Here is a 48455-nt window from a genome sequence, read left to right on the forward strand (position 1 = left end):
TGCAGGCGCGCGGCGCTGATGGCCTGCTGGTGCGCCATGAAGCGATCCCAGCGCTCCTGCTTGACGTCGTCAGGTACGATCGGCGCGTCCAGCAGGTTGGCCGGTGCACCTTCGACCGGCGAGTACTGGAAGCAACCGACGCGGTCCAGCTGCGCTTCGGTCAGCCAGTCCAGCAGGTACTGGAAGTCTTCTTCGGTCTCGCCCGGGAAGCCCACGATGAAGGTCGAACGGATGATCAGGTCCGGGCACTGCTCGCGCCATTTCTTGATGCGCGCCAGGGTCTTGTCTTCGAAGGCCGGGCGTTTCATCAGCTTGAGGATCTTGGGGCTGGCGTGCTGGAACGGGATGTCCAGGTACGGCAGGATCTTGCCTTCGGCCATCAGCGGGATGATCTCGTCCACGTGCGGGTACGGGTAGACATAGTGCATGCGCACCCACACACCCAGCGAGCTCAAGGCCACGCACAGTTCGGTCATGCGGGTCTTGACCGGCTGGCCGTTCCAGAAACCGGTGCGGTACTTGACGTCGACGCCGTAGGCGCTGGTGTCCTGGGAGATGACCAGCAGCTCCTTGACGCCGGCCTTGACCAGGCGCTGGGCTTCGTCGAGCACATCGCCCACCGGACGGCTGACCAGCTTGCCGCGCATGGACGGGATGATGCAGAAGCTGCAGCTATGGTTGCAGCCTTCGGAAATCTTCAGGTACGCGTAGTGGCGCGGAGTCAGCTTGATGCCTTGCGGCGGCACCAGGTCGATCAGCGGGTTGTGATCGAGCTTTGGCGGCGCTGCGTCATGCACGGCGTTGACCACCTGCTCGTACTGCTGCGGACCGGTCACGGCCAGCACGCTCGGGTGCACGTTGCGGATGACGCTCTCGTCCACGCCCATGCAACCGGTGACGATCACCTTGCCGTTTTCGGCGATGGCTTCACCGATGGTGTCCAGGGATTCGGCCTTGGCGCTGTCGATGAAACCGCAGGTGTTGACCACGACGACGTCGGCGTCTTCATAGGTCGGCACGACCTGATAGCCTTCCATGCGCAACTGGGTGAGGATGCGCTCGGAATCGACCAGGGCCTTCGGGCAACCCAGGGAAACGAAGCCGACCTTGGGGGCGGCAGACGTGGTGACGGTGGACATGACTAACCTCGGCGTAGGTATGCCCCGGCGTCTGGCCCGGGCACTGACTGGGCGCTTGGTGCGCCTCTGATCAAAAAGTGCGCAATTCTAGCGATGAGAGACGCGATTGACCAGCGTTATACCGAGAATTACGACGAGTGCTGCGCTATGCTTCGCGGCGTTGAACCCGGCAACCCTTGTTGGCCGGGACCATCTGAATTTACCGGTGCGCGGCGGGTCAATCCCGATACTGCACATCGCAGCACTCGAGTCAGGGTTTCAGGAGTAGTTAATGGGTCATGCAACCAGTCAGGCCGATACCGGTCATTCGTCAGCCAAGCCCTTGAGTTTGCTGGTGGGGGCGGTCGGGGTGGCATATGGCGATATCGGCACCAGCCCGCTGTATACCATCAAGGAGGTTTTCGTCGGCGGTTATGGGGTGCAGGCCGGGCATGATGCGGTACTGGGCATCCTGTCGCTGATTTTCTGGGCGCTGGTCTGGGTCGTCTCATTCAAGTACATGGCCCTGGTGCTGCGCGCCGACAACGACGGCGAAGGCGGGATCATGGCCCTCACGGCGCTGGCCCGCCGGGCTTCGGCCAAGTATCCGAGGCTGCAGGCGACCATGATCGTCTTCGGGTTGTTCGGTGCGGCGCTGTTCTACGGCGACAGCATGATCACCCCGGCGATTTCGGTGCTCTCGGCGGTCGAAGGCATGGAGCTGGCGTTCGACGGCCTGGATCACTGGGTGGTGCCGATCGCGCTGATCGTGCTGGTGGGGCTGTTTCTGATCCAGCGCCATGGCACGGCGCGCATCGGCGTGATGTTCGGTCCGATCATGGTGCTGTGGTTCGTCACCCTGGGCGTTCTGGGTATCCACGGGATCATCCAGCAGCCCGAGGTGCTGAACGCGGTCAACCCGCTGTGGGCGCTGCGCTTCTTCCTCGACCATCCGGGCATCGGTGTTGCCGTGCTGGGCGCGGTGGTGCTGGCGCTGACCGGCGCCGAAGCGCTCTACGCCGACATGGGCCACTTCGGTCGCAAGCCGATTTCCCGTGCCTGGTTCGCCCTGGTGCTGCCTGCGCTGGTGCTCAACTACTTCGGCCAGGGCGCCGTGGTGATCGAGAACCCGGAAGCGGTGCGTAACCCGTTCTACCTGCTGGCGCCGAGTTGGGCGCTGCTGCCGTTGATCGGCCTCTCTACGCTGGCGACCATTATCGCGTCCCAGGCGGTGATCTCCGGCGCGTTCTCCATGACCCTGCAGGCGATCCAGCTGGGTTACATCCCGCGCATGTACATTCAGCACACCTCCAGTGACGCCCAGGGCCAGATCTACATCGGCGCGGTGAACTGGACGCTGATGGTTGGCGTGATCCTGCTGGTGCTGGGTTTCGAGTCTTCCGGCGCACTGGCCTCGGCCTACGGCGTGGCGGTGACGGGCACCATGCTCTGCACGACGATCCTGGTGGCCTCGGTGATGCTGTTGGCCTGGAAATGGTCGCCATTCATCGCGATTCCGATCCTGGCGGGCTGCCTGTTCGTCGACGGCATGTTCTTCGCGGCCAACGTTCCTAAAGTGGTGCAGGGCGGCGCATTCCCGTTCCTGGCCGGTATTGCGCTGTTCATCCTGATGACCACCTGGAAGCGCGGCAAGCAGCTGCTGGTCGAGCGTATCGACGAAGGCGGCCTGCCGTTGCCGATCTTCATCAGCAGTATCAGCGTGCAACCGCCCCATCGTGTTCAGGGGACGGCGGTGTTTTTGACGGCTCGTCCGGATGCCGTCCCACATGCGTTGCTGCACAACCTGCTGCATAACCAGGTGCTGCATGAACAGGTGGTGTTATTGACCGTGGTCTACGAAGACACGCCACGTGTCCCTGCGGCGCAGCGTTTCGAGGTTGAAGCCTATGGCGAGGGGTTCTTCCGGGTCATCCTGCACTTCGGTTTCATCGACGAACCGGACGTCCCGGCGGCGCTGAAGCTCTGTCATTTGCCGGATCTGGATTTCAGCCCGATGCGCACGACGTACTTCCTGAGTCGTGAAACCGTGGTTTCAACCAAATTGGCCGGCATGGCCCGCTGGCGCGAAGGCCTGTTCGCGTTCATGTTGAAGAATGCGAACGGCAACCTGCGCTTCTTCAAGCTGCCGTACAACCGCGTGATCGAGTTGGGTACGCAGGTAGAGATGTAAGCACCCGCCGCGGCAAGTCGCAGTCTTGTGAACGCCCCCCATCCCGTAGCAGCCGGGCTTGCCCGCGGGGGCGTCCTCAAGATCGCTCCCGCCGGCAAGCCGTGCTGCTACGGATTCGCGGTACACCGCAGTCCTTGAGAACATTTCGGATCCCTGTAGGAGCGCGCTTGCCCGCGATGGCGATTTCAAGGCCGCCCCCGCCGGCAAGCCGTGCTGCTACGGGATCGCGGTAATCCGCCCCTTTTGTGACCGCCCATAAAAAATCCCCGCAATCGTGAGAATGCGGGGTTTTTTTGTGGCGGGGTTATTCGGCGCTGGCGGACTCCGGCGCTTCCTTGCCTTTCCACTTGTCGATGACCGCGATCAGGCGTTTTGCCAGGGCAGGGTAGTCTTCATCGAAGTGGTGCCCGCCGGGCAATTGCTGCTTCTGGCCTGGGGCGGTGGCTTCGGTGCAGCCGCTTTCGTCTTTCTCTTCCACGCCATAGACGCAGAACACCTTGTCAGCTGGCAGCTTGGCCATTTCCGGGCCGGTGGCCGCTTCCTTGCCGGAGGCGCCGAGCCAGCCTTCTACAGCGATCTCGAAGCTGCCACTGCGGGCGAAGGCCAGCAGGATGATGCCGTCTACGCGGGCCTTGTCCTCTTCAGGCAAGCGGTTGTAAATGGCGGGCAACACGTCGGCACCGAAGGAGTAACCGGCCAGAACGAAGTGCTTGGCACCCCATTTCTGCCGGTAGTGCGCCATCAGCTCGCTGAGGTCGGTTGCGGTCTGCTCAGGGGATTTGTGCTCCCAGTAGTAGCGCAGGGTATCGATGCCCACCACCGGGTAGCCACCGGATTTGGCCATGTCGCCCGCCACGTCCTTGTCCAGGTCGCGCCAGCCGCCATCACCGGAGAGGAATAGGGTGACGGTGTCCGAAGGCTGGCTCGAAGGCACTTCAACCACCGGGATGTTCAGACCACCACTTGCGTCATCGGCGATCAGCAGATGACGGACTTCGGTGTTGAGGATCTGCGGGTACTTGATGTCGTAATCGCTGATCTTGGTTTCGGCGTTGGGCGTGTCACGAACGAACACGGCGGTTTCATCGTCCGGGCCGTCGTTCCAGGCCACGGTCCATTTGCCGTGGGCGGCGGCTTTCGGTGCAGGAACCTTGCAATCAGGCTGATTGAGGACGAAGTTCACCGAAATGGCCTGGGCCTTGTCGTTGCTTTGGCCGGCCAGCCAATCCCAGGCCACCGAGCCGCCTGCGCTGATACCGGCAACCACGTCCGGCGCGCCGTCGAGCTTTTGCAGTGCAGCCGTGAAGGCCTTCTCCTGCAATTGGCAATCGTCTTTTGGCAGCACCACCTGAATCACTTGAGCAGAAGCGTCGTAGCTCAGTGCCAGAACCTGCTTCTCGGTCAGCGCGTCTTCGGTGGTCACGGCCAGGGCCACGCGGGTCTTGACCTTGGTCGACGGAGTGGCGCGGATCAGCGCCGAGCCGTCATCCAGGGTAATGCGTTCCAGTGTCGGTTGGGCGGCAGGGCGGTTCCACAGCCAGAAACCCAGTGCCACCGCCAGAATTACCAGGGCAGCGAGCAAAAAGCGCCAGTAGCGTTGAATCATCAGCGTTTCACCAATCCAGTCAGGCCGCCCGCGATCAGGGCAGCAGTGTCCGCCAGTGCCACCAGCGGATCGAGTCCGGCGGGCACGGCCATATAACGAGGTTCCCAGTCAGGCTGGAATTTGTCTTTGAAGCGGCGCAGGCCCTGGAAGTTGTAGAGCTGCTCGCCGCGGGTGAACACCATCGAGCCCAGGCGCTGGGTCAAGGGCGCGCCACGCCGAGGTTGCAGGCCCGACAACGGCACCATGCCCAGGCTGAAGCGGGTGTAGCCTTCCTTTTTGTAATGCAGGATCAGGCCGACCATCATGAACTCCATGGTCAGCTTCGGCGCATCCGGGTGCGAACGCATCAGGTCAAGGCTCGCCAGATCGTTGCGCGAGGTTTCCAGCAGGTTGGAGAACGCAACCGGCTTGCCCTGGAAGTGAACGATGGCGATGCGGAAGTGCTTGAGGTAATCGAGGCTGAAACGGCCCAGGGAGAAGCCTTTCTCCCGCACGTTCTTGCCGGTGAGCCAGGCGTCGGAAATCACCTTCAGCTCATCCATCGGCGCCTGGCCGACTTCGTAGATTTCCAGCGACAGACCATCGCGACCACCGCGGTTCCAGGTGTAGCGCAGGTCCTTCATTTCCTTGCCCTTGGCCTCGATGTCGAACTTGAGCAGGTCGACCCGGGCTTCCTCGCCCAGTTTGATCGCGGTCAGGCCGATGTCCATGTAGAACGGCAGGTTCTCGGCACGCACTTGATAGAACACAGGGCGCGCGTGGTGCACGTCGCACAGGTCGCGGAATTGCCAGATCAGCTCGGCGCGCTGTTGGGTCGGGCCGATGGGGTCATACAGCGCCACCAGGCTGCGGCCGCGATGGGCGTACATCAGGAAAGCATTACCGTCCGGGTGCAGCAGAACGGCTTTGTCGCCGGTCAGAACCAGACCGCCATCAGGCTGGCTGGAGGCCTTGATGATTTCGGCGGCCTTGGCCAGTTGGGCTTCGTCAGGGAGGTCGATCTGTGGGCGCGCGGTTCGCAGCAGCCAGGTCAACGAGACGATCACCAGCAGCACCGCGCTGCCCAGCGCCGAGCGCAGGCCGCGAGGGGCGTCGGCATCCAGGGTGAACTGCCACCACAGTTGATGGCTGTAGGGCACGTCCTGGTAGGCGAACAGCAGCAGCCAGAACGAGGCGCCCAGTACGCAAATGCTGGCCACCAGATACAGCGGTGAAAACGGCAGTTCCAGCAAGCGGCTCGGCCGATAGAAGGAGCGGCGGAAAATGGCCAGCAGGCAAGCGGTCAGCAGCAGCATGCTGGCCTCTTCCCAGTCGAAACCTTTGAGGATCGACAGCACCGAACCCACGAACAGCAGGATCGTGGTCAGCATCCAGGCGGCGGACAGGCGTCGACGCAGGCCCTGGGCCAGCAGCAGGCACAGCACGCCGATCAGGCTTGCGCCGAAGTGCGATGCATCGATCAGCCGATGAGGGATCAGAAAGCCCAGGCTTTCCAGTCGGGTGTCGATTTCCGGGGTCGAGCCGGAAAACAGCAGCACCACGCCAGACAGGAACACCAGCAGCGCCAGGATCGGCGCGCCCAGCCCTGAGGCCACACGAATGGCCTGGCGGGCAAACAGCAGGCGCTTGGCCTCGCTGAACAGCAGTACCAGGCACGCCACCAGCAGCGGCAGCAGCACGTAGATCAGGCGATACAGCAGCAGCGCGGCGGCCAGTGGCGCGGCGCCCAGTTCGTCGGCGAAGGCGGTCAGCAGGATCGCCTCGAACACCCCGACACCACCCGGCACATGGCTGAGCACGCCGGCGGCCAGGGCCAGCAGGTACACCAGCAGGAATGCGCCGAAGGGCGGGGCGGACGGCAGCAGCAAGTACAGCACGGCAGCGGCGGCGGCCACGTCCAGTGCGGTAATCACCAGTTGCATGAGCGTCAGGCGCAGCCCCGGCAGGCGCAGGGTACGACGCCCGGCGCGTACTAGCAGGTTGTGCGGGATTGTCTGTTCCGGCAGGCGACGGCGATAGACCGCAACGCCCAGAATCACACTCAATGCCAGTACCGCGATTGCGATCGTTGCCAGCACGGGGACCGACAGATGCAGCGCCAGGGAGGCGGCGGGCAGGTCGCTCAGCGTGGCCAGTGCCGCCAGTGGTGGAAGCGCACAACCCAGCGACAGGCTGGCGAACAGCGTCATGTGCGCGACTTCACCAGCCCCAAGCCCGAGACGGGAATACAGGCGATAGCGGACCGAGCCGCCGGACAGCATCGACAGGCCCACGGCGTTGCCGATGGCAAACGCACAGAACCCGCCCATGATCATCGATTTGGGAGGCAGGTCGACGTTGGCATATTTAGTGGCCGACCACTCGTAGCCCAGCAGAATGGTAAAGCCGATGACCGTCGCCAGCACGGCGCCGCCCAGAGAAGGCAGCGGAACGCTGAGCAGCGAGTCCTGCAGCGCGTAGATATCCAGTTCCGTGAGCATGTGCCGACAGGCGATCAAGGCCAGGGCAAACAGCAGGATGGTGACGGCCACCCCAATGGGTTGACGATATTTGCTCACCAATTCGCGAAGACGCGGTCGGGCAGGGGAAACCGGAGAAATCTCTGGAGCTGCTTCGTTGGTGTCGGATGGGTTGGCGCGCATCAATCACTCCTTGGATCGTGCGCGACAGGATGGGGGTATACAGCCAAGTTACCAATCCCTACGCAAAAAATAATTCAGGATGTTAGCGCTTCAACGTCTAACGGGCGAATACGGCAGTGACGTCTCTGTGACTGTTCAGTCTAGGTTCAGTTACTGGCAAGCGTATCGGCACAAAAGCAAAAAACTCTCGTGCCTGGTAACACAGGGTAACAAGCTACCTCAGACCGAAGCGATTTCGACAATGAAATGTGACAAGGGTTTAGCTCTGTCATTCGGTCGCTTTCGTCAGGGCAAAAAAAAGGCCACTCTTTCGAGTAGCCTTCTTCAAACGTTTGGTTGCGGGAGCCGGATTTGAACCGACGACCTTCGGGTTATGAGCCCGACGAGCTACCAGACTGCTCCATCCCGCGTCTGTGTGGCGGCATTCTACAGTCGAACGCCTGAGTGTCAACCTTTAATGCCAAAGATCGACAAATTAACCACATTCGCACGGGTGAAACGCCTAAGTGACGGTCGGACAAGGCTTTTATCGCAACGGCCAGCGCTTAGCAGGTGGCCATCATCCCGGTGGAATGTTTCAGGCGTATGAAGGAAGAGTGACCTGGAAAATCGACACGCACAAAAAAGGCCACTCTTTCGAGTAGCCTTTTTTGATGTTTGGTTGCGGGAGCCGGATTTGAACCGACGACCTTCGGGTTATGAGCCCGACGAGCTACCAGACTGCTCCATCCCGCGTCTGTGTGGCGGCATTCTACAGAGGAATGCCGGGGTGTCAAGCGAAAGGCCCGAGAAAATTGCTTTTTGTTCAAATAGTTAGCGCTCGGCAACGGGGCTGGCAGGCTCCCAGGCCATGCAGTACGGGCCTGACAGGGCGGTCAGCTATGGTTAGCTGTGCTCGTAGGGGATATGGCAGGAGCGTGTCAGATAGATGCTTGAATGAGATACTGCCCAACCGTATTCCTACGACTGTACGTTATGCCGCAGCGCAAAATCATCCACATCGACTGTGACTGCTTCTATGCCGCCATCGAAATGCGCGACGGCCCGCGCCTGGCCGGCAAGCCGTTGGCAGTGGGTGGTTCGGCGGATCGGCGCGGGGTCATCGCCACCTGTAACTACGAAGCCCGGGCCTATGGGGTGCGTTCGGCCATGTCTTCGCGCCATGCGCTGTCGTTGTGTCCGGACCTGACCATCGTCAAGCCGCGAATGGATGCCTATAAAGAAGCATCGAAGGAAATCCACACGATCTTTCGTGACTACACCGACATGATCGAGCCGCTGTCGCTGGATGAGGCCTACCTTGATGTGTCCGAGTGCGAGCATTTTTCCGGCAGCGCCACACGCATCGCCCAGGACATTCGTCGGCGCGTCTCCAATCAGTTGCATATCACGGTTTCGGCGGGTGTTGCCCCGAACAAGTTTCTGGCCAAGATCGCCAGTGACTGGAAGAAACCCAACGGGCTGTTCGTCATCACCCCTGATCAGGTCGAGGACTTCGTCGCAGACCTGCCGGTTTCGAAGCTGCACGGCGTGGGCAAGGTGACCGCCGACAAGCTCGGCCGCATGGGGATCCTCAGTTGCCAGGATGTGCGGGGCTGGAACAAGTTGTCGCTGGTGCGCGAGTTCGGATCATTTGGCGAGCGGCTGTGGAACCTGGCCCACGGTATCGATGAGCGCCCGGTGCAGAACGACAGCCGCCGGCAATCGGTCAGCGTGGAAAACACCTACGATACCGACTTGCCGGATCTGGCCAGTTGCCTTGCCCGGCTGCCTGAGTTGCTGGAAAACCTCAATGGGCGCATCGCCCGGATCGACACGCTGTACCGGCCGGGCAAGCCGTTCGTGAAAGTGAAGTTCCACGATTTCACCCAGACCACTCTTGAGCAGTCAGGGGCGGGGAGGGATCTGGAGAGTTACGAGCAATTGCTCGCCCTGGCATTCGCACGCGGCGGTAAACCGGTGCGATTGCTGGGTATTGGCGTGCGGCTGCACGACTTGCGCGGCAAGCACGAGCAGCTTCAACTGTTCACCTGAGGTCGGCCCTTACTCGCTGCCGACCGGCACCGCCACCAGCCGCCCTGCATCCTTGGCCAACGCCCGCAGAAACTCGTGTTGCAGCTGCGGATCGTTGCGGGTCATTTCAATCAGCGACTGTTCCAGGTCACTGGCTTCCTCTTCAAGGCCCAGCTCCGACAGGCGCTTGACCCGGTGCACCCACTGGCTGACTTCGTCGTCTTCGAGGTCGTCGTAAATCAAGCCGTGAGCTTCGATCAGCTTGCCGCGCAATGTCTTGCTCAGCGGCAGGTTGGTACTGGCCTGCACGTTGGTCTGTTCGTCTTCGACCTTGATGTTCAACTGGGTGATGCGGCTCAGGTCCTGTTCGGCGAACGGGCTGTCGAGCAGATTGATACGCAGCACGCCGTTGCGGTCGGTGTTCAGCTCGTTGGTGTCCTTCCCGGCCTTGACCTGAACCGGGCTTTCACTCCATGGCAGGCTGGTGTGCTCGACGCGGTGATCGCGCTGCACTTCATCGATTCCCGCCAGGTTCTGCTGCGCCCGGCCGTGGGACGGAGCGTTCATGAACGGGTTGATACCGGCGATGCCGTAACTGAGCCAGTCCTTGGTCACGCTGTCGGGCAGGCTGCCGAAGGTGAGTACGTTGACCACGTTGGCGCCAACGCCGGCGACGATGGCCACTGCGCCCAGCGGGATCTCGTAGATTTCGCGCCAGGGCTGATAGGGGGTGTAGCGATCGTAATGACGAGTGACTTCGAATTCGGTGATGTCGAAGGTCTTCAACTCGTGGATACGCACACGACGCTGCGGCAACTCAAGGGTCTTGGGTTCGCCGACGTCGATCTGGAAACTGTGGTCGAGCAACTTGCGGTCGACGCGCTCTTCCTGCTCACTGCGTTGAGACAGATGGTTGGCGCAACCGCTGACGAGCAGAGTGCCGCACAACACGGCGCCTGCGAGGGGACTTCGCTTTAGCATGAGATCTCTGATTGCAGGTAAGACGGACTCGCCTGGGCAAATCGGGATGCGGCTCAAGTGATGGCGCGCCCGCCTGCAGCGGGCGCGCCTTCGACTCAGCGCTTGATCCGGCCCTTGATGAAGGACAGTACATCGGCCACAGGCAGAACCTGGGCTTCAGGCTCGGTGCGGCTCTTGTATTCCAGGTTGCCTTCGGCCAGGGAACGGTCGCTGACCACGATGCGGTGCGGGATGCCGATCAGTTCCATGTCCGCGAACTTGATGCCCGGGCTGGTTTTCTTGTCACGGTCGTCCAGCAGCACCTCAAAACCTGCGGCAGTCAGTTCTGCGTACAGTTTGTCAGTGGCTTCGCGCACGGCGTCGGTCTCGTAGCGCAGCGGTACCAGGGCGATCTGGAACGGTGCCAGTGCGTCACTCCAGATGATGCCGTTGTCGTCGTAGTTCTGCTCGATGGCGGCGGCCACCACGCGGGAGACACCGATACCGTAGCAGCCCATGGTCAGGGTCACAGGCTTGCCGTTATCGCCCAGAACCTGGCACTTCATCGCATCGCTGTACTTGGTGCCCAACTGGAAGATGTGACCGACTTCGATGCCGCGCTTGATGACGACCGTACCCTGGCCGTCCGGGCTTGGATCGCCCTCGACCACGTTACGCAGGTCGGCCACTTCCGGAACCGGCAGGTCGCGTTCCCAGTTCACGCCGAAGTAGTGCTTGTCATCGATGTTGGCACCGATGCCGAAGTCGCTCATCAGCTCGACGGAGCGGTCGATGATGCAAGGCAGCGGCAGGTTCAGCGGGCCGAGAGAGCCTGCACCCGCGCCAATGGCTGCGCGCAGTTCGGCTTCGCTGGCCATGACCAGCGGGCTGGCCACCAGTGGGTGATTGGACGCCTTGATCTCGTTGAGTTCATGGTCGCCACGAATGATCAGCGCGATCAGCTTGCCTTCCTCGGCGGCATGCACCACCAGGGTCTTGACGGTCTTCTCGATGGCCAGGCCGAACTGTTCGACCAGGGCTGCGATGGTCTTGGCGTCAGGGGTATCGACCAGGCGCAGTTCTTCGGTGGCGGCTGCGCGGGTCTTTTCGCGCGGGATCGCCTCGGCCTTCTCGATGTTGGCGGCGTAGTCGGAGGTATCGCTGAATACGATATCGTCCTCGCCCGATGCAGCCAGTACGTGGAACTCGTGGGAGCCGGCGCCGCCGATCGAGCCGTTGTCCGCGACCACAGGGCGGAAGTTCAGGCCCAGGCGGGTGAAGACGTTGCAGTACGCCTGATGCATGCGGTCGTAGGTTTCCTGCAGGGATTCCTGGGTCGCGTGGAAGGAGTAGGCGTCCTTCATGATGAACTCGCGGCCGCGCATCAGGCCGAAGCGTGGACGGATCTCGTCACGGAATTTGGTCTGGATCTGGTACATGTTGATTGGCAGCTGTTTATAGCTGCTCAACTCGTTGCGAGCCAGATCCGTGATGACCTCTTCGTGGGTCGGGCCGGCGCAGAAGTCGCGATCATGGCGATCCTTCAGGCGCAGCAGCTCAGGCCCGTACTGTTCCCAGCGGCCTGATTCCTGCCACAGTTCGGCCGGCTGGATGCCGGGCATCAAGACTTCCAGCGCACCGGCCGCGTCCATTTCTTCACGCACCACCGCTTCGACCTTGCGCAGCACGCGCAGGCCCATCGGCAGCCAGGTGTAGAGGCCCGAAGCAAGTTTGCGGATCATGCCGGCACGAAGCATCAGCTGGTGGCTGATAACGACCGCATCGTTCGGCGTTTCTTTTTGTGTGGCGAGCAAATATTGACTGGTACGCATGGTCGGCCGTTGTCGGTTGCTGTGACTGGGAAATGACCTGGCATTGTACGGGGGTGATACGGTCGAGTACAGGGCGGGCGGGCGCTACAGCCTGTGGGATTTAGGGTTTTGCGGGCATGAAAAAGCCCGGCGCAAGGCCGGGCTTTTCTGTAACGAGTGTCAGACAGCGCGATTACAGGACCGAAATCGGGTAGTCGACGATCAGACGGAACTCGTTTACATCGCCTTCGCCCTCGTCCGTGTTGGCACGGTGGAACGCTTGACGGATGCGGAACGACAGGTCTTTGGCCGGGCCAGTCTGAACAACGTACTTGGCTTCAACGTTGGTCTCGTGGTGGCTACCGTCAGCACCGTACAGACCGGTGTAGGTGCTGTTCGATGGGGTGTGGGTGCCGTCGATGTCGGTACCGCTGACGTAACGAGCCATGAAGCTCAGGCCTGGAACGCCGTACGGCGCCATGTTCAGGTCGTAGCGAGCTTGCCAGGATTTTTCACCCGGGGCGTTGAAGTCGGAGTATTGAATCGAGTTCGCCAGGAAGATCGAGTCGCCACCGCGGTTGTTGTCGCCGATACCGATGTAGTCGAATGGCGTGTCGCCGTTAACCTTCTGGAAAGCCAGGGTGACGGTGTGAGCAGCCAGGAACGAGTAGGCGGCGGACAGGGAGAAAGCGTTGTTGTTGATGTCGCCTGCTTTCTTGCTGCCGGTGTCCTGAGTGTTGTAGTAGTTGACGTCAAACGCCAGCGACTGGTCGCTGCCCAGTGGCAGGGTGTAGTTGACGTTACCGTAGTACTGGTTCCAGACGTCTTCGAGCTTGTTGTAGTAGAACGCAACGCCCAGGTCGTCGGTGACCGCGAACTTGCCGCCGCCGTAGGTGGCAGACTTGGAAGTCACGCCAGCGTAGGTAGCCCAGATGTCGCCGTTACGGTTGGTTTCGTCCTGGCTGGTGCCGGAAGTGAAGCGACCTGCTTCAACGTCCAGACCTTTGATCTCGCTGCTCTGCAGAGTGATACCAGTCGCGGTTTGTGGCAACAGACGGGAACCGCCCACTGCGAACACCGGGTTCTGCGGCTGCATGTCGCCGATTTTCAGTTCGGTTTTCGAGACGCGGAACTTAACAGCGCCACCGGCTTTGCCGAAGCTGTCTTCGTTGCGACCCTGGCTGTCGGTTACCAGGTTGCCGGAACCGGAGTATTTGTCGGAGCCGTCGAGCTTGAAGCCGGCATAGCCGAATGCGTCAACACCAACACCGATCAAGCCCTGGGTGTAGCCGGAGCTGAAAACACCCCAGAAACCCTGGGTCCAGTCCTTGTCGTCTACGGCACCGTTTTTCTTGTCACGGTTGTAGTAGTAGTTGCGGGCCTTGAGGTCCAGCTTGCTACCTTCAACAAAACCAGTTGCTTCGGACTGATCGCTTACGAATGCCGCAGCCGATGCCAATTGGGTACTGGCTGCAGTGACTGCCAGTGCGATTGCGCTCCACTTCATCACTCTCATCGTGACTTTGCTCCTTTGGTTTTAAGAAGAGTACTGCCGTCCACCTGTTTTTTTATCTGGCCGGCTTCTTTCTTTTTGGTGTCGGCGAAACTTATAGCACGCTGACATTATTGGCGATAGTTACGAACCCATCCTTTCGATTTCTTTACGACCCTGTCGCGATTTGCTCCGTCCAGGTCGCAATTGAACAGCTCCATATCCACCAGACGTACAACTACCGCAGTACTTTTCGACAGTCAGGATCCGCATCCGCAGTGGTGTGAACCCTGTCAATCCAAACGCCCCCAGGAGCTTGCTCGCCATTTTTCTTTTCGACCGCCGCGCAGATCTCCGATCCGTGCTTTTGCGGTCCTGTGTGTGACAAAGCAACAACCGTGCACAAAGTTCCCGGAAATCTGAAATTTTTGTGGAAAAGCACCTAATGACATTGAGTTTTACCCATAAACCTATGATTTTTATGGAGAAAAAAATTTCAAAAAAATACTTTGCGGTGGCTGTGAGAATGAGATTACTACGCAAAAGTGTCACTGGCGTTACCTGTTACCGCGAGCAAGTGAGTAAAAGGCGGATAGGTGTTGCTGCGCATGTCTTCGGAGTGAGTCGTTTTGGTGCACGGCGGGGCGCTACCGCTTGATAATGGGACGGCGATTCATGACAAAAAACGGCACCTATGCCCCAGGCGTCGGTTGCGATGCACTGGGTTCAATACAACTCATTGATACAGCTCAGAAAATCTGATGAATAAGCAGGGTGTTCGCGGACATTTACGCATGTAGCGCTTGCGTCAACTCAGTGCGCACGGCGCAAGCAATGCTGAGGCTGCTCTGCTGACCCGAAATCAACAGCAGTCGGGCAAACTGTTGCCAAACTGCAGCCCCGGCGTGATTCCCGGAGAATTCCCGAGTATCCTGCTCGGACTAATCAACTGTTTCTTCGGCGTGCGTCGAACGTCGGAAACTTAACCTTGCGATCAGGAGTTAATGCGTGTTCGTTCTGGACCAGCGTTTGTTAAATGACACTTTGCCAGTAGGTGATTTCCCGTTGTGCCGGCTGTTACTGTCGAACGACTCGCAATACCCCTGGTTCATTCTGGTGCCGCGCCGGGCGGACATCAGTGAAGTGTTCCAGTTGTCCGGGAGCGAGCAGGCGCAGTTGTGGAAAGAAACCACCTTGTTGTCCGAAACCCTGGATCAACTGTTCGACGCTGACAAAATGAACGTCGCAGCGCTGGGCAACGTGGTCAGTCAGTTGCACATGCACGTCATCGTCCGGCACAAGGGCGATCCGGCGTGGCCTGCGCCGGTCTGGGGCAAGCACCCCGCGGTGCCGTACTCCCGGGAGCAGGCTGTCGAAGTCATCGCCCGGCTGAAGACGGTCCTCACTCAAGACTTCACCTTTGCGGAGACGCAGGCATGAACCTGGAAGAGCGGGTGATGGAACTGGAGAGCCGCCTGGCTTTTCAGGACGACACGATCCAGACGCTGAACGACGTGCTGGTGGCGCAACAACGCAGCGTCGAGCGCCTGCAACTGCAAATTGCCGCCCTGATCAAGCGCCAGGCCGAGATGGGCGGTCAGTTCGAGGCCGTCGAAGAAGAAGCGCCGCCACCTCACTACTGAGCATTGCAGGCATAAAAAAACCGCGCCTTGAGCGCGGTTTTTTTGTGGGTGACGATCAGCGGCGGGGGAGCGCCGCGATGACGTCTTCGGCCTGCAGGCCTTTGTCGCGATTCATCACCGAGAACTCCACGCGCTGGCCTTCGACCAGTACGCGGTGGCCTTCACCGCGAATGGCGCGAAAATGCACGAAAATATCATCGCCCGAGTCGCGGGAGATGAAGCCGAAGCCCTTGGAGGTGTTGAACCACTTCACGGTGCCGGTATCGCGTTGCCCCAGGTCGTGCTGCTGTGGCGCTGGCGAAGGGGAAGAACGGTAAAAGCTGACGGCCAGGTGCACGGCAACGGCAATCACTACCGCCAGCAGGCTGACCAGTACCGCTGGCTGGCCAGCGATGGTTTCGAGCGGGACGAGCAGGGTGAGGACTTGAAGCACGACGGCCAGCACCAGCAGCGCACTGACCAGGTTTTGCAATTGATGACGCGGGCCTTTGTTCCAGTATGGAATCACTGGTGCGAGCACCAGGTTGATCAGGCCAAAAAATGCCAGATAAAGAGCATCCGGCTGGGACAGGTAAGAAGACAAGGCTTCACTACGCAGGCTGGGTATGAATGACAGCAGCAGGGCAGCTGCGCCCGTTAGCAGGTGGACTATTTTCAACATTTGGATAACTCACATTTAAATTGGATCACGAGGAAACAGCCGACCACGGCCGGTACGCTTCAGAACAAAAGGAGGCGTGATGCACGATCGTTGGGTCAGCCTGCGCGCTACAGCCTGTTGGCACATCAGTAGCGACACAGCTGTATTTAACAGCAAAGGTGAGATCTACTCAAATCAAGCGCTTAGCACGGTTGATCGAAGGTGATGATGGCAAATCGTCACTTGTTTAACGATGGCGTCTGGAGGCCTGTTCCAGAGCACTCAGCAAAATCCTTGAGCGGATTTCAGCCAGGCGCAAACAAACCTGTTCCAGCGATGCTTCATACACACAGATGGCTGCGCTGCGGGTTGCACCTTGCTAGAGTGTTCGGCAGTTTTTGAAATAACCATCGTCATATAAAGAGGAAGAAGCATGGCTATCGATATCGGTATCAGTGAAGAAGACCGCAAGTCCATCGTGGACGGCCTTTCTCGCTTGTTGGCAGATACCTACGTGCTGTACCTGAAAACCCACAATTTTCACTGGAACGTCACCGGGCCGATGTTTCGCACCCTGCACCTGATGTTCGAGGAGCAGTACACGGAGCTTGCGCTGGCCGTTGACTCCATCGCCGAGCGGATTCGCGCATTGGGCTTCCCGGCGCCGGGCACCTACTCGACGTATGCCCGCCTGTCTTCGATCAAGGAAGAAGAGGGCGTGCCTGCCGCCGAAGACATGATCCGTTCCCTGGTCCAGGGCCAGGAGGCAGTGACCCGTACTGCCCGCGGGATCTTCCCGTTGCTGGACAAGGTCAGCGACGAGCCTACCGCCGACCTGCTGACCCAGCGCATGCAGGTCCATGAAAAAACCGCGTGGATGCTGCGCGCGATGCTCGAAGGCAAGTGATCGCAGGAGTGGGCGGCAGCCAATGCCGCCCACTCGACAGTAGTGCGCCTGACTCTCTTTTATTCATCTTTCAGTTTGTGTTGTTGGCGGGTAACTTCCGACGCTGAAACGATTGTTCACCCAGTATTTTTGTATCAACTATCATCTTGGTGATGGTACTCATTACCTGTTTTAAAACAGCGAAAAATACATATATAACGGCCTGCCTCTGATAGCGCTTTTTCGCCTCTTTATCCTCGCGATTCGCCCTGCAATTGAAGTCATCTCCTACGCCCCGTGGGCCCTGATTCTGCTGGTTAAGCCCCGGTTAATCGGGCTTGATACACGGGCTGTTTATTTGATTTCAAATGTTTCGATTGCCGTGCTCTTGCGGCAACGAGGAGAAGTTCATGAGTCAAGACGCTATACGGGAGATCAGGGATGGCCATCGATGTCTCAAGGTACAGAATGTTCCGTTTGTCGAAAGTTTCAATATGGACCTGGCGCAGCCTCAGTCGCGCTCGGTGAGGCTCAATGGCTTGGCAACCTGCCTTCGCCTTGAGGGGGTGTACTGGAATATCCTGTCCGAGATCGCAAGTTATAACAGTTGCTCGGTCAACGCCGTTCTGTCTTATGTCGATCGGGAGGTTCACCTGCGTTATGGCGGCGTGAAGAACTTCAGTGGTTTGATTCGCGTGGTGTGTGTGACGCATCTGTTGCAGGCCGAGGGCCTGCAACTGTCGCCAGCGTGACCCCGGCAAGGCCCTAATTCCTGTGGGTCCGCCCCTTGCGGACCCGCTCCCGACGACAGTCGCCCGGCAGCGCAGGCCCCGTTGCGGGCGACTTCTTCCTTCTCCGGTGGCAAGCGCGGCTGCACAGCCTTGATTAACCCTATATAATCCCCCGCCTTACCATGGCAGGCAGAAACCGACCGCCGGGTTGAACTGCATGCCAAGGCTCCTGCACCATTGCGCACTGGCGACGGGCGAGAGCTCCACCGAATTCCGAATTACGAGAAGTGAACAGACGACCATGATGCGCAGCCATTATTGCGGCCAACTGAACGAAAGCCTGGAAGGTCAGGAAATTACCCTTTGCGGATGGGTCCACCGCCGTCGCGACCACGGAGGGGTGATTTTCCTCGATATCCGCGATCGTGAAGGTCTGGCCCAGGTGGTTTTCGATCCTGATCGCGCTGACACATTCGCCATCGCGGACCGCGTTCGCAGTGAGTACGTCGTCAAGCTCACCGGCAAGGTGCGCGCGCGTCCTGCAGGCGCCGTCAACCCGAACATGGCTTCCGGCGCGATCGAAGTGCTGGGCTATGAACTGGAAGTGCTGAACGAGTCGGAAACCCCGCCGTTCCCGCTGAACGAATACTCCGACGTTGGCGAAGAGACTCGCCTGCGCTATCGCTTCATCGACCTGCGTCGCCCGGAAATGGCCGAGAAGCTGCGTCTGCGTTCGCGCATCACGTCCAGCATCCGCGGTTTCCTGGATGGCAACGGCTTCCTGGACGTCGAAACGCCGATCCTGACCCGTGCCACCCCTGAAGGTGCGCGTGACTACCTGGTGCCTAGCCGCACCCACGCCGGCAGTTTCTTCGCGCTGCCGCAATCGCCTCAGCTGTTCAAGCAACTGCTGATGGTCGCCGGCTTCGACCGTTACTACCAGATCGCCAAATGCTTCCGCGACGAAGACCTGCGCGCCGACCGTCAGCCTGAGTTCACTCAGATCGACATCGAGACCAGCTTCCTCGACGAAAAAGACATCATGGGTCTGACCGAGAGCATGATCCGCAAGCTGTTCAAGGAAGTCCTGGACCTGGAGTTCGGTGATTTCCCGCACATGACTTTCGAAGAAGCCATGCGCCGCTACGGTTCCGACAAGCCTGACCTGCGCAACCCGCTGGAACTGGTCGACGTCGCCGACCAGCTCAAGGAAGTTGAATTCAAGGTCTTCAGCGGCCCTGCCAACGACCCGAAATGCCGCGTGACCGCACTGCGCGTTCCAGGCGGCGCGAGCATGCCGCGCAGCAAGATCGACGACTACACCAAGTTCGTCGGTATCTACGGCGCACGTGGCCTGGCTTACATCAAGGTCAACGAGCGCGCCAAGGGCGTCGAAGGCCTGCAGTCGCCTATCGTCAAGAACATCCCCGAGGCCAACCTGAACGTGATCCTGGATCGCGTTGGCGCGGTCGACGGCGACATCGTGTTCTTCGGTGCCGACAAGTTCAAGATCGTCAGCGAAGCCCTGGGCGCACTGCGTATCAAGCTGGGTCACGACCTGGACCTGCTGACCTGCGAGTGGGCGCCGATGTGGGTCGTCGACTTCCCGATGTTCGAAGAGAACGACGACGGCAGCTTCTCTGCGCTGCACCACCCGTTCACTGCGCCGAAGTGCTCGCCTGAAGAGCTGGAAGCCAACCCGGCCACCGCTCTGTCGCGCGCCTACGACATGGTCCTGAACGGCACCGAGCTGGGTGGCGGTTCGATCCGTATCCACCGCAAGGAAATGCAACAGGCGGTCTTCCGTCTGCTGGGTATCGCCGAAGACGAGCAGCAGGAGAAGTTCGGCTTCCTGCTCGACGCCCTGAAGTACGGTGCACCGCCGCACGGTGGCCTGGCATTCGGTCTGGACCGTCTGGTCATGCTGATGACTGGCGCCCAGTCGATTCGTGAAGTCATTGCCTTCCCGAAAACCCAGAGCGCTGCCGACGTCATGACCCAGGCACCGGGCGTCGTCGATGCCAAGGCGCTGCGCGAACTGCACATCCGCCTGCGCGAGACGCCAAAGGCCGAGTGATGCAAGGCAGGGCAGGGCGGACTTCTCCGGAACTTCGCCCTGACCCCTGCGCCCGTTTCGGGCGAGAATTCGAGTGAAGCGTCCTCGTTCGAGCAGTCGGCGAGGGCGTTCGTGTTTCAAGGTTTGGAGCGTTTTATGGCTGGTCATTCCAAGTGGGCGAACATCAAGCACCGCAAAGAGCGTCAGGATGCCAAGAAAGGCAAGATCTTCACCAAGTGGATTCGTGAACTGACGGTCGCTGCCCGTCAGGGTGGTGGTGATCCGGCGTCCAACCCGCGCCTGCGCCTGGCGCAGGACAAGGCGCTTGGCGCCAACATGAGCCGTGACATCATCGATCGCGCCATTGCCCGGGGTGCCGGTGCTGCCGATGCCGACGACATGGTCGAGCTGGGTTACGAAGGTTACGGTCCGGGCGGTGTGGCTGTGATGGTCGAAACCATGACCGACAACCGCAACCGCACTGCCGCGGCGGTGCGCCATGCGTTCAGCAAGTGCGGCGGTAACCTGGGCACCGACGGTTCGGTTTCGTACCTGTTCGAGCGCAAGGGGCAGATTTCCTACGCGCCCGGCGTCGACGAAGACGCCCTCATGGAAGCGGCCATGGAGGCTGATGCCGACGACGTCGTGACCCACGAGGATGGTTCCATTGACGTCTTCACCTCGTTCGCCGGCTTCTATGCTGTGCGCAACGCGCTGGAGGCGGCGGGCTTCACGGCGGCGGATGCGGAAATCGTGATGCAGCCGACCACCAGCGCAGTGCTGGATCTGGAAATGGCTGAAAAGGTGCTCAAGCTGATCGACATGCTCGAGGACCTGGACGACGTACAGAACGTCTATTCCAACGCGGAAATCCCTGATGAGGTGATGGAGCAGCTGGGCTGACCGTCACTCTTTTCGGGTTTTGAGGCCGGAGGCACGAGGCGTTGATTCGATCAGCGCTATCGGTCTCCGGCTTCTGCCTTTAAGCTGCGTTCAATTGTGCGCGTCCCTCTTCAAGCTGCAGGCGTTATGACTTTAATTCTAGGTATCGACCCAGGTTCGCGGATCACCGGTTTCGGTGTGGTGCGGGACACGGGGCGGGGTTGCGAGTACGTGGCTTCGGGCTGCATCCGCACCGGCAGTGGTTTGTTGCACGAGCGGTTGCAGATCGTTTATCGCGGCGTGCGTGAGGTGATCCAGACCTACGGGCCGGTGACCATGGGCATCGAGAAGGTGTTCATGGCCCGCAACCCGGACTCTGCGCTCAAGCTGGGCCAGGCGCGAGGGGCCGCCATCGTGGCGGGCGCCGAGGAAAGCCTGGAGATCGCCGAATACACTGCGACCCAGGTCAAGCAGGCGGTGGCAGGGACGGGCGGCGCCAACAAGGATCAGGTGATGATGATGGTCATGCACCTGCTCAAGTTGACCAAGAAGCCTCAGGTAGACGCCTCGGACGCATTGGCGATTGCCTTGTGCCATGCTCATACCCGTTCCAGCCTGATCCCCCATGGCCTGAACACCGCACGCAGCCGTGGCGGCCGCTTGCGGCTCTGATAGCATCATTCGCTCATAAATTTTTACTTGCAGCTCACACGAGTCCTGCAAACATGGCGGCCAGGGTTCAGCCCTGTCTCTTGCAGTGACGGGCTACTGGAAAGGATCTGATACGTGATTGGACGTTTACGCGGCACGCTCGCCGAGAAACAGCCGCCGCACCTGGTGCTGGATGTCAACGGCGTGGGTTATGAAGTCGAAGTGCCCATGACCACGCTTTATCGTCTGCCCCATGTCGGCGAGACGGTGACCCTGCACACCCACCTGGTGGTTCGCGAGGACGCGCACCTGCTGTTCGGCTTCTATGAAAAGCGTGACCGCGAGATGTTCCGCGAGCTGATCCGCCTCAACGGCGTGGGCCCCAAGCTTGCGCTGGCGCTGATGTCCACGCTTGAGGTCGATGAACTGGTGCGTTGCGTCCAGGCGCAGGACACCTCCGCGCTGACCCGGGTGCCGGGTGTCGGCAAGAAGACCGCCGAGCGCCTGCTGGTCGAGCTCAAGGACCGCTTCAAGGCCTGGGACGCGTTGCCAGGCGCTTTCACGCTGGTTTCCGAAGGGCCGGGTACACCATTGCCGGTGGCGACCGCCGAGTCGGATGCGATCAGTGCGCTGGTGTCCCTAGGCTACAAGCCGCAGGAAGCCAGCAAGGCGATCACGGCCATCAAGGACAAGAATCTGAGCAGCGAAGATCTGATTCGTCGCGCACTCAAGGGGATGTTGTAAGTGATCGAAGCCGACCGCCTGATCGCCGCCACCGGGCGCGACCGAGACGAGCAACTGGACCGGGCCATTCGCCCGCTGAGCCTTGCCGACTACATCGGCCAGCCCACCGTGCGCGAGCAGATGGAGCTGTTCATCCAGGCCGCCCGCGGGCGCAACGAAGCGCTGGACCATACCCTGATCTTCGGCCCGCCCGGCCTTGGCAAGACCACCCTGGCCAACATCATTGCCCAGGAAATGTCCGTCTCGATCAAGAGCACCTCGGGCCCTGTGCTGGAGCGGCCGGGTGACCTGGCCGCGATCCTGACCAACCTGGAACCGCACGATGTGCTGTTCATCGACGAAATTCACCGCTTGTCGCCCATCGTCGAGGAGGTTTTGTACCCCGCGATGGAAGACTTCCAGCTGGACATCATGATCGGTGAGGGCCCTGCTGCGCGCTCGATCAAGCTCGACCTGCCGCCGTTCACCCTGGTGGGCGCGACTACCCGTGCGGGCATGCTGACCAACCCGCTGCGTGACCGCTTCGGTATCGTGCAGCGTCTGGAGTTCTACAGCATCGCCGACCTGTCCACGATCGTGTCCCGTTCCGCGGGTATCCTGGGCCTGCCCATCGAGGACGAGGGGGCGTTCGAAATCGCCCGTCGTGCTCGCGGTACGCCGCGGATCGCCAACCGCCTGTTGCGCCGTGTGCGCGATTTCGCCGAGGTCCGTGGAAAAGGCCAGATCACCAAGGCCATCGCCGACCAGGCATTGAACCTGCTGGATGTCGATGAACGCGGTTTCGATCATCAGGACCGGCGTTTGCTGTTGACCATGATCGAGAAGTTCGATGGCGGTCCGGTGGGTGTCGACAACCTCGCGGCGGCGATCAGTGAAGAGCGCCACACCATCGAGGACGTTCTGGAACCCTATTTGATCCAGCAAGGCTATATGATGCGCACACCTCGTGGCCGTATGGTCACTCGGCACGCGTATCTGCACTTCGGCCTGAACATCCCTTCGCGGATGGGCGAGCGCCCGGTGTCGGACGAACTGGCCGACGATGCCGACGAATAAATTCGGTTCGGACCGATTTATTCAGGCGTTTGATGGTCTGACGGGCAGTCACGGCAATGTGATGCCGGTCTTGTGGTTAAAAAACGATGAAAAACAGTTGCCTGGCCGGATTGGCAACCTGAGGAGTAAGCACTAGAGTATGCGCGCGCAAAACGGGGCTCAGTCGTTCGCACATCGCTGTCGCGTTTATTACGAGGACACCGATGCTGGCGGCGTCGTCTACTACGTCAATTACCTGAAATTCATGGAACGGGCTCGAACCGAGCGTCTGCGGGAATTGGGCTTTGCCCAGTCCGCGATGGCCGGCGACGAGAACCTGTTGTTCGTCGTGCATTCCAGTGAGGCGCGGTATCACAGCCCGGCACGCCTGGACGACGAGCTGCTGGTCAGCGCCGAAGTGATCGAATTGAACCGTGCCAGCCTGCGCTTTCAGCAAAGCGTCAGGCGGGCTGCGGATAATGTACTGCTCTGCGAGGGGCAGTTTTTGGTGGCGTGTGTGCGCGCCGATAGTTTCAAACCCCGGGCCATTCCCGAAACTCTGCGCGCGGCCTTTGCCGGCCAGGGCGGCGCGGGTACACATTCAGAGCAGGAGATACAGCGTGGAAGCTAACGTCGTCGACCATACCTCCATGTGGAGTTTGGTCAGCAATGCCAGCGTGGTGGTTCAGTTGGTGATGCTGATCCTGGTGGCCGCATCGGTCACCTCGTGGATCATGATTTTTCAGCGCAGCGCCATGCTGCGTGCCGGCCGTCGTGCGCTGGACACCTTTGAGGAGCGTTTCTGGTCGGGTATCGACCTGTCCAAGCTGTACCGTCAGGCCGGCAGCAACCCTGATCCGGATTCGGGCGTCGAACAGATCTTCCGTGCAGGCTTCAAGGAATTCTCCCGTCTGCGCCAGCAGCCTGGCGTCGACCCTGACGCGGTGATGGAAGGCGTGGCGCGTGCCATGCGCGTAGCCATCTCCCGCGAGGAAGAGAAGCTGGAGCAGAGCCTGCCGTTCCTGGCCACCGTCGGTTCCACCAGCCCGTACGTGGGTCTGTTCGGCACCGTGTGGGGGATCATGAACTCCTTCCGTGGCCTGGCCACCGCACAGCAGGCCACCCTGGCAACCGTTGCCCCGGGTATCGCCGAAGCACTGATCGCGACCGCCATCGGTCTGTTCGCCGCAATTCCTGCAGTAATCGCCTACAACCGTTTCGCCGCCCGTGGCGAGAACCTGATTGGCCGTTACTACACATTCGCCGATGAATTCCAGGCGATCCTGCACCGTAAAGTGCACACCAGCGAAGACTAAGCAGGTATTTCCAAATGGCTTTAATCGCTCGCGGCCGACGCGGCAAACGCAAGCCGGTCGCCGAAATGAACGTGGTGCCTTACATCGACGTGATGCTGGTGCTGCTGGTCATCTTCATGGTGACCGCGCCCATGATTAACCAGGGCGTGAAAGTCGATCTGCCCAAGGTCTCCAGCGAGGCCTTGCCGCAGGACAACAACAACCAGGTCCTGACCATTTCGATCAAGGCTGACAAGACCTATTACTGGAACCTTGGCAGCGAAGTCGACACCGACAAGCAGATGGACAAGGCCATGACCTTGCCGCAGCTGACCAGCGCCGTGACCAAGATCATCGCTGCCGGCCGTGAAGCCGGCAAGCAGACCCAGGTGTTCATTCGCGGTGACAAATCCGTCGATTACGGTGCCGTCATGGGCACCATGGGCGGGTTGCAGAAGGCCGGGGTCGGGAACGTTGGTCTGATTACCGAGGCGCCCTGATGCAGCCGATTCGAGAGCCATCAGCCTCGGAAAGCTACTTCTGGCCGTCTGTCTGGGCCGTGGCCCTGCACGTCCTGATTTTTGGTCTGTTGTTCGTAAGCTTTGCCATGACGCCCGAGCTGCCTGAAGCCAGGCCCATCGTCCAGGCAACGCTCTATCAGTTGAAGTCCAAGAGCCAGGCAACCACCCAGACCAACCAGAAGCTAGCTGGCGAGGCGAAGAAATCCGCTGCGCGACAAACCGAAGTCGAGCAGATGGAGCAGAAAAAAGTCGAGCAAGAGGCGATCAAGGCGGCGGAACAAAAGAAAGCCGATGCCGCTCAAAAGGCCGAGGAACAGAAGGCCGAGGAAGCGAAGAAAGCGGAAGAGGCGAAAAAGGCCGATGACGCGAAGAAAGCCGAAGCCAAAAAAGCCGACGACGCCAAGAAAGCCGCAGAAGAGAAACAATTGGCTGATATAGCCAAGAAGAAAGCTGAAGACGACGCGAAGAAGAAAGCCGAGGAAGACGCCAAGCGCGCGGCTGCCGAGGAAGCCAAGAAACAGGCTGCCGAGGATGCCAAGAAGCAGGCTGCTGAAGACGCGAAGAAAAAGGCTGCCGAAGACGCGAAGAAAAAAGCGGCTGAGGATGCCAAGAAAAAGGCTGCCGAGGACGCCAAGAAGAAGGCCCAGGACGCTGCCCGTAAATCGGCGGAAGACAAGAAGGCGCAAGCACTGGCCGACCTGCTCTCCGACAAGCCGGAACGCCAACAGGCGCTGGCCGATGAACGTGGTGACGAGGTTGCGGGTAACTTCGACGATCTGATCCGCTCGCGAGCTGCCGAAGGCTGGGCACGTCCACCTTCAGCGCGCAAGGGCATGACAGTGGTGTTGCAGATTGCCATGCTGCCGGACGGCACGATCACTTCGGTGAGCGTGGCCAAATCCAGTGGCGATGGTCCGTTCGACAGTTCGGCGGTAGCAGCGGTCAAGAACATTGGTCGTTTGACAGAGATGCAGGGGCTGAAACCTTCGGATTTCGCACCTTACCGGTCATTCAAGATGACATTCACACCTGAGGATCTAGCCTTGTGATTAACCTTCTTCGAGGATTGCTTGTCGTTCTGTGTTGCGCAGCGGGTTTCGCCGCTGCCGACGAAAAGAACATTCTGGTCACCAGCGGCAGCGACCGTGCCACGCCTATCGCAGTCGTGCCTTTCGGCCTGCAGGGCGGTAGCGTCCTGCCGGAAGACATGGCCCAGATCATCAGCAACGACTTGCTGAACTCTGGCTACTACTCGCCTATTCCAAAGGAAAACATGATCAGCCAGCCGAGCCAGGCCAGCGAAGTCATCTTCCGCGACTGGAAAGCGCTGGGCGCGCAGTACGTCATGGTTGGCAGCATCGTGCCATCGGGCGGTCGCCTGCAGGTGCAGTACGCACTGTTCAACGTGGCCACCGAGCAGCAAGTGCTGACCGGCAATGTGTCGGGCACCACCGACCAACTGCGTGACATGGCGCACTACATCTCCGACCAGTCGTTCGAAAAACTGACCGGTATCAAGGGTGCGTTCTCCACGCGCATGCTGTACGTCACCGCCGAACGTTTCGGTGGTAACAACACGCGCTACACCCTGCAGCGTTCGGACTACGACGGTGCCCGCGCAGTGACCCTGCTGCAGTCCCGCGAGCCGATCCTGTCGCCGCGTTTCGCGCCGGATGGCAAGCGCATTGCCTATGTGTCGTTCGAACAGAAGCGTCCGCGCATCTTCGTTCAACACATCGATACTGGCCGTCGTGAGCAGATCACCAACTTCGAAGGCCTGAACGGTGCACCTGCGTGGTCCCCGGATGGCAGCAAGCTGGCCATGGTTCTGTCCAAGGACGGCAACCCTGAAATTTATGTGATGAACCTGGCTTCGCGTCAGCTTTCGCGAGTCACCAATGATTCGTCCATCGATACCGAACCTTTCTTCGGTAAAGATGGCTCGACCATCTACTTCACATCCGATCGTGGTGGCAAACCACAGATCTATAAAACGAGCATTAACGGTGGCGGCGCTGAACGCGTCACTTTCATCGGTAACTACAATGCCAACCCTAAGTTGTCGGCTGATGAAAAGACGCTGGTCATGATCCATCGTCAAGATGGCTTCACAAACTTCAAGGTAGCAGCCCAGGATTTGCAGCGCGGTAGCGTAAAAATCCTTACAGACAGCAACCTTGATGAGTCGCCTACTGTTGCGCCCAACGGCACCATGGTAATCTACGCCACCCGCCAGCAGGGCCGGGGAGTCTTGATGCTCGTGTCCATTAATGGACGCGTAAGGCTCCCGCTTCCTACCGCTCAAGGCGAAGTCAGAGAACCTTCCTGGTCCCCTTACCTGAACTGACGCGGCGCTTTACGTTTTACTTAACACACTGGGGTTCATTAGGAGTTTCACGATGGAAATGCTGAAGTTTGGTAAATTTGCTGCGCTGGCTCTGGCCATGGCTGTAGCTGTAGGTTGCTCGTCCAAAGGCGGCGACAATGCCGGTCAAGGCGCTGCTGTAGATCCAAACGCTGGTTACGGCGCAAACACCGGTGCCGTTGATGGCTCCCTGAGCGAAGAAGCTGCTCTGCGCGCAATCACCACTTTCTACTTCGAATACGACAGTTCTGACCTGAAGCCAGAAGCCATGCGCGCTCTGGACGTTCACGCCAAGGACCTGAAAGCCAACGGCGCTCGCGTCGTTCTGGAAGGCAACACCGACGAACGCGGTACTCGCGAGTACAACCTGGCACTGGGCGAGCGTCGTGCGAAAGCCGTTCAGCGCTACCTGGTTCTGCAAGGCGTATCGCCAGCTCAGCTGGAACTGGTTTCCTACGGTGAAGAGCGTCCAGTTGCTACCGGCAACGACGAGCAATCCTGGGCTCAAAACCGTCGCGTCGAACTGCGTAAGTAATTTGACATGCGAACGTGCCGCCGTGCTTTAACCGTTTTGGCTCTCACCCTTCCTCTTGCAGCGATGGGTGCGGTTCCTGTGGTCGATGACAACTCTGGCTCCGCTGGCAGCAGTTATCCGCCATCGGGTTATGGTACGGCGGGCGCCTACGCCGGAGGCGGGGCTACGGCCCAGCCTTCGGCGCAAGGTCAGCTGTTCATGCAGTTGCAGCAAATGCAGGATGAAATTTCGCGCTTGCGCGGAATCGTCGAAGTCCAGCAGAACGATATCCAGCAGATGAAGCAGGAAGCGCTGGATCGTTACAAGGACCTTGACTCCCGCATCGGAGCTGGCGGCGCACCTGCCGCACCAGCTGCCAACAATTCTGCATCCGACGGCGGCGTCAATGCCGGCGGAGCACCCGCAGCACCTGCCGCAGGCGCTGGTGGTCAAGTACCGCAAACCAGCACCGAGCCTGGTGATCCGGCGAAAGAAAAGCTCTACTACGACGCTGCTTTCGACCTCATCAAGGCCAAGGATTTCGACAAGGCCAGCCAGGCGTTCTCGGCTTTCCTGCGCAAATACCCCAACAGCCAGTACGCGGGCAACGCCCAATACTGGCTGGGTGAGGTGAACCTGGCCAAGGGCGACCTTCAAGGTGCCGGCCAGGCCTTCGCCAAAGTGAGCCAGTTGTACCCAAAGCACGCCAAGGTGCCTGACTCGCTCTACAAGCTGGCAGATGTCGAGCGCCGCCTGGGTCACACCGACAAGGTCAAAGGCATTCTGCAACAAGTCGTCGCCCAGTACCCCGGTACTTCGGCGGCTCAACTGGCTCAACGTGACCTTCAGCGTCTCTGATTGCCAGCCAGCTTGACCCTTGATTCAAGAAAGCCGCGCGTTGCGCGGCTTTTTTCGTTAGAATCTCGCACCCGAAATTCCGGTATTGATTACGCTTTTGTAGATTCTGCGAGCGCAGGGTGTACAAAAGTGCCTGACGGAGGCGGATGGCCTGTTTAGCCGTTACGCCCGTGGCCCATATGCAAGACACATTACGCATCACCGAAGTCTTTTACTCTTTGCAGGGTGAAACGCGCACGGCAGGCTTGCCTACCGTTTTTGTGCGCCTCACTGGCTGCCCATTGCGCTGCGGCTACTGCGACAGCGAATACGCCTTCAGCGGCGGCACCATCCAGACCCTGGACTCGCTCATGGAGCAGGTTGCCAGCTATCGCCCGCGCTATGTCTGCGTCACGGGCGGCGAGCCCCTGGCCCAGCCTAATGCCATCCCTTTGCTCGAGCGACTGTGCGATGCCGGCTACGAGGTGTCCCTGGAAACCAGCGGTGCGCTGGACATCTCCAAAGTCGATCCCCGTGTCAGTCGCGTCGTCGACCTGAAGACACCGGGTTCGAAAGAGGTGGCGCGCAATCTCTATGAAAACATCGAGCTGCTGACACCCAACGATCAGGTCAAGTTTGTGATCTGCTCCCGCGAGGACTACGACTGGGCGGTTTCCAAGCTGATCCAGTACGGCCTGGAGCGGCGTGCTGGTGAGGTGCTGTTCTCGCCGGTTGCCCATGACCTGCGCCCGCGGGACCTGGCGGACTGGATCGTGGCGGATAACCTGCCGGTCCGAATGCAGCTGCAATTGCACAAGATTCTCTGGGACGATGAGCCGGGACGCTGACATGAGTGAACACACGATGACTGAGAAACGCGCGGTAATTCTGCTGTCCGGTGGCCTTGACTCGGCCACCGTGGTGGCCATGGCCAAAGCCGACGGCTACACCTGCTACACCATGAGCTTCGACTACGGCCAGCGCCACCGCGCCGAGCTGCAGGCCGCAGAGCGCGTGGCGAAGGACCTGGGCGTGGTCGAGCACAAGGTGATCGGCCTGAACCTGAACGGCATCGGCGGCTCGGCCCTCACCGACAGCAGCATCGCCGTGCCGGAAACCCCGGGTGAAGGCATCCCGGTCACCTACGTGCCCGCGCGCAACACCGTCTTCCTGTCCCTGGCACTCGGCTGGGCCGAAGTGCTGGGCGCCCGCGACATCTTCATCGGCGTCAACGCCGTGGATTACTCCGGCTACCCGGACTGCCGCCCGGAGTTCGTGGAATCCTTCGAGCGCATGGCCAACCTGGCCACCAAGGCCGGCGTGGAAGGGCAGGGCTTCACCATCCAGGCGCCGCTGCAAATGCTCAGCAAGGCCGATATCGTCAAGGCCGGCACCCGCCTGGGCGTCGACTATAGCCTGACCGTTTCCTGCTATCAGGCCGACGATCAGGGCCGTGCCTGCCGCAAATGCGACAGCTGCCGCCTGCGCGCAGAAGGCTTCGCCGCAGCCGGTTTGCCGGACCCGACAAATTATTTTTAACTTTTTTTCGATAAGGTGTTGAATTACTGAGAAATTACAGTAATATACGCGCCACCACGAAGCGGGTCGTTAGCTCAGTTGGTAGAGCAGTTGGCTTTTAACCAATTGGTCGTAGGTTCGAATCCTACACGACCCACCATCTTCAAAACCCGAGAGGTCCACGTAAGTGTGAATTCTCGGGTTTTTTTTCGTCTGGAACAAAGTGGGCCGAGCATTTGCGCTGCGGCCTGGGCTTTCGCAGAATGTGCAGACATGCAGCCGTCTGAGGCGAACAGTAGTTTCGGGTCGATGTGATGTCGATATTGAGGCTGGGTCGGACGGGAAATCTCTCTAACCGAGGGAAGCAATATTACTGCGGCTTGAAAGCCAGTTGCAGCGCCCAGTTCCCGAACAGCCCTGCCATTGGCATTCCAAGCAGTAGTCCGGCGCCGGCGTTTAACGCGACCGTGGCCCACATCTCATCTGCAGCCAGTCCGCCCATCACCACCGGTTGGTTGTTCAGGCGCACCGGCAAAAAAGTCAGGGTTCCATCTTCCAGAACATCAGCCATGAGTCATGCCCTCAAAGGATGCCCGTGGCCTTGGTGACTGCCAGGTTCGTCGGCAAGCTTGGTAATGCGGCGTGCCGTATCCTCCAGGGCGTTTAACTGGCGGATCATGACTTCAATGTTGGTGTGCTCGGAGGCTGAAGCTGCAAGCGCAACAGGTGAACACGTGCTGGCGCCAAGCAAGAAGATTAGGCTTGGGTATGCAAATCGGTTGGACGGAGTTGGTAGCGGGCAATGATTCACGGCGAGGCTCGGTAGTTGCTCTTGTCGTCAGATTGCCGAGCAAGGCAGGCGGGCGCTGCAACAAATGCATCATCAAGTAGAATCTGATTTATAAGCGAGGGCGCTGCTGGGGCTGTGGACGTTGATGTTGGTGAAGCGCGTCGAGCAACACGCAGCCTGCGCAACAGTGTTCCGGGTGCCAAGAAATGTTCTGATATACCCGCCGCTCGGTGTAGGCCTCCAAGCTATGTGTTGTTGATTAAATTCCAGTGAGCAAGGAGCAAAGATGCAAGGTATTGCGGACAAGATACGGCACTACAAGAAAACCTTCCGTCCGCCAGTCTTATATGCACTGGATTCGTCGGTCCTTTGGCTCAGCGTTTCGCTGGCGAGCATGATCTTGGGTCTTTTGTTCACTGATCTCTATTTACGCTTCGATAGGTCAGAAGAGCTGCTGGCGCCGAAGGATCAGGCATGGCTGTTGGTAAGTGAATTTCCGATGCTTTTAGGAATGCTCCAGGTTCACCTTTTGGGTGCTCAGCGAAGGTATCTTCAGATTTATCCAGCGAGCAAACGTGTCAGCTTGAGGACACCCCACGCCTTTCTCCGCGTCGAGAAAAATACCTTCATTCGCAATACATTCAGCTTTGAGGGGAATCTGCGCGACCTTGCAAAAGCGCTCGTAGGGGAATGGGAGTGGCGACGCGATATGCAGCGTAGGTCGCTAGACCCTCTCTGGGTACGCGCCATCGGTTTTTTCAAATTGCCATCTGCCTCAAATTTTGCAGCTTATGTAACTGGTTTTATCGCAATTCTGGCCGGTATCGTCATCGCCTCCATGCAACCAGACGCAGTGTTTGGAAGGCTGGAGGATTTCATTGGCGAAGCTTGGTCGTTGACTCGTACGCTATGGCTGGTGATCGTTCTGCCATTCGCAGCCTGCGTCTTACCAGGGGCTGTTATTTTGAGTCTCCTCAGAGTAATGGGAGAAGCGTTTACCGAGCGGCTCAACGATCAGTATCTCAGCAACATGGGATTTTATCGTTTTATCGCACAGCTCCTGGAGCTGTATGAACGGGAGGGGACGCTTCTGCTGCGTAAGACTCGCGCGCGAGCCTATTGGATGATTCGCTTATCTACCGCCCCGATTGCCAGTGTACCCGCTGTCTGGCGAAGAATAAGGCGAGCGAGGCGTCTCGTTCGGCTCGGAAAACGCTGAACTTTATCGGCGTATCCTGAGGCCACAGCAGCCTGGCGCTGCGGTAACCGGCTGGACTGCTGCGCTCAGATCCAGAGGACCCTTTTGGTGGATATCTGCAGGTGTGTAAAACCGCCTTGAAGGTAATGCCCGCACCTCATGGCTCGATCCGTGAAGAGGTCTGGCCCCTATCGAGCTGGCTATGTGGCATGGGCGCGCGGGCGGTTTCGATCCATGCCTGCCCTTCATATAGAGCCGCTATCGGCAAAAAGCACGCATCTCGATTTCAGTGCATATAACAAGGTTGTTAAGTGAATGCGTCGCCCGATCCAGCGTTTATCCATGCTCCCAATGTGAACATAAAATGATGTTGCACAGATCTACTCGCTTGAAGGCCGGATCCTTGTAGGCGAGGAAGTCATCGTTGAAAGTGCCAAAGGTACTCTGAGGCCGATGTTTCATGCCATTGTAAAATTCGTCGATCATTTGCTGAGCGAAATGGGCTCCCCTTGGATAGAGCGAAATAACCGCGTCACGCTCTTCGTCGGGAAAATCTTCAAATCCACGGCCTGCCACGTCCATTCCCGCACCGGCCTGCAAAAGGGCTATTTCTGAATGCATGTGTTCCGGAATACCTGGTGTCGTATGCAGCGCAATTGCACTCCAGACTTTATCTACATCCGTATCGCAAATCCCGTGGCCGCGCAGAAAGTCACGAGCTGCATTGGCGCCGTCCACTTCAAAACGCAGCTGGCTTTTCTGATACCTCTGCGTCAGACCAACATCATGGAACATGGCCGCGGTATAGAGCAGCTCAGGGTCAAATATCAAACCCTTGCGTCTACCTATGAGCGCCCCCCAAAAGTAGACGCGTGTGGAGTGAGAAAACAGTAAATCACTTTCGGTGTCACGAATCAGTTGAGTCACTTCTCGTGACAGTTGGCTGTCCGGGATTCTTACATCGAAACGATCGGTCAGTCTCATGGCTTCTAGTTCTCCAATACGCCAAAACCACAGGTCTGATCAGGCTTCTCAAACTTTTCGAAGCCGTGAAGAGAGGCGAATTCCTTGATGGATGCCTTTGGCATCTGGGGGCGTCGCTTGGCCCACTCTGGATCTCCAAACCCCAAAGCCATGCCGCAGACGACCAGTTCTTCGGAAGCCAGCGGCAAGCAAGTACGAAAAACAGCCTGGTAGCGAGCGAGGAATTCTTGAGTGCAGGTGTCCAGTCCTCGCGACTTTGCGGCGAGCATGACGTTCTGGATGAACATGCCCAGATCAAGCCAGCTACCTTTCTCGAGACGGCGGTCGATTGTGAAAACCAACCCGACCGGGGCATCGAAAAAACGGCAATTACGCTCGGTCTGAGCAGACCTTGAGGCTAGATCACCCGGCGCGATACCGAGCGAACCATAGAAAACCGAACCGAACTCCCGTCGACGGGAAGCGTATGGTTCTGGCAATGGGTCCGGGAAGTAATCGTATTCAGAAGAATGCTGACTCGGCCGCTGTCTGTGCGCATCAATGATGGCGTCCGTTAACGCCGCCTTGGCCGTCCCTGTCGTGACATAGACCCGCCACGGTTGCACATTCGCCCCGGTACCGGCGTGACGCGCGGCATGGAGGATTGCTGTTAGGTCCGCAATCGCGACATCACGACTTGAGTAGAAGCGATTGGCGAATCTACTCACCATGATCTGTTCGACTTCGGTCAGTTCATGTGTCGCCTTTGTTTGGGTATCTGACATGTTTCACGTCCAGCCAATTAGCGTATTCAGGTTCTGGTTACCCTACGCTGATGATTTCACGCTGCTGAAGTGCATTTTTCACAAAATAAAAATGCACACCGTGCACTATGCATATGCGAACACTCTCGGTGCTGACTACAGTTCCACATTCTCCGCAGGGCATGCCGCACGGAACAACATGCTGCGAAGCCAGCTATGCCCTGGGTCATGAGTGTGCCGTTCATGCCAAACCATCTGCACGGCACGTGGTGCGGCTTGCCAAGGAACTTGCGAAGCGCATGCGACGCCGGATTGGTGGAACAACTTTGCCAGCGTAGCTGGAACGATCGCGGCTATTCGTGTGCCAGCTAGCAAGCTCGGGATCGCGAGGAAATGCGGTTGTACAATTTTGAACTCAGGCTGCTTTCCCATCGAACCGAATGCGGCTGTTAGCGCCTCACGGTCGAACATCTCCGTGCGTCGCGTTAAACCACGCTCTGAAAATAAGCCATCTTCCGAGCCTGCTGTTGATACGACCAGCAAAGGAAGGCTCGATAGAGCCTCCAGTCCTATGTTGACGCCGGCAAGAGGGTGAGTCGTGGCAACCACCATCATGTCCTGCTCCTCAAACAGTACCTGCTCGCGTAGCCGATGTGGAATGCTGGAAAATGAACCAAGGGCAATATCCACACGGCCGACATCGATCTGTGCGGTTAAGTCAATTCGGCTGGCAGGCAGGACTGTGAAGCTTGCGTTCGGGGCGATTTCAGAAATGGCACGTAAAAAACTCGGCAATATCACCGCTGTCATTTGATCGGTCGCTGCAATACAGAACTGGCGATGGGTTCGACTTGCGTCAAACTCTTTGGGACCGATTGCACGTTCGATCGCCACTAGCGCGTCTCGAACCAGAGGTGCCATTTCCAGTGCCCGAACGGTCGGTTCCATCCCATTGGCCGTGCGAACAAACAGGTCATCGTTGAGCATCGCACGTAGTCGTGAGAGTGCATGACTGACCGCAGACGGGCTAAGACTGATCAGATCACCAGCTCGAAGAACATTTTTTTCGCGGATGATCGCGTCGAATACTCGAAGCAAATTCAAATCCAAATTTCTCATTTCCACGTCACCAAAGATTTCGCCTGCAAGCGTTCAATCCTGCCGTATTTCCACATTTCGTAGGTATCAGCCCTGTGTAAAATTTCTGGTTTGATTCTGCAACACAGGCGCGCGACAGCTTGAAATATGCGCAGGTTATGTGCCGTAAATTCCGTCGATTGCACCTAACTGGTTCACCACAGGCCCTGCTTTCGCTGATCTCATAACGCTACCAACGCAAGCTTCATCTATAAAATCTCTCTATATTTTCCGCGTCAAATATTTATTGGATGCATGTGAAGATACTTTTTAGACTTAAATGACTGCGGGCACAGGAATGGACGATGTTAGAGCGCAATAGCCGGTTTGGGACGCTTGAACAGTGTTCATCACTCCTCGCGCAGTCGGGCTGCACGGATCGCAGCTCTCATGCTTTTCCTCGCTGGCGCGGCCACCCGCTCCGAGGTGTTAGATCAAATGCACAGCATGTGAGCGACGCTGAAAGTGTTGGATCGGCGCCAATGAACGTTTTGTGTATGCCCATATGAATAATTTCGCATCAGGGGTTTTGAGATGAAAACCGTAGCACAGCTACTCACTTCCAAGCAGAAGCAGAATCTCTACACGATTGCGCCAGAAAGTACCGTCGACGAGGCCTTGAGCCTAATGGCTTTGCGTAACATCGGCGCCTTGCCCGTAGTTGAAGCCGGGCGTTTGACTGGGATCGTCAGCGAACGCGATTACGTGCGCAAGGTCAGTCGCCACGGCCACTCGGCAAACGATCTGCAGGTTGCCGACATCATGAGTTCACCGGTGATTACGGTGGCGCCCCGGCAAACCATCCGGGAATGCATGGCGCTATTCACCGATCGCTATCTACGGCATCTGCCGGTGGTCGATGAGGGTCGGTTGATCGGGCTCCTGTCCATCGGCGATATCGTCAAGTCGATGGTTGCGGAACAGGAACAACTGATCGAGCAGCTGGAACAGTACATTCGCGGCCATTAAGCGCTGCTCCTTAAACGGTCACAAATACTCTGTCGGAGGGTGGCTTAAACGCTGTTGCAGAACCTGCACTTCAAAGCTGCATATACTTCACTGCTCTTTAAGCGTGGTCTATGTAAAACTCTTCGGACTAATTACAAGACCGTTGTAGCTGTGGAGTTTTAGTATGAGTTCATTCGTTGATGAGTTTGATGCTGTTGTTGCCTCGCGCAGGGCCGTGCGGGCTTTTTTACCGACGCCCGTTTCGAGCAGGTTGATCAGTGAAGTCATCAATGTCGCTCGTCTGGCGCCCAGTAACTCCAATACTCAGCCCTGGTCCGTCCATGTGGTAACCGGCGAGCCCAAGCGCGCGTTGAGTGACTTGCTGGCGACGGCTCACGCAGATCCATTCGCCGATCAGTTGTCGCACTTGCCGGATGATCTGGCGCAGAAGTACCGTGACCGGCAGGAAAATTTCGGTGCGCTGTTCTATGGCCTTCATCAGATCGATAAGTGCGACAACGACGGGCGCGCTCGTATCAGCGGTTTGAACTATGAGTTCTTCGGCGCGCCGGTCGGTCTGATCTTCACCATCGAGTCGAACCTGAAAAAGTACAGCTGGCTCGACTACGGCCTGTTTCTGCAAACCCTGATGCTCGCGGCACGTTCGCGAGGGCTATCGACCTGCCCACAGGTGTCGTTCGCGCGATTCCAGTCGCTGATCAAAGACTTTTTGCAGCTGGACTGTGGCCAGGAAATCGTCTGCGGCATGTCGTTGGGTTACGCCGATGAAAACGCGCCAGTGAACTCCCTTCGCATGCCAAGGGAGTCGTCCCACGCTTTCACTCACTTTCTGGGCTTCGATCAATAGCCCATTTTTCGGGACGCCAGATTATCCCTAGTCAGCGGCGTCCCCCAACACGGCAGCATGAGGTGTACATTAAGATGGCAGTACGAGTTCTGGCCATATCTGGCAGCGCCCGCAAGGGTTCGTTTAATCAAAAACTTCTGAATGTCGCCGTGCAGGGCGCATTGGACGCGGGCGCTGAAGTGACAGTGGTTTCGCTGAACGATTATCCGCTGCCTTTTTTCGACAGCGAGCTGGAAAGGGAGCTTGGCGTACCGGCTCACGCCCAGAGCTTGCAGAAGCTGTTCAGTGAACACGATGCAATACTGGTGGCCTCACCAGACTACAACGGTGGCTACACGGCATTGTTGAAAAACACCATAGACTGGATGAGCCGGCCCATCCCGGAAAAAGTCTCTGGCCTGGCTCTGTTCGCCAATAAGGCCTCAGCAGTAATTTCGGCCTCACCTGGTCCCATGGGCGGCATTCGTTCAATGCTGGCCATGCGTGGGGTTTTGGAAAAGCTCGGTGCAATACTGATCCCGCAAACCTTTACCCTAGGTGTGGCGCACCAAGCCTTTGGCGAAAATGACCAGCTGAGCAATCCGCAGGTGGACAGTGAAGTAAGAGCCATTGGTGCCGCCTTGGTCCGGTTCTCCAGCGCACTACGCGTAGCCTGATCGGGGGCTGAGCAAGGACGTTGCCACGAACGGACTTGCTCAGTCCTGCAAACGCGAAATTTCATCCGCCGCCGAACTGATCTGGGCATGCAACCAGCGTTGCGCCGGATCGTTGTCATTGTCGCTGTGCCAGATCATGTCGAGCTGTTGGCGGGGCGCGGTGTATGGCAATTGTTTGATCATGAAGCCTAGGGTCCTGGCGAACGTTCGGGCCAAAGGACGCGGCACTATCGCCAGCAATTCACTGCCTTCGAGCAGCATTGGTAGCGCCAAGAAATGTGGCAGCACGATCTGCCTTCTCATCGACAAGCCTGCCTCTGCCAGCGCATGTTCTAAGGCGTGGCGATCATACATCTGTGCTTGCCGTGCCAAGCCTCGCTCCAGAATGTAGCCGCTAAGCATCCCTTCGCCTTCTCCGCCCAAGGAAACCACGGCTATTGGGTATTGCGCCAGATCCTCGAGCTGCAGGAGTTTCTCTCCTATCGGATGCCTGCCGCTACAGATGAACACGTCATCCTGCGACAGCACGGCCTTGGTGCGAAAGCGCTCCGGGGCACTGCGAAAGGTGCCAATGGCTACATCGATCCGACCCAGGTCGATCTGTTCGGCGAGGTCCAGCCGGGTAGCCGGCATGATTGATAGATCAATGCCCGGAGCTGCCGTGGATAACTGGCGATTGAGTTGTGGCAGCAGGGTGGCCGACACGTAATCGTTGGCGGCGATCACAAAGGAGCGACGCACGGTTTCCGGCGTGAATGATGACCCGGACTGGTCCAGGGTCTTGCTCATGCTATGCAACGCCGCCCGCAACGGGCCGCTGATCTCGATCGCATAGTTAGTGGGGGTCATACCTTTGGCGGTACGGACAAAAATTTCCTGGGCCAAACCGTCGCGCAAGCGGGAGAGTGCATGGCTGACTGCCGATTTACTCAGATGCAGCCGCTGGCTGGCACGCAGCACGCTGCGCTCTTCCATGACGGCATCGAAGACTCTAATCAGATTCAGATCCAGCTTGTCGAAAGAGATCATGGCGGGGAATTCCGAGTGAGGTGGATAGCTAATAGTTTGAGTTCATAAACTGCACATTTGCAAGCAAGCATCGACGCTTGCCAGTGTTGAATATCGTGCATTGAGATGCTGCAAAAAGTTCGCTTTTTGCTAATGGAAAACTATGGGAGAGTGTAAAAAACCTTATAGCAGCGAGTATTTTATAAATGAGCAAGCGTGATGAGTTGATCAATCTCTGTATCGAGTTTCTGGCGAAGGTAAAAAACCAAACCGCGAGCGATAACTTGGAGCAATGGCTCAACGATACTTATGGGCCAGACAGCGAAACCTACCAACGTATTGCCGAGCTAGTCATTGAAGGCGTGGCGCAGGGCTGGGCGGCTAATACTGAAATTAGCGGCCAAAATTATCGTCGGAGTCGTCTGTGCGAGCCCTGTGAGGAAACCTTTTACTTCAGCATCACAACTGTCTACATGGACAGCAAGGGCTACGAACTGGATAACGAGCAGCGTACTTTCCGCGGTGATTATCACCAACACCCCTACGGTGAGTTGAACATGGTGATCCCGCTGGATGAAGGTGCCGTACTGGCCGGCCCCCGGGGCTGGCAGGGCGCGGGCTGGACAGCGCCATCGCCGGGTAGCCATCACTTCCCGGAGGTGAAGGGCGGTGCGTTGATCGCTTTCTTCTTCCTGCCAGCTGGGCGCATTTCCTATGATTTCCCAGCACAGGCCAAATGAATGGAGGTGCCGTATCGGTTTTCGCAACCGCAACTGAAGTGGAATTCGTACTGCCATTGGCGTTCGTCGATGGGAGCGACCCACAGGGATTGGTTGTTTGACCGCAGCTCACTGACGCGGCGCCTCAGGACGCTATCCGACGATGAGTTCGAGGTGATACCACTGCGTGAAGAGGCTGAGCCCATTTCGCCAGAAGAATGCCGGGTTCTCGGGCTACAACCTGGGGTTATGGGCTGGATCCGTGAGGTTTATCTAGCCGGTTTTGGCCGACCATGGGTGTTTGCCAGAACGGTGATAAATCATCGTGATGCTCAAGACAGTGATTCACAGTTACTTCAACTGGGAAATATTCCGCTGGGAAGTCTTTTATTTGGCGATAAGCCTTACAAGCGCAGCGAAATAGAAGTTTGTCGTTATCGTGACGCCTGTAATGCCAGCGCTCGATCCGCTTACCCGTTATGGGCCAGGCGTTCGGTGTTCAGTCGTGGACAGACTCGTGTTTTAGTACATGAAATGTTTTTGCCAGCGCTATGGGAGGAGTTGAGTTAAACCCGCTTATGCAAAACTGAAAGCCAATTTTAATAAAAACAAATAGGTGTCCAGATGAGCGTTTATCACTACGCGCGCAGCGTTTCCCTGCGCGCCACGTTTGTAGTTTCCGCATCCGCGATGAGTATTTACTGCGGGTCTGCCTATGCGGTCGATGCTGCGCCAGGGGCTTACTTACCCATGCCAGTGGGAAGCGACTTGGTCATGTTTTTCGCCGGAGGCGGCAAGGCGGACGAGTTCCAGCCAGTGCATGGTAAGGCCTTAAAAAAAGGTACTGAGCTGACTACCCGAACTGGCCTGGTGCGCTACTTCCATATGTTTGAGGTGGCAAAGCACAAGGTGCAGCTTCAGTTCGGTCTACCATTTGGCAGGCAGGATTTGAAACTCAATGGCAAGACGATCGGACACGAGAGCGGGATCTCCGACGGATTCGCCGCCGTCAATTACTGGTTGATCGATGACCCCGCCCTTAAACGCTATCTGTCAGTCACCGGCTACATAGCAATTCCCACCGGCTCCTATAAAAACAACCACTCATTGAACATGGGCAACAACCGTTATGCCAATGCGCTCGTCGTCGCGTATGCACAAAGCTTTGGGAAGTGGCGCGTTGAGTTCGATCAAGACGTTACCTGGTACGGCGACAATGATGAGTACGGCCCGGACAAACGCAAACTCAAGCAGGATCCTACCTACAACTTCCAGCACTGGCTTAGCTACACGTTCGACAACAGAGTTACCACCTCTCTAGGGGTAGCGCGCACTTGGGGAGGGGAGTCAAGTGTGGAGGGCGTTGACACCGGCAGGCGCACGGATTACTTGCGTGCACGAGCCGGTGTTGGGTACTGGATGACGAAAAACGTGCAGCTCTACACAGAGCTTAATCGCGACATTGAAGTCCGCGGTGGCTACAAATTCGACTACACCGGTTTCGTGCGATTAGCGGTGCTGTTCTGAGGCTGAAAGAACTCAATCAGCTCAAGGTTTAGCGTCGGCGGTCAAAGCTCTGGTCTCACTGGAGCCATGATCTCCGGCGCTTTCTTATGTTCGCGGTATGCGCCTGTGTTGAGCGCTGTTGGAAGCGAGCGAGCTCTTACAACTATCCTGCAACTACAGATGACGCGAGATGGGTATCTGGAATAGAGCAATCGAGTCCGTCCATTCAAGCTTTCATATCTTTCAGAGCAGCGATAAGTTCGGCGCAGAACCATTTCGCCGCGCTGGATTGATTACTTCGCACGTGCCAATGAAGGTTTACATAGAACGAGGGGACCTTGAACGGAAGTTCCAGCACCTTCAGAGAGCCGATCGCAGGATGACGGCAGAAGCTTGCTGCAATGTGCGATGGAAGGACCGTCAGTAATCGAGTGCCGGGGAGGATGCTCGGCAGCACTGAAAAATGAGGTAGACGTAAGCGCACTCGGCGTTTGATATCAAGCGTCTTTAACACTTGCTCAGCCAGTTGGTGCCCCGACGTACTGTTGACCAGAACATGGGGCTCCGTGGAAAACTGCTCCATACTGAGTGAGTTCCCTATCTTCGGATGATCGGCCGCAAGCAGGCACACATAGTGCTCTAACATCACGGGATGATAATTGATGCCTGCATCGGCCAGCACGCGGCTGCAAATGACTGCATCGACATACCCCTCATTGAGCCACTGAGTCGCCATCTCAATGTTTAGCGAAATCACTTCCAGTTCAATGTGCGGGGCCGTCCGGTTGAGGTGTTCAAGGACTCTGGGCAAAAAGTCCACCTCCCCCATATCCGACAATGCCAGCCGAAAATTACGCGTGGAACTGGCAGGGTCGAATTTGCGCGCCTGCGCAATCGCTAAATCCACGCTTTGAGCCGCTTCTTTAAAACTGGTGTAAAGCGAATTAGCCACGCGCGTTGGTTGCATACCGTTGCGGTTGCGAATGAACAGCGGGTCATCGAATTGCTTCCGCATTTTGCCCAAAGCGTAGCTGATGGATGGCTGAGTAACGTTCAGGCGATCAGCGGTAGCGGTGACGCTGCCAGTCTCGTGCAACGCCAGGAACATGGGAATCATATTCAAATCGAAGCTGCTCATCAGACCCTGCCTACCTCTATCTAATCTGTCTATGTTGCCACGATAAAATATTGATTGGTTAGATGGGAAGGAAATTTTTAAAATGACTTCACAACGCCCACGACCACTGTGCGCAGTGACGAGCGCAGGCGCGTTATACAAAAACAAAAGAGAAATTGCTGATGGCTACTCATGACGTACTGAAAATCGCGGAAACCGCACCATTCAACCGCTTCCACTTCGGGCTGCTGTTTTGGTGTTCTTTCATCATGATGTTCGATGGTTATGACCTGGTGATCTACGGATCGGTGGTGCCGCAGCTGATGGAACAGTGGTCATTGCCGGCTGTGCATGCCGGCTGGATGGGTAGCGCAGCGCTATTCGGCGGGATCTTCGGCGCTTTGACATTCGGGCCGCTGGCTGACCGATTTGGTCGACGCCCCGTCATTCTCCTTGCATTCGCACTAAGCAGCCTTACTGCGCTGGGCAACGCATTCGCCTGGGATGCATGGAGTTTTGCAATATTACGCTTCATCACCGGGATTGGCCTTGGTGGGACGATCCCCAACATTGTGGCTTTAATCAACGATATGGCACCTATTAGTCGGCGCAATATCATGACCACCGTGATGCTCGGCTGTTACTCACTGGGTGCGCTGTTGTCAGCATTGGTCGCGATGTGGGTGCTCCCACGTTTTGGCTGGCAATACACGTTCATCCTTGCCGGAGCGCCGCTCCTGACGCTGCCCTGGATGTACCGCCACTTGCCTGAGTCCCTGCCTTTTCTGGTTGCCTGTAACAGGAATGCTGCAACCGCATTGTTGTGTCGCATCCGTCCCACTGTTGACGTTGAAAAGCTTCGCTGGCCAAACCAGCAGGCGCAGCGGGTCGCAGCACCGGTATCCGGTCTATTTACCCAGGGTCGGGCTATCAAAACGCTCGCTTTGTGGGTCGGCTTCGGTATGTGCATGCTGATGGTGTACGGCCTCAACACTTGGCTACCGAAAATAATGGTGGCGGGCGGTTATCCGTTGGTATCCGGGCTAATGTTCCTGGTCACTCTCAATCTGGGGTCCATCGTGGGAGCACTGAGTAGCGGCTGGCTGGCCGATCGCTGGGGCTGCAAGCCAACGCTTATGGTCTTTCTGGCACTTGCGGTCGCGTCGCTTTGCGTTCTGGGTATAAAGCCTGGGTTCCTTCTGCTGAACCTCATGCTATTGCTGGCCGGCGCGGCTACGGTAGGTAGCCTCGCTGTGATCCATGCATTCGCCGCGCAGCAATATCCGACCGACATCCGTTCAACTGGTATCAGTTGGTGCTCGGCGATCGGACGTTTTGGAGGTGTAGCCGGTCCTGCTCTGGGAGGGCTGATGCTGAGCATGAACCTTACATTGCAACTCAACTTCATTCTGTGCTCTGTGCCAGGGATCATTGCTCTTTTGGTGGTGGCGATAGTGACGCGACACAAAATTGAAGCTCTCCCAAAAGTGCAGTTGAACGACAACCTTGAGTCATGCCCTCCAAGTCCTTGCTCGACGGGTAAGTCCACGACTCAAGCGATCTGAATCGAAAATGATTCGGCGACATCCTGAATCCCATCACTGACATTTTTGCAATGTCAGGGGAAAGGTGTCGCCGATTGTCGAGCTCAATGGAGTGTTAGTAGATGTCGAACCCAATGAATGACGAATATTTAACGGCGGCACGCGACTTGCCCGAGCAGATCTGGCGCTGGGACGCTGTTGATGTGGCAGCGCATATTCGCTTAGGTACGATCTCCAGCCGCGAGGCACTGGAAAGCTGTTTCAAGCGAACAGACGCGCTCAATCCTCGTTTGAACGCGATTGTATTTGCCGATCGGGAGCGGGCACTGTTGGCGGCCAATACCGCAGACAGCCAGGTTTCTCGCGGTGAAATCTTGGGCCCACTGCACGGCGTGCCTGTCACGATTAAACTGAACGTCGATGTTGTAGGTGAAGCCACTACCAATGGCGTGCCGGCCTTTGCCGAGCGAATCGCTCCGGCCAACAGCTCTGTTGTGAGCAATCTGCTTAAGGCGGGGGCGATCAACGTAGGCCGCACAAACACACCGCCGTTTTCCTTCCGTTGGTTCACCGAAAATCCATTGCACGGCCGTACGCTCAACCCTTGGAGCGACTCGGTGACGTCGGGCGGTTCAAGTGGTGGGGCAGCTGTGTCGGTGGCGGCTGGCATGTGCCCGCTGGCCCATGGTACCGATATTGCCGGTTCCATTCGCTATCCAGCCTACGTCAACGGAATTGCCGGTCTGCGCGCCACGCCGGGGCGGATTCCAGCTTTCCATCCCACTACGGGACTTCGTTATCTGGGGTTGCAGACCATGTCTGCCCAAGGCCCGCTGGCACGAAGCATGCGCGACTTGCAGTTGGGATTAGCAGCCATGGCACAGCCCGATCGACGGGACTCCATGTGGGTGCCAGCCCATATGTGTTACCCGGATGACACATGCACTGTCCGGGTAGCACTGGTTGATGAGATACCGGGCGTTTCACTAGACCCGGCAATCAAAACCTCGTTGAACGATACAGCGCATATTCTCGAGGCAGCCGGCTATCGAGTTGAGCGCGCGACGCCGCCCGGGATGATCGAAGGGGTAGAGATCTGGCAGTCGATTGTCATGACCGAAGTACGCCTAGGGATGTATGCCGGCGTCCGTGCGATGGCGGATGAGACGATTCTGCGCGCAGTGGGAAACTTGGTGGCTGCTGCACCGGAAATGGACCTGCAAGGTTACGCTCTGGCCATCGCTCAGCGAGATGAGCTACGGCGCAAATGGAACGAATTCCTGATCCGTTATCCATTGATTCTAATGCCTTCCGCTTGCCAACTGCCTATGAGGTGGGGCGAGGACCTAGGCTCGATAGAGGAAATAAAACGCGTATTGGTCGATCAAAGTCCGCTTATCACGGTCGCCGCTTTGGGCCTGCCTGGTTTGAGCGTGCCCACTGGAGTGGTGGACGACCTGCCCATGGGCGTCCAATTGGTTGCCGATAGTTATCGCGAGCAGCGACTGTTGTACGCCGGCGAGATCATCGAGCGCGAAGTGAAGATGCCGAACTTGCATGATCGGGTTTAGCAAGTAGTCCTGATTCGTCCGAACTTTTTGAAATCCTTTCATTGTGTTAGCGCGTCCCGGTTGCGCAATTTATGGGGCGCGCTTTTTTTGTATGGCAACTCTCAAGTCATGACGTTGGCTTCACCTACCCGCACTCTAAGAGCAGCGTGCGCTGCAAGGAGTAAAATTGAGTAAATTTTTCGGTAATCTTAGCGTCACCCTCAAGCTGGGCATGGGTTTCGGCCTGGTTCTGGCACTAACCACCGTCCTGGCTCTAGCCGGCTGGACCAGCGTGGATAAGCTGGTGTGGCGCAACGACCGAATGGGAGATGTCACCCGACTGAACACGTTGCTGAACAAAACACGCGTGGCACGTCTGCAATACCTTCTGTCCAACGGCGATGAAGGCGCCGCTCAGAACGTGCAGTTCAACCTGGATGAGTTCATCGCCGAGCAGCGGAAACTGATCAACATTTTCACTCGCCCGGATAACCTGAAGCTGCTTACAGAACAAGCGGCCATTATCAGCAACTTCCAGCAATCGCTGTATAAAATGCGTGACGGGTATCGCGCCCTGAATAACGCACGGCAGGCCATGAGTGATAATGCCGAAGCAGCCCATAAGCAGATCGTGGCGATCTACAGCAGCGTGCTGCAATTAACACCGAGCGACGCGGACAGTTTCCAACGTTTTCGGACCATCAGCCGCGCTAGGGAACAGTTTCTACTCACACGTTACGAAGTCAGCGCTTACGCCGCAAAGAGCACTCCGGATGCTGAGCAGAAGGCTGTCCAGCAACTGAATGAGACTATTGACGGCGTAAAACAGCTTAGTGAATACGTTAGTGCTGCCCAACAGGACGCATTGCGCCAGTTCGAAAGCGCCCTGAGCGACTACCGCACGGCCTTGCAGGCCTACAGAATCGCTAACAACGTCGTTACCTTGGTGACCAAAGAAGTGGTCGACCAAGGGCTCGATGTATGGACCCGCAGCGAAGCCCTGTACCAGATTCAACTGGACGAACGTGACCGCGAAATTGCCCAGGCTCGGACGCTGCTGTTGGGTTGCACCTTGCTGGCCTTGCTGTGTGGGGGACTAGCCGCCGTTATCATCACTTGCCAGATCACCCGTCCGATTCGCGAAACCCTCGGCGTCGTCGAACGCATTGCTGCCGGAGATCTCACCTCAGACCTGGTGATCGTCCGCCGCGACGAGCTGGGTGTGCTGCAACAAGGTATCCAGCACATGGGCGGGACTTTGCGTAACCTCATCGGAGGTGTTCGCGACGGTGTGACACAGATCGCCAGCGCGGCGGAAGAGCTGTCATCTGTTACCGAACAAACCAGCGTTGGGGTCAACAACCAGAAAGTAGAGACTGATCAGGTCGCGACTGCCATGCACGAAATGACCGTCACCGTTCAGGACGTCGCACAAAACGCCGATCAGGCTTCGCAAGCCGCCGCAACTGCCGATGACGAGGCGCGCGAAGGCAACACAGTCGTAGGGGAAGCGATTGTGCAGATCGAACGCCTGGCTGAGGAAGTAGTGCGCTCCACCGAGGCTATGACGCTCTTGCAACAGGAAAGCGATAAAATCGGTAGTGTCATGGACGTGATCAAGGCCGTGGCCGAGCAGACCAACCTATTGGCCCTGAACGCCGCCATCGAAGCCGCCCGTGCTGGTGAAGCCGGTCGCGGTTTTGCCGTGGTCGCCGACGAAGTTCGCGGTTTGGCCCAGCGTACGCAGAAGTCCACCGAGGAAATCGAGGGGCTGGTCGCTGGTTTGCAGAGGGGCACGGAGCATGTGGCCAGCATCATGAGTCACAGCCGTAGCCTGACCGATAGCAGCGTGGAGCTGACTCGCAAGGCTGGCTTCTCACTGGGAAACATCACCCGTACCGTATCGAACATCCAATCGATGAATCAGCAGATCGCGGCCGCAGCCGAGCAACAAAGCGCCGTGGCTGACGAGATCAGCCGCAGCATCATGAATGTGCGCGACGTCTCCGAACAGACCGCTGCCGCTTGCGACGAAACCGCCGCTTCCAGCGTTGCGCTGGCACGGCTGGGCAACCAGTTGCAAGTGATGGTCAGCCGTTTCAAGGTCTGACGAAGCAAGGTCGCTCCCAAGTTCTGAATGGGAGCGGTCATCTGATTCAACTGACTGCTTTTGGCCGCTAGCGGTCCCACCTGGTGGCGGACCTCGGTGGCAAGTTCGGTCTGTGTGGGGTGTTCCTGGCGATGTACCACGGTGCAGCCCTAGTTACCCGTTTCACAGACGATCTGTTCGCAAATTTGCTGCCTGTTGTGGCTGACAAATGATGTGAGTACTGGATGAATGGTAGGTGGGGGCGGGGCGTTCTTTGTCTGGCCAGCGTGCCTGCTGCTCCTGGATGGGCGAGATACGCACACATCTGCAGCCTACCGCAGGCTGCAGAAGCATATCCTGGCCAATCAGCCTTTACTGTGCTCTTTGGATGTAGGTGGTTCAGCAACGCCGCGTGGCCCGGCGATTCCCCATATGGCCAACCCGATCACGGGCAGAACCAGGATGAGTGCGGCCCACCCTGCCTTGGTGCCAGAAGATTTGCTCGTTCGCCAGACGCTGGCGATTGCCCAGATATCAACCAGCAGGAGGACGAGTACCAATGCCCACCAGATAACGGTTAGTTCCATTTAGCACCTCCATTGCCTGATTAAACGGCGGGTATCGCAGCCGGGGAATCCGTTTCCGGCAGCACCACATCGTTCCTGCCCGGCGTAAGAATCACCTTGCGGCAATCTTCCTGTTTCTTGTCGAAAATCTTGTAGCCTTCAGCGGCCTGCTCCAAGGACATCCTGTGGGTGATGATCGCTTCAGGAGAGATGTGTCCCAGCTCGATGTGCTCAAGCAGCTCTGGCAGGAAGCGCTGCACGTGAGTTTGGCCCATCTTGAACGTCAACCCCTTATCGAACGCATCCCCAAACAGGAACCCGTGAATGAAGCCGGAGTAGACGCCCGGCACGCTGACGGTGCCCCCGCGCCGTACTGCAGCGATACATTGGCGTAGCGCCTTGCCGCTGCTGCCTTCGAGCTTGAGGGTGGCGAGGATGGTTTCAGTGGTGCTGCCTTTGGCTTCAAAGCCGACAGCGTCCACTACGCCATCGACCCCGCGCATGCCTGGGGTTTGCCGGATGATCGTGTCAGCAGGGTCGTCGTCTTCATCGAAATTGACTGGGATCACGTTGTAAGTCTGTTGCGCGTAAGCGAGTCGGTAGGGGTGGTGGTCGACCATGAAGATGCGCTCGGCCCCGAGCATGCGGGCAACCGCTGCGCAAAGGAGGCCGACCGGGCCAGCGCCATAGATGGCAATGCTGGAGCCTTGGCCGATGCCGGTATTAGTCACCGCCTGATACGCAGTAGGCAGGATGTCCGAGAGGAACAGTACCTTCTCATCCGCTAATGTGCCCGGAACCTTGAACGGCCCGGTGTTGGCTTTCGGCACACGCACATATTCAGCCTGGCCACCCGGAATACCGCCATACATGTGGCTGAA

General features: G+C 58.1%; 45 protein-coding genes, 3 tRNA genes and 2 pseudogenes (1 of these 50 cut by a window edge). 32 read left to right on the forward strand and 18 right to left on the reverse strand.

The window, feature by feature from the left end; genetic code table 11:
- Positions 1-1139: the 5' portion of a 30S ribosomal protein S12 methylthiotransferase RimO gene (gene rimO, locus ACIPO9_RS22710; protein WP_274134419.1), read on the reverse strand. Its footprint begins 199 nt before the window's first position; the window shows 1139 of its 1338 coding nt (coding positions 1-1139); it begins with the start codon at positions 1137-1139; the stop codon falls past the left edge of the window.
- 271 nt (positions 1140-1410) lie between these two features.
- Here rimO and ACIPO9_RS22715 point away from each other — a divergent pair, with 271 nt between their 5' ends.
- Positions 1411-3309, forward strand: a complete 1899-nt coding sequence (locus ACIPO9_RS22715) for a potassium transporter Kup (protein ID WP_274134418.1) — start codon at positions 1411-1413, stop codon at positions 3307-3309.
- Positions 3310-3613: 304 nt separating this feature from the next.
- Here ACIPO9_RS22715 and ACIPO9_RS22720 read toward each other — a convergent pair whose 3' ends face one another.
- From ACIPO9_RS22720 to ACIPO9_RS22735, 4 genes are all read right to left on the reverse strand, one after another.
- Positions 3614-4915, reverse strand: a complete 1302-nt coding sequence (locus ACIPO9_RS22720; RefSeq protein ID WP_400783637.1) for a virulence factor family protein — start codon at positions 4913-4915, stop codon at positions 3614-3616.
- Positions 4915-7557 carry a bifunctional lysylphosphatidylglycerol flippase/synthetase MprF gene (gene mprF, locus ACIPO9_RS22725; protein WP_274134414.1) on the reverse strand — a complete coding sequence of 881 codons (2643 nt, stop codon included), beginning with the start codon at positions 7555-7557 and terminating at the stop codon, positions 4915-4917. The genes ACIPO9_RS22720 and mprF overlap by 1 nt, the downstream gene beginning before the upstream one ends.
- 333 nt (positions 7558-7890) lie before the next feature.
- Positions 7891-7967: transfer RNA gene (locus tag ACIPO9_RS22730), tRNA-Met, on the reverse strand.
- Between the two features lie 248 nt (positions 7968-8215).
- A tRNA-Met gene (locus ACIPO9_RS22735) sits at positions 8216-8292 on the reverse strand.
- A gap of 240 nt (positions 8293-8532) precedes the next feature.
- On the opposite strand from ACIPO9_RS22735, the gene dinB reads away from it, so the two are divergent.
- Complete coding sequence (gene dinB, locus ACIPO9_RS22740; RefSeq protein ID WP_400783640.1) at positions 8533-9591, forward strand: DNA polymerase IV; 1059 nt, start codon at positions 8533-8535, stop codon at positions 9589-9591.
- Between the two features lie 9 nt (positions 9592-9600).
- Here the strand turns inward: dinB and ACIPO9_RS22745 are convergent, their stop codons facing one another.
- From ACIPO9_RS22745 to ACIPO9_RS22755, 3 genes are all read right to left on the reverse strand, one after another.
- Entirely contained in the window at positions 9601-10551 is a 951-nt protein-coding gene (locus ACIPO9_RS22745) for a hypothetical protein (protein WP_274134412.1), read from the reverse strand.
- Positions 10552-10646: 95 nt separating this feature from the next.
- Positions 10647-12362, reverse strand: coding sequence for a proline--tRNA ligase (locus ACIPO9_RS22750; RefSeq protein WP_400783642.1), 1716 nt, complete (start codon positions 12360-12362; stop codon positions 10647-10649).
- Between the two features lie 172 nt (positions 12363-12534).
- Positions 12535-13857: an OprD family porin gene (locus tag ACIPO9_RS22755; RefSeq protein ID WP_274134408.1), complete on the reverse strand. Its 1323-nt coding sequence runs from the start codon at positions 13855-13857 to the stop codon at positions 12535-12537.
- A gap of 984 nt (positions 13858-14841) precedes the next feature.
- Here ACIPO9_RS22755 and ACIPO9_RS22760 point away from each other — a divergent pair.
- Together ACIPO9_RS22760 and ACIPO9_RS22765 are read left to right on the forward strand one after the other, a co-directional pair.
- Positions 14842-15273: an HIT family protein gene (locus tag ACIPO9_RS22760; RefSeq protein ID WP_400783645.1), complete on the forward strand. Its 432-nt coding sequence runs from the start codon at positions 14842-14844 to the stop codon at positions 15271-15273.
- A complete protein-coding gene (locus tag ACIPO9_RS22765; protein ID WP_274134404.1) occupies positions 15270-15476 on the forward strand; it encodes a SlyX family protein in 207 nt (68 codons plus the stop codon). Before ACIPO9_RS22760 ends, ACIPO9_RS22765 begins: the two co-directional genes overlap by 4 nt.
- Positions 15477-15531: 55 nt before the next feature.
- Here ACIPO9_RS22765 and ACIPO9_RS22770 read toward each other — a convergent pair whose 3' ends face one another.
- Positions 15532-15753 carry a cold-shock protein gene (locus ACIPO9_RS22770; protein ID WP_218568412.1) on the reverse strand — a complete coding sequence of 74 codons (222 nt, stop codon included), beginning with the start codon at positions 15751-15753 and terminating at the stop codon, positions 15532-15534.
- Positions 15754-15813: 60 nt separating this feature from the next.
- Positions 15814-16137, reverse strand: a pseudogene (locus ACIPO9_RS22775) (cold shock domain-containing protein membrane protein); the annotation flags it as partial.
- A gap of 412 nt (positions 16138-16549) precedes the next feature.
- On the opposite strand from ACIPO9_RS22775, the gene ACIPO9_RS22780 reads away from it, so the two are divergent.
- The 17 genes from ACIPO9_RS22780 to ACIPO9_RS22860 all read left to right on the forward strand — a co-directional run bounded on the left by ACIPO9_RS22780 (position 16550) and on the right by ACIPO9_RS22860 (position 30311).
- Complete coding sequence (locus ACIPO9_RS22780; protein ID WP_274134400.1) at positions 16550-17023, forward strand: Dps family protein; 474 nt, start codon at positions 16550-16552, stop codon at positions 17021-17023.
- Between the two features lie 389 nt (positions 17024-17412).
- Positions 17413-17754 carry a ribbon-helix-helix domain-containing protein gene (locus ACIPO9_RS22785; protein ID WP_400783647.1) on the forward strand — a complete coding sequence of 114 codons (342 nt, stop codon included), beginning with the start codon at positions 17413-17415 and terminating at the stop codon, positions 17752-17754.
- A gap of 280 nt (positions 17755-18034) precedes the next feature.
- Entirely contained in the window at positions 18035-19810 is a 1776-nt protein-coding gene (gene aspS / locus ACIPO9_RS22790) for an aspartate--tRNA ligase (protein ID WP_274134396.1), read from the forward strand.
- Positions 19811-19945: 135 nt separating this feature from the next.
- Positions 19946-20692 carry a YebC/PmpR family DNA-binding transcriptional regulator gene (locus tag ACIPO9_RS22795; protein ID WP_400610189.1) on the forward strand — a complete coding sequence of 249 codons (747 nt, stop codon included), beginning with the start codon at positions 19946-19948 and terminating at the stop codon, positions 20690-20692.
- 126 nt (positions 20693-20818) lie between these two features.
- Positions 20819-21343 (forward strand): crossover junction endodeoxyribonuclease RuvC, encoded by a 525-nt coding sequence (gene ruvC, locus ACIPO9_RS22800; RefSeq protein WP_110947335.1) that lies wholly within the window; start codon positions 20819-20821, stop codon positions 21341-21343.
- Between the two features lie 114 nt (positions 21344-21457).
- A complete protein-coding gene (ruvA, locus tag ACIPO9_RS22805) occupies positions 21458-22066 on the forward strand; it encodes a Holliday junction branch migration protein RuvA (protein WP_274134391.1) in 609 nt (202 codons plus the stop codon).
- A complete protein-coding gene (gene ruvB / locus ACIPO9_RS22810; protein ID WP_400783649.1) occupies positions 22067-23122 on the forward strand; it encodes a Holliday junction branch migration DNA helicase RuvB in 1056 nt (351 codons plus the stop codon).
- Between the two features lie 139 nt (positions 23123-23261).
- Positions 23262-23732: a tol-pal system-associated acyl-CoA thioesterase gene (ybgC, locus tag ACIPO9_RS22815; protein ID WP_274134387.1), complete on the forward strand. Its 471-nt coding sequence runs from the start codon at positions 23262-23264 to the stop codon at positions 23730-23732.
- A complete protein-coding gene (tolQ, locus tag ACIPO9_RS22820; protein WP_274134386.1) occupies positions 23722-24417 on the forward strand; it encodes a protein TolQ in 696 nt (231 codons plus the stop codon). Before ybgC ends, tolQ begins: the two co-directional genes overlap by 11 nt.
- Positions 24418-24440: 23 nt before the next feature.
- Complete coding sequence (tolR, locus tag ACIPO9_RS22825) at positions 24441-24896, forward strand: protein TolR (RefSeq protein WP_274134464.1); 456 nt, start codon at positions 24441-24443, stop codon at positions 24894-24896.
- Positions 24896-25966 carry a cell envelope integrity protein TolA gene (gene tolA, locus ACIPO9_RS22830; RefSeq protein WP_400783652.1) on the forward strand — a complete coding sequence of 357 codons (1071 nt, stop codon included), beginning with the start codon at positions 24896-24898 and terminating at the stop codon, positions 25964-25966. Before tolR ends, tolA begins: the two co-directional genes overlap by 1 nt.
- On the forward strand, positions 25963-27264 hold the full coding sequence (tolB, locus tag ACIPO9_RS22835; RefSeq protein WP_274134382.1) for a Tol-Pal system beta propeller repeat protein TolB: 1302 nt from the start codon (positions 25963-25965) through the stop codon (positions 27262-27264). The genes tolA and tolB overlap by 4 nt, the downstream gene beginning before the upstream one ends.
- 52 nt (positions 27265-27316) lie before the next feature.
- Positions 27317-27817: a peptidoglycan-associated lipoprotein Pal gene (gene pal / locus ACIPO9_RS22840; protein ID WP_074752666.1), complete on the forward strand. Its 501-nt coding sequence runs from the start codon at positions 27317-27319 to the stop codon at positions 27815-27817.
- 6 nt (positions 27818-27823) lie between these two features.
- A complete protein-coding gene (gene ybgF / locus ACIPO9_RS22845; RefSeq protein WP_274134378.1) occupies positions 27824-28654 on the forward strand; it encodes a tol-pal system protein YbgF in 831 nt (276 codons plus the stop codon).
- Positions 28655-28833: 179 nt separating this feature from the next.
- Entirely contained in the window at positions 28834-29481 is a 648-nt protein-coding gene (gene queE, locus ACIPO9_RS22850; RefSeq protein ID WP_400783655.1) for a 7-carboxy-7-deazaguanine synthase QueE, read from the forward strand.
- Positions 29482-29497: 16 nt separating this feature from the next.
- Positions 29498-30172, forward strand: a complete 675-nt coding sequence (gene queC, locus ACIPO9_RS22855; RefSeq protein ID WP_274134376.1) for a 7-cyano-7-deazaguanine synthase QueC — start codon at positions 29498-29500, stop codon at positions 30170-30172.
- Positions 30173-30235: 63 nt separating this feature from the next.
- A tRNA-Lys gene (locus ACIPO9_RS22860) sits at positions 30236-30311 on the forward strand.
- A gap of 210 nt (positions 30312-30521) precedes the next feature.
- Here the strand turns inward: ACIPO9_RS22860 and ACIPO9_RS22865 are convergent.
- Positions 30522-30722 carry a DUF3487 family protein gene (locus tag ACIPO9_RS22865; RefSeq protein WP_400783658.1) on the reverse strand — a complete coding sequence of 67 codons (201 nt, stop codon included), beginning with the start codon at positions 30720-30722 and terminating at the stop codon, positions 30522-30524.
- Between the two features lie 505 nt (positions 30723-31227).
- On the opposite strand from ACIPO9_RS22865, the gene ACIPO9_RS22870 reads away from it, so the two are divergent.
- Complete coding sequence (locus ACIPO9_RS22870; RefSeq protein WP_400783661.1) at positions 31228-32160, forward strand: hypothetical protein; 933 nt, start codon at positions 31228-31230, stop codon at positions 32158-32160.
- A 315-nt stretch (positions 32161-32475) separates the two neighbouring features.
- On the opposite strand, the gene ACIPO9_RS22875 is transcribed toward ACIPO9_RS22870, so the two are convergent.
- The 3 genes from ACIPO9_RS22875 to ACIPO9_RS22885 all read right to left on the reverse strand — a co-directional run bounded on the left by ACIPO9_RS22875 (position 32476) and on the right by ACIPO9_RS22885 (position 34985).
- Positions 32476-33123: an HD domain-containing protein gene (locus ACIPO9_RS22875; RefSeq protein ID WP_400783663.1), complete on the reverse strand. Its 648-nt coding sequence runs from the start codon at positions 33121-33123 to the stop codon at positions 32476-32478.
- 5 nt (positions 33124-33128) lie between these two features.
- Positions 33129-33887, reverse strand: a complete 759-nt coding sequence (locus tag ACIPO9_RS22880; protein WP_400783665.1) for a nitroreductase — start codon at positions 33885-33887, stop codon at positions 33129-33131.
- 135 nt (positions 33888-34022) lie between these two features.
- Positions 34023-34985: a LysR substrate-binding domain-containing protein gene (locus tag ACIPO9_RS22885; protein WP_400783668.1), complete on the reverse strand. Its 963-nt coding sequence runs from the start codon at positions 34983-34985 to the stop codon at positions 34023-34025.
- A 552-nt stretch (positions 34986-35537) separates the two neighbouring features.
- Here ACIPO9_RS22885 and ACIPO9_RS22890 point away from each other — a divergent pair.
- From ACIPO9_RS22890 to ACIPO9_RS22900, 3 genes are all read left to right on the forward strand, one after another.
- Positions 35538-35972, forward strand: a complete 435-nt coding sequence (locus ACIPO9_RS22890) for a CBS domain-containing protein (protein WP_400783670.1) — start codon at positions 35538-35540, stop codon at positions 35970-35972.
- Between the two features lie 163 nt (positions 35973-36135).
- Positions 36136-36819, forward strand: a complete 684-nt coding sequence (locus ACIPO9_RS22895; protein WP_400783671.1) for a nitroreductase — start codon at positions 36136-36138, stop codon at positions 36817-36819.
- 74 nt (positions 36820-36893) lie between these two features.
- Positions 36894-37475 carry an NADPH-dependent FMN reductase gene (locus ACIPO9_RS22900; protein ID WP_400783673.1) on the forward strand — a complete coding sequence of 194 codons (582 nt, stop codon included), beginning with the start codon at positions 36894-36896 and terminating at the stop codon, positions 37473-37475.
- Positions 37476-37514: 39 nt separating this feature from the next.
- On the opposite strand, the gene ACIPO9_RS22905 is transcribed toward ACIPO9_RS22900, so the two are convergent.
- A complete protein-coding gene (locus ACIPO9_RS22905; protein WP_400783676.1) occupies positions 37515-38504 on the reverse strand; it encodes a LysR substrate-binding domain-containing protein in 990 nt (329 codons plus the stop codon).
- Positions 38505-38689: 185 nt separating this feature from the next.
- On the opposite strand from ACIPO9_RS22905, the gene ACIPO9_RS22910 reads away from it, so the two are divergent.
- From ACIPO9_RS22910 to ACIPO9_RS22920, 3 genes are read left to right on the forward strand one after another with little or no spacing between them, the layout of a single operon-like run.
- Entirely contained in the window at positions 38690-39223 is a 534-nt protein-coding gene (locus ACIPO9_RS22910) for a DUF4863 family protein (protein ID WP_400783678.1), read from the forward strand.
- The gene (locus ACIPO9_RS22915) at positions 39224-39772 is read left to right on the forward strand and encodes a chorismate--pyruvate lyase family protein (protein WP_400783680.1); all 549 of its coding nucleotides are present in this window, start codon (positions 39224-39226) and stop codon (positions 39770-39772) included. It abuts the gene before it with no gap.
- A gap of 54 nt (positions 39773-39826) precedes the next feature.
- Positions 39827-40729 (forward strand): transporter, encoded by a 903-nt coding sequence (locus ACIPO9_RS22920; protein ID WP_400783682.1) that lies wholly within the window; start codon positions 39827-39829, stop codon positions 40727-40729.
- 205 nt (positions 40730-40934) lie between these two features.
- Here ACIPO9_RS22920 and ACIPO9_RS22925 read toward each other — a convergent pair whose 3' ends face one another.
- Positions 40935-41846, reverse strand: a complete 912-nt coding sequence (locus ACIPO9_RS22925; protein WP_400783684.1) for a LysR family transcriptional regulator — start codon at positions 41844-41846, stop codon at positions 40935-40937.
- A gap of 161 nt (positions 41847-42007) precedes the next feature.
- Between ACIPO9_RS22925 and ACIPO9_RS22930 the strand changes: the two genes are divergently transcribed.
- The 4 genes and pseudogenes from ACIPO9_RS22930 to ACIPO9_RS22945 all read left to right on the forward strand — a co-directional run bounded on the left by ACIPO9_RS22930 (position 42008) and on the right by ACIPO9_RS22945 (position 47029).
- The gene (locus ACIPO9_RS22930; protein WP_400783686.1) at positions 42008-43390 is read left to right on the forward strand and encodes an MFS transporter; all 1383 of its coding nucleotides are present in this window, start codon (positions 42008-42010) and stop codon (positions 43388-43390) included.
- A 101-nt stretch (positions 43391-43491) separates the two neighbouring features.
- Complete coding sequence (locus ACIPO9_RS22935; protein WP_400783688.1) at positions 43492-44940, forward strand: amidase; 1449 nt, start codon at positions 43492-43494, stop codon at positions 44938-44940.
- 301 nt (positions 44941-45241) lie between these two features.
- Positions 45242-46123 (forward strand): annotated as a pseudogene (locus tag ACIPO9_RS22940) (methyl-accepting chemotaxis protein); the annotation flags it as partial.
- Positions 46124-46324: 201 nt separating this feature from the next.
- The gene (locus ACIPO9_RS22945) at positions 46325-47029 is read left to right on the forward strand and encodes a methyl-accepting chemotaxis protein (protein WP_400783696.1); all 705 of its coding nucleotides are present in this window, start codon (positions 46325-46327) and stop codon (positions 47027-47029) included.
- Between the two features lie 344 nt (positions 47030-47373).
- Here the strand turns inward: ACIPO9_RS22945 and ACIPO9_RS22950 are convergent, their stop codons facing one another.
- Both ACIPO9_RS22950 and ACIPO9_RS22955 read right to left on the reverse strand, forming a co-directional pair.
- Entirely contained in the window at positions 47374-47595 is a 222-nt protein-coding gene (locus ACIPO9_RS22950; protein WP_400783691.1) for a PLD nuclease N-terminal domain-containing protein, read from the reverse strand.
- 20 nt (positions 47596-47615) lie between these two features.
- On the reverse strand, positions 47616-48455 hold an 840-nt coding region (locus ACIPO9_RS22955), incomplete at its 5' end, for a zinc-binding dehydrogenase (protein WP_400782491.1).

This window comes from Pseudomonas sp. NPDC090203 (genome assembly GCF_044746765.1).
GTDB classification, from domain to species: Bacteria; Pseudomonadota; Gammaproteobacteria; order Pseudomonadales; family Pseudomonadaceae; genus Aquipseudomonas; species Aquipseudomonas putida_AD.

Coding starts and splice junctions, on each gene's coding strand:
- ACIPO9_RS22715 (WP_274134418.1), top strand. CDS start 1,411: ATGGGTCATGCAACCAGTCAGGCCGATACCGGTCATTCGTCAGCCAAG.
- ACIPO9_RS22865 (WP_400783658.1), bottom strand. CDS start 30,722: ATGGCTGATGTTCTGGAAGATGGAACCCTGACTTTTTTGCCGGTGCGC.
- ACIPO9_RS22890 (WP_400783670.1), top strand. CDS start 35,538: ATGAAAACCGTAGCACAGCTACTCACTTCCAAGCAGAAGCAGAATCTC.
- ACIPO9_RS22785 (WP_400783647.1), top strand. CDS start 17,413: ATGAGTCAAGACGCTATACGGGAGATCAGGGATGGCCATCGATGTCTC.
- ACIPO9_RS22870 (WP_400783661.1), top strand. CDS start 31,228: ATGCAAGGTATTGCGGACAAGATACGGCACTACAAGAAAACCTTCCGT.
- ACIPO9_RS22920 (WP_400783682.1), top strand. CDS start 39,827: ATGAGCGTTTATCACTACGCGCGCAGCGTTTCCCTGCGCGCCACGTTT.
- ACIPO9_RS22875 (WP_400783663.1), bottom strand. CDS start 33,123: ATGAGACTGACCGATCGTTTCGATGTAAGAATCCCGGACAGCCAACTG.
- ACIPO9_RS22720 (WP_400783637.1), bottom strand. CDS start 4,915: ATGATTCAACGCTACTGGCGCTTTTTGCTCGCTGCCCTGGTAATTCTG.
- ACIPO9_RS22795 (WP_400610189.1), top strand. CDS start 19,946: ATGGCTGGTCATTCCAAGTGGGCGAACATCAAGCACCGCAAAGAGCGT.
- ACIPO9_RS22925 (WP_400783684.1), bottom strand. CDS start 41,846: ATGAGCAGCTTCGATTTGAATATGATTCCCATGTTCCTGGCGTTGCAC.
- ACIPO9_RS22900 (WP_400783673.1), top strand. CDS start 36,894: ATGGCAGTACGAGTTCTGGCCATATCTGGCAGCGCCCGCAAGGGTTCG.
- queC (WP_274134376.1), top strand. CDS start 29,498: ATGACTGAGAAACGCGCGGTAATTCTGCTGTCCGGTGGCCTTGACTCG.
- ACIPO9_RS22915 (WP_400783680.1), top strand. CDS start 39,224: ATGGAGGTGCCGTATCGGTTTTCGCAACCGCAACTGAAGTGGAATTCG.
- ACIPO9_RS22895 (WP_400783671.1), top strand. CDS start 36,136: ATGAGTTCATTCGTTGATGAGTTTGATGCTGTTGTTGCCTCGCGCAGG.
- ACIPO9_RS22930 (WP_400783686.1), top strand. CDS start 42,008: ATGGCTACTCATGACGTACTGAAAATCGCGGAAACCGCACCATTCAAC.
- ACIPO9_RS22765 (WP_274134404.1), top strand. CDS start 15,270: ATGAACCTGGAAGAGCGGGTGATGGAACTGGAGAGCCGCCTGGCTTTT.
- aspS (WP_274134396.1), top strand. CDS start 18,035: ATGATGCGCAGCCATTATTGCGGCCAACTGAACGAAAGCCTGGAAGGT.
- ybgC (WP_274134387.1), top strand. CDS start 23,262: ATGCGCGCGCAAAACGGGGCTCAGTCGTTCGCACATCGCTGTCGCGTT.
- ACIPO9_RS22750 (WP_400783642.1), bottom strand. CDS start 12,362: ATGCGTACCAGTCAATATTTGCTCGCCACACAAAAAGAAACGCCGAAC.
- pal (WP_074752666.1), top strand. CDS start 27,317: ATGGAAATGCTGAAGTTTGGTAAATTTGCTGCGCTGGCTCTGGCCATG.
- ybgF (WP_274134378.1), top strand. CDS start 27,824: ATGCGAACGTGCCGCCGTGCTTTAACCGTTTTGGCTCTCACCCTTCCT.
- tolA (WP_400783652.1), top strand. CDS start 24,896: ATGCAGCCGATTCGAGAGCCATCAGCCTCGGAAAGCTACTTCTGGCCG.
- ACIPO9_RS22945 (WP_400783696.1), top strand. CDS start 46,325: ATGACCGTCACCGTTCAGGACGTCGCACAAAACGCCGATCAGGCTTCG.
- queE (WP_400783655.1), top strand. CDS start 28,834: ATGCAAGACACATTACGCATCACCGAAGTCTTTTACTCTTTGCAGGGT.
- ACIPO9_RS22780 (WP_274134400.1), top strand. CDS start 16,550: ATGGCTATCGATATCGGTATCAGTGAAGAAGACCGCAAGTCCATCGTG.
- ACIPO9_RS22755 (WP_274134408.1), bottom strand. CDS start 13,857: ATGAGAGTGATGAAGTGGAGCGCAATCGCACTGGCAGTCACTGCAGCC.
- ACIPO9_RS22885 (WP_400783668.1), bottom strand. CDS start 34,985: ATGAGAAATTTGGATTTGAATTTGCTTCGAGTATTCGACGCGATCATC.
- mprF (WP_274134414.1), bottom strand. CDS start 7,557: ATGCGCGCCAACCCATCCGACACCAACGAAGCAGCTCCAGAGATTTCT.
- ACIPO9_RS22745 (WP_274134412.1), bottom strand. CDS start 10,551: ATGCTAAAGCGAAGTCCCCTCGCAGGCGCCGTGTTGTGCGGCACTCTG.
- ACIPO9_RS22880 (WP_400783665.1), bottom strand. CDS start 33,887: ATGTCAGATACCCAAACAAAGGCGACACATGAACTGACCGAAGTCGAA.
- ACIPO9_RS22905 (WP_400783676.1), bottom strand. CDS start 38,504: ATGATCTCTTTCGACAAGCTGGATCTGAATCTGATTAGAGTCTTCGAT.
- dinB (WP_400783640.1), top strand. CDS start 8,533: ATGCCGCAGCGCAAAATCATCCACATCGACTGTGACTGCTTCTATGCC.
- ACIPO9_RS22910 (WP_400783678.1), top strand. CDS start 38,690: ATGAGCAAGCGTGATGAGTTGATCAATCTCTGTATCGAGTTTCTGGCG.
- ruvC (WP_110947335.1), top strand. CDS start 20,819: ATGACTTTAATTCTAGGTATCGACCCAGGTTCGCGGATCACCGGTTTC.
- ACIPO9_RS22950 (WP_400783691.1), bottom strand. CDS start 47,595: ATGGAACTAACCGTTATCTGGTGGGCATTGGTACTCGTCCTCCTGCTG.
- ACIPO9_RS22935 (WP_400783688.1), top strand. CDS start 43,492: ATGTCGAACCCAATGAATGACGAATATTTAACGGCGGCACGCGACTTG.